The sequence below is a fragment of the Amycolatopsis sp. M39 genome (assembly GCF_001651785.1).
GTDB classification, from domain to species: domain Bacteria; phylum Actinomycetota; class Actinomycetes; order Mycobacteriales; family Pseudonocardiaceae; genus Amycolatopsis; species Amycolatopsis rubida.
In genome coordinates this window covers 84,709-137,874 of sequence record NZ_LWSF01000015.1, presented here as the reverse complement: position 1 = coordinate 137,874, position 53,166 = coordinate 84,709, and the positions used below count along the sequence as shown (strand labels likewise).

The 53,166-nt window shown below is 70.9% G+C and carries 45 protein-coding genes and 2 pseudogenes; 29 read left to right on the top strand and 18 right to left on the bottom strand.

Annotated elements, in window-relative coordinates; all coding sequences use genetic code 11:
• Positions 1-105 precede the first annotated feature (105 nt).
• The 4 genes from A4R44_RS27720 to A4R44_RS27705 all read left to right on the top strand — a co-directional run bounded on the left by A4R44_RS27720 (position 106) and on the right by A4R44_RS27705 (position 4,481).
• A complete protein-coding gene (locus A4R44_RS27720; protein WP_067586932.1) occupies positions 106-741 on the top strand; it encodes a TetR/AcrR family transcriptional regulator in 636 nt (211 codons plus the stop codon).
• A 62-nt stretch (positions 742-803) separates the two neighbouring features.
• On the top strand, positions 804-1,244 hold the full coding sequence (locus tag A4R44_RS27715; RefSeq protein WP_067586921.1) for a Fur family transcriptional regulator: 441 nt from the start codon (positions 804-806) through the stop codon (positions 1,242-1,244).
• The gene (locus tag A4R44_RS27710) at positions 1,241-2,764 is read left to right on the top strand and encodes a catalase (RefSeq protein WP_067586918.1); all 1,524 of its coding nucleotides are present in this window, start codon (positions 1,241-1,243) and stop codon (positions 2,762-2,764) included. The genes A4R44_RS27715 and A4R44_RS27710 overlap by 4 nt, the downstream gene beginning before the upstream one ends.
• A 97-nt stretch (positions 2,765-2,861) precedes the next feature.
• Positions 2,862-4,481 carry an ABC-F family ATP-binding cassette domain-containing protein gene (locus A4R44_RS27705; RefSeq protein ID WP_067586915.1) on the top strand — a complete coding sequence of 540 codons (1,620 nt, stop codon included), beginning with the start codon at positions 2,862-2,864 and terminating at the stop codon, positions 4,479-4,481.
• Here the strand turns inward: A4R44_RS27705 and A4R44_RS27700 are convergent.
• Positions 4,478-4,984 carry a putative immunity protein gene (locus A4R44_RS27700; protein ID WP_067586911.1) on the bottom strand — a complete coding sequence of 169 codons (507 nt, stop codon included), beginning with the start codon at positions 4,982-4,984 and terminating at the stop codon, positions 4,478-4,480. The two genes, A4R44_RS27705 and A4R44_RS27700, sit on opposite strands and share 4 nt — an antisense overlap.
• Positions 4,985-5,078: 94 nt before the next feature.
• Here A4R44_RS27700 and A4R44_RS27695 point away from each other — a divergent pair, with 94 nt between their 5' ends.
• Positions 5,079-5,351 carry a hypothetical protein gene (locus tag A4R44_RS27695; protein ID WP_067586908.1) on the top strand — a complete coding sequence of 91 codons (273 nt, stop codon included), beginning with the start codon at positions 5,079-5,081 and terminating at the stop codon, positions 5,349-5,351.
• A 4-nt stretch (positions 5,352-5,355) separates the two neighbouring features.
• Here A4R44_RS27695 and A4R44_RS27690 read toward each other — a convergent pair whose 3' ends face one another.
• Positions 5,356-6,408 carry a YeiH family protein gene (locus A4R44_RS27690; protein WP_095213631.1) on the bottom strand — a complete coding sequence of 351 codons (1,053 nt, stop codon included), beginning with the start codon at positions 6,406-6,408 and terminating at the stop codon, positions 5,356-5,358.
• Positions 6,409-6,505: 97 nt separating this feature from the next.
• Between A4R44_RS27690 and A4R44_RS27685 the strand changes: the two genes are divergently transcribed.
• Complete coding sequence (locus A4R44_RS27685; protein ID WP_009076626.1) at positions 6,506-7,282, top strand: GntR family transcriptional regulator; 777 nt, start codon at positions 6,506-6,508, stop codon at positions 7,280-7,282.
• A 357-nt stretch (positions 7,283-7,639) separates the two neighbouring features.
• Here the strand turns inward: A4R44_RS27685 and A4R44_RS27680 are convergent, their stop codons facing one another.
• On the bottom strand, positions 7,640-8,425 hold the full coding sequence (locus A4R44_RS27680; protein WP_067586905.1) for a thioesterase family protein: 786 nt from the start codon (positions 8,423-8,425) through the stop codon (positions 7,640-7,642).
• A 207-nt stretch (positions 8,426-8,632) separates the two neighbouring features.
• On the opposite strand from A4R44_RS27680, the gene A4R44_RS27675 reads away from it, so the two are divergent.
• The 3 genes from A4R44_RS27675 to A4R44_RS27665 are packed head-to-tail and all read left to right on the top strand — an operon-like array spanning position 8,633 to position 10,689.
• Positions 8,633-9,031, top strand: a complete 399-nt coding sequence (locus A4R44_RS27675) for a YciI family protein (protein WP_067586901.1) — start codon at positions 8,633-8,635, stop codon at positions 9,029-9,031.
• Positions 9,031-10,266 carry an RNA polymerase sigma factor gene (locus A4R44_RS27670; RefSeq protein WP_067586898.1) on the top strand — a complete coding sequence of 412 codons (1,236 nt, stop codon included), beginning with the start codon at positions 9,031-9,033 and terminating at the stop codon, positions 10,264-10,266. The genes A4R44_RS27675 and A4R44_RS27670 overlap by 1 nt, the downstream gene beginning before the upstream one ends.
• A 30-nt stretch (positions 10,267-10,296) precedes the next feature.
• Positions 10,297-10,689, top strand: a complete 393-nt coding sequence (locus A4R44_RS27665) for an Imm1 family immunity protein (RefSeq protein ID WP_067586894.1) — start codon at positions 10,297-10,299, stop codon at positions 10,687-10,689.
• A gap of 18 nt (positions 10,690-10,707) precedes the next feature.
• On the opposite strand, the gene A4R44_RS27660 is transcribed toward A4R44_RS27665, so the two are convergent.
• Positions 10,708-11,544 carry an SDR family oxidoreductase gene (locus A4R44_RS27660; protein ID WP_067586892.1) on the bottom strand — a complete coding sequence of 279 codons (837 nt, stop codon included), beginning with the start codon at positions 11,542-11,544 and terminating at the stop codon, positions 10,708-10,710.
• 174 nt (positions 11,545-11,718) lie between these two features.
• Between A4R44_RS27660 and A4R44_RS27655 the strand changes: the two genes are divergently transcribed.
• The 3 genes from A4R44_RS27655 to A4R44_RS27645 all read left to right on the top strand — a co-directional run bounded on the left by A4R44_RS27655 (position 11,719) and on the right by A4R44_RS27645 (position 16,732).
• Positions 11,719-12,930: a hypothetical protein gene (locus A4R44_RS27655; protein WP_067586890.1), complete on the top strand. Its 1,212-nt coding sequence runs from the start codon at positions 11,719-11,721 to the stop codon at positions 12,928-12,930.
• A gap of 952 nt (positions 12,931-13,882) precedes the next feature.
• Entirely contained in the window at positions 13,883-14,641 is a 759-nt protein-coding gene (locus A4R44_RS27650; protein WP_067586888.1) for a trypsin-like serine protease, read from the top strand.
• Between the two features lie 993 nt (positions 14,642-15,634).
• A complete protein-coding gene (locus A4R44_RS27645) occupies positions 15,635-16,732 on the top strand; it encodes an MFS transporter (RefSeq protein ID WP_067586883.1) in 1,098 nt (365 codons plus the stop codon).
• A 48-nt stretch (positions 16,733-16,780) separates the two neighbouring features.
• Here the strand turns inward: A4R44_RS27645 and eno are convergent, their stop codons facing one another.
• On the bottom strand, positions 16,781-18,055 hold the full coding sequence (eno, locus tag A4R44_RS27640) for a phosphopyruvate hydratase (RefSeq protein WP_067586880.1): 1,275 nt from the start codon (positions 18,053-18,055) through the stop codon (positions 16,781-16,783).
• 295 nt (positions 18,056-18,350) lie between these two features.
• Here eno and A4R44_RS27635 point away from each other — a divergent pair, with 295 nt between their 5' ends.
• Entirely contained in the window at positions 18,351-19,886 is a 1,536-nt protein-coding gene (locus A4R44_RS27635) for a metallophosphoesterase family protein (protein ID WP_067586878.1), read from the top strand.
• Between the two features lie 142 nt (positions 19,887-20,028).
• The gene (locus A4R44_RS27630) at positions 20,029-21,252 is read left to right on the top strand and encodes a cytochrome P450 (protein ID WP_198545459.1); all 1,224 of its coding nucleotides are present in this window, start codon (positions 20,029-20,031) and stop codon (positions 21,250-21,252) included.
• A 32-nt stretch (positions 21,253-21,284) separates the two neighbouring features.
• On the opposite strand, the gene A4R44_RS27625 is transcribed toward A4R44_RS27630, so the two are convergent.
• Positions 21,285-22,379 carry a CaiB/BaiF CoA-transferase family protein gene (locus tag A4R44_RS27625; protein WP_067586875.1) on the bottom strand — a complete coding sequence of 365 codons (1,095 nt, stop codon included), beginning with the start codon at positions 22,377-22,379 and terminating at the stop codon, positions 21,285-21,287.
• 211 nt (positions 22,380-22,590) lie between these two features.
• Between A4R44_RS27625 and A4R44_RS27620 the strand changes: the two genes are divergently transcribed.
• The gene (locus A4R44_RS27620; protein ID WP_067586874.1) at positions 22,591-22,860 is read left to right on the top strand and encodes an antitoxin; all 270 of its coding nucleotides are present in this window, start codon (positions 22,591-22,593) and stop codon (positions 22,858-22,860) included.
• 417 nt (positions 22,861-23,277) lie between these two features.
• On the opposite strand, the gene A4R44_RS27615 is transcribed toward A4R44_RS27620, so the two are convergent.
• Both A4R44_RS27615 and A4R44_RS27610 read right to left on the bottom strand, forming a co-directional pair.
• Positions 23,278-23,910: a class I SAM-dependent methyltransferase gene (locus tag A4R44_RS27615; RefSeq protein ID WP_067586873.1), complete on the bottom strand. Its 633-nt coding sequence runs from the start codon at positions 23,908-23,910 to the stop codon at positions 23,278-23,280.
• A gap of 59 nt (positions 23,911-23,969) precedes the next feature.
• The gene (locus A4R44_RS27610) at positions 23,970-24,854 is read right to left on the bottom strand and encodes an ornithine cyclodeaminase family protein (protein ID WP_067586864.1); all 885 of its coding nucleotides are present in this window, start codon (positions 24,852-24,854) and stop codon (positions 23,970-23,972) included.
• A gap of 93 nt (positions 24,855-24,947) precedes the next feature.
• Between A4R44_RS27610 and A4R44_RS27605 the strand changes: the two genes are divergently transcribed.
• From A4R44_RS27605 to A4R44_RS27595, 3 genes are all read left to right on the top strand, one after another.
• A complete protein-coding gene (locus tag A4R44_RS27605) occupies positions 24,948-25,586 on the top strand; it encodes a GntR family transcriptional regulator (protein WP_093576603.1) in 639 nt (212 codons plus the stop codon).
• Positions 25,583-26,806, top strand: a complete 1,224-nt coding sequence (locus A4R44_RS27600; protein WP_067586858.1) for an MFS transporter — start codon at positions 25,583-25,585, stop codon at positions 26,804-26,806. Before A4R44_RS27605 ends, A4R44_RS27600 begins: the two co-directional genes overlap by 4 nt.
• A 243-nt stretch (positions 26,807-27,049) precedes the next feature.
• A complete protein-coding gene (locus A4R44_RS27595; protein ID WP_232791803.1) occupies positions 27,050-30,430 on the top strand; it encodes a S8 family serine peptidase in 3,381 nt (1,126 codons plus the stop codon).
• A 111-nt stretch (positions 30,431-30,541) separates the two neighbouring features.
• Here A4R44_RS27595 and A4R44_RS27590 read toward each other — a convergent pair whose 3' ends face one another.
• Together A4R44_RS27590 and A4R44_RS27585 are read right to left on the bottom strand one after the other, a co-directional pair.
• Positions 30,542-31,486, bottom strand: coding sequence for a LysR substrate-binding domain-containing protein (locus tag A4R44_RS27590; RefSeq protein WP_067586855.1), 945 nt, complete (start codon positions 31,484-31,486; stop codon positions 30,542-30,544).
• Positions 31,462-32,415, bottom strand: coding sequence for a LysR family transcriptional regulator (locus tag A4R44_RS27585; protein WP_067586852.1), 954 nt, complete (start codon positions 32,413-32,415; stop codon positions 31,462-31,464). Before A4R44_RS27585 ends, A4R44_RS27590 begins: the two co-directional genes overlap by 25 nt.
• A gap of 287 nt (positions 32,416-32,702) precedes the next feature.
• Here A4R44_RS27585 and A4R44_RS27580 point away from each other — a divergent pair, with 287 nt between their 5' ends.
• The 7 genes and pseudogenes from A4R44_RS27580 (at position 32,703) to A4R44_RS27555 (ending at position 41,819) form a co-directional block, all read left to right on the top strand.
• Positions 32,703-33,386: a tRNA-dependent cyclodipeptide synthase gene (locus A4R44_RS27580; RefSeq protein ID WP_067586850.1), complete on the top strand. Its 684-nt coding sequence runs from the start codon at positions 32,703-32,705 to the stop codon at positions 33,384-33,386.
• Positions 33,383-34,516: pseudogene (locus A4R44_RS50800) on the top strand (cytosine permease); the annotation flags it as partial. The gene A4R44_RS27580 and the pseudogene A4R44_RS50800, both read left to right, overlap by 4 nt.
• Before the next feature lie 147 nt (positions 34,517-34,663).
• Positions 34,664-35,065: a rhodanese-like domain-containing protein gene (locus A4R44_RS50795; protein ID WP_232791810.1), complete on the top strand. Its 402-nt coding sequence runs from the start codon at positions 34,664-34,666 to the stop codon at positions 35,063-35,065.
• A gap of 10 nt (positions 35,066-35,075) precedes the next feature.
• Positions 35,076-35,552, top strand: a complete 477-nt coding sequence (locus tag A4R44_RS27570; RefSeq protein ID WP_093576607.1) for a co-chaperone YbbN — start codon at positions 35,076-35,078, stop codon at positions 35,550-35,552.
• 61 nt (positions 35,553-35,613) lie between these two features.
• Positions 35,614-36,791 (top strand): annotated as a pseudogene (locus A4R44_RS50790) (S8 family serine peptidase).
• Between the two features lie 393 nt (positions 36,792-37,184).
• Positions 37,185-38,345, top strand: a complete 1,161-nt coding sequence (locus A4R44_RS27560) for an MFS transporter (RefSeq protein ID WP_067586839.1) — start codon at positions 37,185-37,187, stop codon at positions 38,343-38,345.
• A gap of 174 nt (positions 38,346-38,519) precedes the next feature.
• The gene (locus tag A4R44_RS27555) at positions 38,520-41,819 is read left to right on the top strand and encodes a protease pro-enzyme activation domain-containing protein (protein ID WP_067586836.1); all 3,300 of its coding nucleotides are present in this window, start codon (positions 38,520-38,522) and stop codon (positions 41,817-41,819) included.
• A 214-nt stretch (positions 41,820-42,033) separates the two neighbouring features.
• Here A4R44_RS27555 and A4R44_RS27550 read toward each other — a convergent pair whose 3' ends face one another.
• Complete coding sequence (locus tag A4R44_RS27550; protein ID WP_067586833.1) at positions 42,034-42,951, bottom strand: transcriptional regulator; 918 nt, start codon at positions 42,949-42,951, stop codon at positions 42,034-42,036.
• A gap of 106 nt (positions 42,952-43,057) precedes the next feature.
• The gene (locus A4R44_RS27545) at positions 43,058-44,113 is read right to left on the bottom strand and encodes a TetR/AcrR family transcriptional regulator (RefSeq protein WP_067586830.1); all 1,056 of its coding nucleotides are present in this window, start codon (positions 44,111-44,113) and stop codon (positions 43,058-43,060) included.
• Positions 44,114-44,201: 88 nt separating this feature from the next.
• On the opposite strand from A4R44_RS27545, the gene A4R44_RS27540 reads away from it, so the two are divergent.
• From A4R44_RS27540 to A4R44_RS27525, 4 genes are all read left to right on the top strand, one after another.
• The gene (locus A4R44_RS27540) at positions 44,202-45,338 is read left to right on the top strand and encodes a cytochrome P450 (protein WP_093576612.1); all 1,137 of its coding nucleotides are present in this window, start codon (positions 44,202-44,204) and stop codon (positions 45,336-45,338) included.
• A gap of 88 nt (positions 45,339-45,426) precedes the next feature.
• Positions 45,427-46,020, top strand: coding sequence for an HdeD family acid-resistance protein (locus A4R44_RS27535; protein ID WP_067586827.1), 594 nt, complete (start codon positions 45,427-45,429; stop codon positions 46,018-46,020).
• 44 nt (positions 46,021-46,064) lie between these two features.
• Positions 46,065-46,619, top strand: coding sequence for a DUF6069 family protein (locus A4R44_RS27530; protein WP_067586824.1), 555 nt, complete (start codon positions 46,065-46,067; stop codon positions 46,617-46,619).
• Between the two features lie 94 nt (positions 46,620-46,713).
• Complete coding sequence (locus A4R44_RS27525; protein WP_067586821.1) at positions 46,714-47,955, top strand: pentapeptide repeat-containing protein; 1,242 nt, start codon at positions 46,714-46,716, stop codon at positions 47,953-47,955.
• Here the strand turns inward: A4R44_RS27525 and A4R44_RS27520 are convergent.
• From A4R44_RS27520 to A4R44_RS27495, 6 genes are all read right to left on the bottom strand, one after another.
• The gene (locus A4R44_RS27520) at positions 47,952-48,743 is read right to left on the bottom strand and encodes a hypothetical protein (RefSeq protein WP_093576614.1); all 792 of its coding nucleotides are present in this window, start codon (positions 48,741-48,743) and stop codon (positions 47,952-47,954) included. The genes A4R44_RS27525 and A4R44_RS27520 overlap by 4 nt on opposite strands.
• A complete protein-coding gene (locus tag A4R44_RS27515; RefSeq protein ID WP_067586818.1) occupies positions 48,740-48,919 on the bottom strand; it encodes a hypothetical protein in 180 nt (59 codons plus the stop codon). Before A4R44_RS27515 ends, A4R44_RS27520 begins: the two co-directional genes overlap by 4 nt.
• 20 nt (positions 48,920-48,939) lie before the next feature.
• Positions 48,940-50,394 carry an NADH-quinone oxidoreductase subunit C gene (locus A4R44_RS27510; protein WP_067586816.1) on the bottom strand — a complete coding sequence of 485 codons (1,455 nt, stop codon included), beginning with the start codon at positions 50,392-50,394 and terminating at the stop codon, positions 48,940-48,942.
• A complete protein-coding gene (locus A4R44_RS27505; RefSeq protein WP_067586814.1) occupies positions 50,391-51,866 on the bottom strand; it encodes a proton-conducting transporter membrane subunit in 1,476 nt (491 codons plus the stop codon). Before A4R44_RS27505 ends, A4R44_RS27510 begins: the two co-directional genes overlap by 4 nt.
• Entirely contained in the window at positions 51,866-52,504 is a 639-nt protein-coding gene (locus tag A4R44_RS27500; RefSeq protein WP_067586812.1) for a hypothetical protein, read from the bottom strand. Before A4R44_RS27500 ends, A4R44_RS27505 begins: the two co-directional genes overlap by 1 nt.
• The coding region (locus A4R44_RS27495; RefSeq protein WP_232791801.1) for a respiratory chain complex I subunit 1 family protein at positions 52,501-53,166 on the bottom strand (666 nt) is incomplete at its 5' end. The genes A4R44_RS27495 and A4R44_RS27500, both read right to left, overlap by 4 nt.

The following is a 53,166-nucleotide window of genomic DNA, read 5'->3' as shown; positions in this document are numbered from 1 at the left end:
CCGAACCGGATCAGCAGGATGTTCAGCACCGTCTCCACAGCGCACCCCTTTCTGTCACACCTGTGATACAAACCGTTTCTATCACGCCTGTGATATAAAAGTCCAGTGCCTAGAGTGGTGGACGGGGAAGAGCGGCGCGCGCACATCGCCGACGCGGTGCTGCGGCTGGCCGCGAAGGGCGGGCTGCACGCGGTCTCGCTGCGCGCGGTGGCCGCGGAATCGGGCCTGAACATCGGCTCGGTGCGGCATTACTTCGACAGCCAGCACGAGCTGATGCGGTTCGCCATGCGCACCACCATCGACCGGACGACCGCGCGGCTCGTCGAACGCCGCGAACAGACGGGTTCGCTGTCGGAACTGCCGCCGGGAGAGGTTGTCGGCCAGCTCACCGATTTCCTGTCGGAGCTGCTGCCGCTGGACGAGCGGCGACGCACGGAGGTGACCGTGCTGGTCGAATTCCTGCTGGCCGCGCGCGCCGATCCGGGCCTGGACGACCTGGCCCGGGAAGCGGTCCAGGGCACCGTGACGCTGGCCCGCCGCATCCTCGACGCCCAGGCCCGCAGCGGCCGGTTCGAGCCGAAGGACCCCGAGGTCGAAGCGCCCCGGCTGGCGGCGCTCCTCGACGGGCTCGCGTTCCGGGCCGTGCTGCAGCCGGAACTCACCTCGCCGGAGGAATGCGTCGCGGTCCTTCGCGCGCATCTCGCCGAGTTCGTCCGGCCAGCGGGTGACACTCAGGTGTGAGCGCGGCGGAGACCGGGTAACCGGCGGAACTGGAGCGGTTCCAGATCCCAGGGAGGACTCCGATGCCGGACTCGGCGGCGACGTTGCGGGCAGCCGGCCTGCGGGTCACCAAGCCGCGGCAAGCCGTGCTCGGCTGGCTCGGCGGGCATCCGCACGCGACGGTCGAGGCGATCGCGGCAGGCGTGCGCGAGAGCCTGGGCGCCGTGTCGATCCAGGCGGTCTACGACGTGCTCGCCGCGTGCGGCGACGCGGGTCTCGTCCGCCGGATCGAGCTGTCCGGGCATCCGGCGCGGTTCGAACGGCGGACCGGCGACAACCACCACCACGTGGTGTGCCGCCGCTGCGGGCGGGCCGAGGACGTCGACTGCGTCCGCGGCGAGGCCCCCTGCCTCACGCCGCACGACCGGCACGGGTACGCCGTCGACGAGGCCGAGATCGTCTTCTGGGGTCTGTGCCCCGGCTGCTCCGGCGTTTCCGACCACCACGAGGAGCTCACGAGATGACCGACGAAAAACCCCCGGCCACCACCACGGACGCCGGGATCCCGGCGGAAAGCGACGAGCATTCGCTCACCGTGGGCCCGGGCGGCCCGATCCTGCTGCAGGACCATTACCTGATCGAGCAGATGGCGCAGTTCAACCGGGAACGGGTGCCGGAGCGCCAGCCGCACGCCAAGGGCAGCGGCGCGTTCGGGCACTTCGAGGTGACGAACGACGTCAGCCGCTTCACCAAGGCCGCGGTGTTCCAGCCGGGCGCGAAAACCGAGATGGCCGCCCGGTTCTCGACGGTGGCAGGCGAACGCGGCAGCCCGGACACCTGGCGCGACCCGCGCGGGTTCGCGCTGAAGTTCTACACGTCCGAGGGGAACTACGACCTCGTCGGCAACAACACCCCCGTGTTCTTCATCAAGGACCCGCTGAAGTTCCAGCACTTCATCCGGTCGCAGAAACGCCGCGCGGACAACAACCTGCGCGACCACGACATGCAGTGGGACTTCTGGACGCTGTCCCCCGAATCGGCGCACCAGGTCACCTGGCTGATGGGCGACCGCGGGATCCCGCGCACGTGGCGGCACATGAACGGCTACAGCTCGCACACCTACCTGTGGGTCAACGCCGCGGGCGAGAAGTTCTGGGTCAAGTACCACTTCAAGACCGACCAGGGCATCGAGTTCTTCACCCAGCACGAGGCCGACCAGATGGCGTCCGCGGACACCGACTACCACACCCGCGACCTGTTCGAGGCGATCGAGCGCGGCGACTACCCGAGCTGGACCCTGCACGTCCAGGTCATGCCGTTCGACGACGCGAAGAACTACCGGTTCAACCCGTTCGACCTGACGAAGGTGTGGCCGCACGGGGACTACCCGCTGATCGAGGTCGGGAAGATGACGCTCGACCGCAACCCGACCGACCACCACACCGAGATCGAGCAGGCCGCGTTCGAACCGAACAACATCGTGCCCGGCATCGGCCCGAGCCCGGACCGGATGCTGCTGGGCAGGCTGTTCGCCTACGCCGACGCACACCGGTACCGGATCGGCGCGAACTACAAGCAGCTGCCGGTGAACGCCCCGGCCTCGCCGGTGCACAGCTACAGCAAGGACGGCGCGATGCGCTACGCCAAGGTCTCCGACCCGGTGTACGCGCCGAACTCCAAGGGCGGCCCGCGCGCGGACACCGAACGCTACGGCACGCCCGCGGGCTGGCACGCCGACGGCGAGATGGTCCGCTCGGCCTACGTCGACCACGCCGAGGACGACGACTGGGGCCAGGCGGGCACCATGGTGCGCGAGGTTCTCGACGACGCCGCGCGCGAACGGCTGGTGGACAACATCGTCGGGCACCTGCTGAACGGGGTGTCCGAACCGGTGCTGAAGCGGGCGTTCGAGTACTGGCACAACGTGGACAAGGACCTCGGCGACCGCGTCGAATCCGGCGTGCGCGCGAAGCAGGACGAGAAGGACCCGAAGGCGGGCGAGCAGGCGAACCCGGCACGGGAGAGCATGCAGCGCAAGGCCTGAGCGCTCGTGAGTGGCAATCCCGGTTCGCACCGGGATTGCCACTCACGAGTACAAAACCATGCGGCTTTTTGCCCCGCCCTCGGTAAAGTGCGCGCCCATGGGGCATGTGGAGGCCGCGCATCTGCGCTACGTACTGCCCGACGGACGTCCGCTGCTCGGCGACGTCTCGTTCCGGGTCGGCGAGGGCGCGGTCGTCGCGCTGGCCGGCCCTAACGGCGCGGGCAAGACCACGCTGCTGCGGATGCTGTCGGGAGAGCTGAAGCCGGACGAGGGCTCGGTCACGGTCTCCGGCGGGCTGGGCGTGATGGCGCAGTTCGTCGGATCGGTGCGCGACGAACGCACGGTACGCGATCTGCTGATTTCCGTTGCCCCGAAACGGGTTCGCGACGCCGCGCTGGCGGCCGACGCGGCCGAGGAGCGGCTGCTGGAGGTCGACGACGAGGCCGCGCAAATGCAGTATGCGCAGGCGCTGAGCGACTGGGCCGAAGCCCGCGGATACGAGTTCGAGACGACCTGGGACATGTGCACGACGGAGGCGCTCGGCGTGCCGTTCGACCGCGCGCGCTGGCGGCTCGTGCGCACGCTCAGCGGCGGCGAGCAGAAGCGGCTCGTGCTGGAAGCGTTGCTGCGCGGGCCGGACGAGGTGCTGCTGCTGGACGAGCCGGACAACTACCTCGACGTCCCCGGCAAACGCTGGCTCGAAGCCCGGCTGAAGGAAACCCGCAAAACGGTCCTGTTCGTGTCGCACGACCGCGAACTGCTCGCGCGAGCGGCGGACAAGATCGTGAGCGTCGAGCCGGGCGGCGACGGCGCGGACGCCTGGGTGCACGGCGGCGGGTTCAGCACGTATCACGAGGCGCGCCAGGTTCGGTTCGCCCGCTACGACGAACTGCGCCGCCGCTGGGACGAGAAGCACGCCCAGCTCAAACGGCTGGTCCGGGACATGCAGCAGTACGCGGCGCGCAGCGACGAGATGGCGTCGCGGTACAAGGCGGCGCAGACCCGGCTGCGGAAGTTCGAGGAGGCCGGTCCCCCGCCGGAACCGCCGCGGCCGCAGGACATCAGGATGCGGCTGCGCGGCGGCCGCACCGGCGTGCGCGCGGTGACCTGCGAGAACCTCGAACTCACCGGGCTGATGAAGCCGTTCTCGCTGGAGATCTTCTTCGGCGAGCGCGTCGCGGTGCTCGGTTCGAACGGCTCCGGGAAGTCGCATTTCCTGCGGCTGCTCGCGGGCGGCGACGTCGCGCACACCGGCGAATGGAAGACCGGCGCCCGCGTCGTGCCCGGCCATTTCGCGCAAACCCACGCCCGCCCGGAACTCACCGGCCGCACGCTGGTCGACGTGCTGTGGACCGGACACGCGGCCGACCGCGGGGCGGCGATGGCCGCGCTGCGCCGGTACGAACTGCACCGCCAGGGAGAGCAGGCGTTCGACCGGTTGTCCGGCGGACAGCAGGCACGGTTCCAGATCCTGTTGCTGGAACTGGCCGGAACCACCGCGCTGCTGCTGGACGAGCCGACCGACAACCTCGACCTGGAATCGGCCGAGGCGCTGCAGGACGGGCTGGAGTCCTACGAGGGCACGGTGCTCGCGGTCACGCACGACCGCTGGTTCGCGCGCTCCTTCGACCGCTACCTGGTCTTCGGCTCGGACGGCGTGGTCCGCGAAACCCCGGAACCGGTCTGGGACGAGCGGCGGGTGGAACGGGTTCGCTAGCCCTTGCGCAGCAACGCATCCAGTTCGCGCACCACCTCCCCCGCCCGGCCCCGGCCGCCCGGAGCCGCCGGATACCGCGACAGCACCTGGACCACCACCGGATCAGCCGCCGGGGCCTGAGCCTTCAGCCCGGCCAGTTCGAACGCGTACGCCGCATGCCCGGCCGGGCCGAGGATGTGCCACACCTGCGTCGCCTTCGCGAGCGGATGCAGGAACGCCGCGCCCGCAGCGGCTACAGCGGCCCGCGCCGCCTCGCTCGCTGCGGCCTGACCGGCGTCACGGGTGTCCTGATACGCCCGCTGCGCCGCCCACGCGCCGTCGCGAATCGCCTTGCCGCGCTTGGCTCCCTGAGCAAACGCCCGCGCCGCCTCGATCGCCTCGTGCGGACGGCGGTCGCCCGGACGGGCTTGTTCGAAGATCGGCAGCGCGGGCTCCGCACAAGCCACCGCGTAGGCCGTGACGGCGCGAAGCTCGGCCAGGTCCAGTTCGATCTTCTCGATCATGTGCTTGAACTGTATCGTTGAACCGCCGGTTGGCAGTTCACCGTGACTTCCAGCAGGAACCTCAAGCGAAACCCTCAACCGGGGAAGGACGACGGTGGACGAGCGGACGGAATGGTCCGAGGCCGACAAGGCGGCCTACCGCCGGTTCGTGCGCACCCACCACCCGGACGTCGGCGGCGACCCGGACGAGTTCGCCGCCGGGCTCCGCGAGTTCCGGCCCGGCCCGCACCACGAAATCGCCGAGGGGACCGAACCGGCCCCGCCCGGCGAACCCCTGGTGTTCGTGCGCCGGAGCCGAGGCGTGCCCCGGCTCCTGGCGGCTCTCTCCGAACGCAGGCGGCGGAAGCGGAATCCGCGCGTGCGCTAGCGCGTCACATCCCGCCGGTCAGGGCCTGCAGCCCGAGGCTCGACGCGGCGACCGCGACCCACAGGATGGCCCCCATCAGCAGCGGCTTGTGTCCCGCCTTCCGCAGGTCGGACGGTTTGAGCGCCAGGCCGATCCCGGCGAGCGCCATGGTGATCAGGAAGGTGCCGAGCGTCGACAGCGGCGCGTGCCACGATTCCGGGATCCAGCCCGCGCTTTCCACCGCCGCGGCGGCCAGGAAGCCGATCAGGAACGGCGGAACCAGGCGGTGCCAAGGCATGGCACGCAAGGATACCCGGCCGCCGGACTGCTTGCGCGCGACGAGCACGGCGAGGAACAGCACGATCGGGATCAGCGTGAGCGTCCGGGTGAGCTTCACGACGAGGCCGTACGAGCCGGCGTCGCCGCCATAGGCGTAGGAAGCCGCGACGACGGAAGACGTGTCGTTCACCGCGGTTCCGGCCCACAGGCCGAACGCGTGCGGCGACATCCCGAGCGCGTGCCCGAGCGGCGGGAACAGCAGGACCGCGGCGACGTTGAAGGTGAAGATCGTGCCGAGCGCGTAAGCGATATTGGCTTCCTTCGGCTTCAGCACCGCGCTGGTCGCCGCGATCGCGGACGCACCGCAGATGCCGGTGCCGACGCCGATCAGCGTCTGGGTGTCCCCCCGGACGCCGAGCAGCCTGCCGAGCACCCACGCGCCGCCGAACGCGATCGCGAGCGTGCCGAGCATCACCGGCAGCGACTGCCCGCCGACATGCACGACCTGCTGGATCGACAGCCCGGTGCCCAGCACGACGATCGACAGCTGGAGCACCGGCCGCGACGCGATCGCGTAGCCCGGGCTGAACCGCCAGCCGCGCAGCCCCGGCACGACCGCGCCGGCGACCGCGCCGAGCAGGATCGCGAGCACCGGCCCGCCGACCACCGGAACGAGCTTGCCGCCCGCCGTCGCCACCGCCGCGACCAGCAGCGCGACCGCGAGCCCCGGCACCGGGCGGGCGAGCTTGGCCCGCCACTGCACCGTCGCGCGCGTCGCTCCCAGCGCCGCGCCGGTCACCGGTTCACTCCTGTGCGCACTTCAGGCCTCCTCGATAATGTACGTACATTTAATCTAAGAGCTGTCCGTACATTTGGCAAGCGGTACTGTTCCCGGCATGGGCGAGGCAGAGCTGGTCCGCACCGGCGGACAGCCCCTGTGGCGGCAGTTGCAGCAGCGGCTGCTGGTGCGCATCCGCGCCGGGGAATTCGACAGCGCGTTCCCCGGGGAGCTCGCGCTCGCCGACGAATACAGCGTCAGCAGGCAGACCGTCCGGCAGGCGCTGCGGGAACTGCGCGCGGACGGCACGCTCATCGCCGAACGCGGACGCCAGCCCCGCGTCGCCGCGGCCGCGGAGATCCAGCAGCCGCTCGGCGCGCTCTACAGCCTCTTCGCCGCGGTCGAGGAGGCCGGGCTCGACCAGCACAGCGTCGTGCGCCGGCTCGACATCCGCGCGGACGCGGTGGTCGCCGAACGCCTGTCGCTGGAGGGCTCGACCCCCCTGCTGTACCTGGAACGCGTGCGGCTGGCCGGAAACGACCCGCTGGCCGTCGACCGGGTGTGGCTGCCCGCCGACCTGGCCCGGCCGCTGCTGGACGCGGATTTCCAGCACACCAGCCTGTACGGCGAGCTCCACCGCCGCACCGGGGTCCGGCTCGACCACGGCGAGGAGCAGATCCGCGCCGTCGTGCCGACCCGGGCCGAACGCACCCTGCTGGGCTGCGGCGAAACGGTCGGCGCGTTCTCCATCGGCCGCCTCGGCACCAGCGCGGGCAAACGGATCGAATGGCGGCACACGCTGGTGCGCGGCGACCGGTTCGCGCTGACCGCGGAGTTCTCCGGGCGCACCGGATACCGGCTGGTCACGACGGGGGCACTGGCCGGAACCCGCTGACCCGGCGGGCACCGGGCCGCCACGCTCCGCGCAGGTCGATCTTCGCGCGGATTCCGCGGGTCTTCTTCATGATCGCCGGGCCAGCATCGGCGCCGGGCTGATCACGGTGCTGATCGCCAGGCCGTATTGGACGTGCGAGGTGTCACGCAACGAACTACACGTCGTGCCGCTCGACCGGCCTAGAGTCCTTCACGAGCTACCACCTGTTCGCGGTGATCGCCGGCGCGCGCCGCAGGACCGTCGAAAACCTGCTGATGCCGATGAACTCGCCCGCGCCGGCGTTCCCGAGTTCGCTGCCGTCCGCGCCCGGTCCGTACCCCGGCTACCCGCAGCAGCAGCCGTCCCCGGGGCAGCAAGTCAGCCGATCCGGATCCCGGCCAGCTGAGTGCCTTGCGCGACCAGGGTCCCGGCGCTGTCCCACACGTGGCAGGACTCGTCGACCCGCCCGTCGCCGATGAGGTGGGCGCGGTGCAGCACACGCACCGGACCGGGAGCCGGACGCGCCCGCACGTAGGCGGTCAGTTCCAGCGTCGGCACCCAGCCCGACGGCGCGATGTCGAAGGTCGCCGGCGGCAGGGCATCGACCGCGAACAGCAGGCTGACCGGGTCGAACGGCTCGTCGCCGGGCAGCGCCAGCAGAGCGCGCAGTTCGCCGCGGCCGCTGGGCCCGTCGGCGATCGGGCGGTCGAAGCGCACGTCGATCTCGTCGCGGATCGCGATGCCGGGCGTCAGCTCGGCATCGCCCCACGGCTCGTCCGCAAAGGCGCCGAACTCCGGCCGCGGCACGCCGTCCTGCCAGAACGGTTCGGCCGCGCCGAGGACGCCCAGCGTCAGCAGAGCCTCGACCTGCGGCACGCCGTCCTTGAGCAGCCGTCCGCGCAGCTGGGTCGCGGTCCGGCCGGTGCGCAGCACCTCGACCTCGATCTCCGCCGGTCCGGGTTCGGGCGAGCGCAGGTAGTGCGCGCTGGCGGCCAGCACGTCCGGATGCCCGGAAACGACGGTCGCCGCGCGGGCGACGGCGGCCAGCAGGTATCCGCCGTTCGGGCGGCCGCCGATGGTCCACGCCGGGCTGAGGTCGACGCTGAACTCGGTGTCCGAACGCTGCTTGACCGCCGACACCGCGGCGAAGGTCGTCGTGCTCACGGGTCCCTCCAGGTGAGTTGCTTCCCGCAACCTACCTGCTAGGCCATTCGGCCGTCCCGGGCACTGAGACCCACGCCACCCGTTCCGCCCGCGCTCGGCGGATTTCCCCGGCACGATGTCCGCGACGCGTGTCGAGGACGGCGCGCGGGTTCCGTTCCCTTGGTGAGCCCGCCCGGAAGCGGCGAGCCGGACACTGGAGGAAACGCCATGCCGAAGTACATGCTGCTGCAGACCTACGCCCAGGGCGAGGACTGCGACGTGCCGTTGCCCGAGTGGGCTCCGGAGGACATTCGCGCGCACATCCAGTTCCAGCACGTGCTCAACGCCGAACTGACCGAAGCCGGGGAACTCGTCGAGGCGGAGGGGCTGGCCGGGCCGGAGGCGGCGAAGACGGTGGTCGCGGACGGCAAGGGCGGCGCGGTCGTCACCGACGGGCCGTTTCCGGAGGGCAAGGAACTGCTCGCCGGATACCGGGTGGTGGACGTCGAATCGGAGGCGCGGGCGCTGGAGATCGCGACCCGGGTCTCGGCCGCACCGGGTCCCCAGGGCGCGCCCCTGCGGGTGCCGATCGAGGTGCGCCAGGTGATGAGCGCGCCGGAGGCGTGATGGCCGAGGTCGAGGACCTGGTGCGCACGCTCGCGCCCCAGGTCCTCGCCGTCCTCGTGCGCCGGTCGGGCGATTTCGGCGCGGCCGAGGACGCGACGCAGGAAGCCCTCCTCGCCGCGGTGCAGCACTGGCCTGCCGAAGGCATCCCGGAGAATCCGCGCGGCTGGCTGTTGCAGACCGCCGGCCGCCGGATGATCGACAGCTTCCGCAGCGACCAGGCCCGGCGGCGGCGCGAGGACACCGTCGCCGCCGAGCCGCCGGGCGCCGAGGTGCCGGATCGGGACGACACGCTGACGCTGTTGTTCCTGTGCGCGCACTCGTCGCTGACGCCGGCGTCGGCGATCGCGCTGACGTTGCGAGCGGTCGGCGGCCTGACCACCGCGGAGATCGCCAGCGCGTTCCTCGTGCCGGAAACCACAATGGCGCAACGGATCAGCCGGGCGAAAGCGAAAATCACGAAGTCCGGCCTGCCGTTCCGGATGCCCGCCGCGCACGAGCGGCAGGCGCGACTGCGGTCCGTGCTGCACGTGCTGTACCTCGTGTTCAACGAGGGCTACACCAGCAGCGGCGGCCGCCGCCTGCACCGGACCGAACTGTCCGCGGAGGCGATCCGGCTGGCACGGCTGGTGCACGCCGCGCTCCCGGACGACGGCGAAGCGGCCGGATTGCTCGCGCTGATGCTGCTCACCGACGCCCGCCGTCCGGCCCGCACCGGACCGGACGGCGACCTCGTCCCGCTCGCCGATCAGGACCGGGCGCGATGGGACCGTTCGCTGATCCGGGAAGGCGTCGCGCTGATCACCGCCGCCCTGGCCCGCGAAGGCGTCGGCGAGTACCGCTTGCAGGCCGCGATCGCGGCGACGCACGACATCGCCTTGCGGGCGGAAGACACCGATTGGCCGCGCGTGCTCACGTTGTACACGCGGCTAGACGCCCTGACCGGCAACCCGGTCGTCACGCTCAACCGCGCGATCGCGACTGCGATGGTGCACGGGCCGGACGCCGGGCTGACGATGCTCGCCGGGCTCGACGACCGGCTCCCCGGCCACCACCGTCTCGCCGCCGCCCGCGCGCACCTGCTGGAGCTGGCCGGCGATCGCGCGGAAGCCATCCGCCACTACACCGCAGCCGCCGCCCGCACCGGAAACACCGCCGAGCAGCGCTATCTGACGCTGCGCGCGGCCCGGCTGCGCGCCAGCCATTCCACAAGTCGCTCGCCGATCGGCACCGAGTAACATCAGGACACTTCACGAGCGGAGCGCACCATGGCGAGCATCGAAGACGCCCGTCGCCGGACCGGGTACGACGTCACCGAGGCGACTGTCGACGACGTGCTCTCCGCCCTGCGCTCCGCCGAACCGCCCGCTCCGGGCGCCGGAGTCGTCTGGTGGCTGTACGCGGGCCGGAAGCCGCGGACACCGTACCTGGTCGCCGGTTTGCGCGGTGCGCGAGGAAGCCTGGCGTGGCACGAAAACGGCGAGATTTTCCTGCCCGCGAACGACACGGGCGACGAGACGGTCGACTACTTCAGCCTCCAGGGCGCGCACTTCCCGCAGCCCTCCGGGAGCGAGGTTTCCGCCGAGGAAGTGCTGCTCGCGGTGCGGGAACTGTGCGAAACCCAGACGCGACCCGCCTGCGTTTCCTGGCAGCCCGCGTAGCCTCTGTCCACATTGGACTTACCGGCGCGGGGCGAAGTCGTCCTTGTGCGCCCGCGCCCACTCGCGGAACGACGTCGCGCGTCCCGCGAACCGTTCCACCGTGTTGTTCACCGGCGCGAGGCGGCCCACCGCTGCCTCCTCCACGTCCATCAGGTGCTCCAGGACCGCCGCGGGCATCCACTCCGGACGCCGCGCCAGCACCTCACTCCGCGTTTCGGTGACCACTTCGATCGAGCGGCCCAATTCCCCCGCCAGGGTCTCCACTATCGCACGCTGCGTCATCGACTCCGGCCCAGTCACCGCGAGCATCCTCCCCGGATAGCTACGCTCCGTGAGCAGTTTCGCGGCCACTGCGGCCACATCCGCCTCGGCCGTCGGCGTGAACTGCGACTCCGGGGAGAGGAGCCGCACCGGTCCCCCGGCCCGGATCGCCGCACCCCAGTCGCGCCGGGTGTTGCCCATCAGCCAGCCCGGATACAGCACTGTGAACGGCAATCCGGACTCCGCCACCGCCGCCTCCGCGGGCAGATGCCCTCGCCGGATCGGGTTGTCCGCCGCCCCCTCCCAGACATCCGGTGACGACAGCAGCACAACGTAGGACACTCCGGCTTTTCGCGCCGCCGCAAGGAAATCCGCCGCACCGTTCGGCCGCGTCGGATACTGGAAGATCGCGTCCACGCCGCGCAGCGCGTCCTCGGACCCGCCCTCCGCGGTGAGATCCAACGACACCGCGTCCGGCAGATCCAGCGCGGCCGCGTCCCGCGCCGACCCGCGCACCTCGTGCCCGCCCTCGCGGAGCACCCGGACGACCTCGCTCCCGACATTCCCGCGCGCCCCCGTCACCAGGATGGTCATCCCCGCACTTCCTTTTCTTTCAAATTAACTTTGTTAGCAAAGCTATATCTGCGACTCACCGCTGTCAATCTCCCGTCTCCAGTACACGGCCGGGCGAGATCGTTGTATGGATCGTGTACGGATCCCTCCCACACTCCCGGCAGTTCGATTCGGACGAGTGAAGGGAGATCCGTCGTGGTCGGGAATGTGACGGTCCGGCGCACAGTCGCCGCACTGCTCGCCGCGGGGGCGGTCACCGCAGTCGCGACGCCCGTGAGCGCCGCCGAGACCGCGGGCGCCTGGCGAGCCGATCTGTCCTCCGTGGACAGCGACGACGTCAATGTCGCCGCGACCAGCGGCACGCTCACGCTGCGGGACGCCGCGTGGAGACCCGCCGACCGGGCCGCCGGCAGCGAGGGCTACCTGCTCTCCGCCGAACGGCGCCTGCCCGCGCCGGTGAACCGGGTAGCCGCCGAGATCTCCGCCGACGCCCCGCAAGGCACCTCGGTCGACGTCGACGTCCGCGGCCGCTCCGGCACCGGCGACTGGACCGAATGGACCCCTGCCGGCACCGCGCTCCCGCGTGCGGTGAGCGTCGTGCAGACCAGGATCACGCTGTCCAGCACCACCGCCGCCCGCCCCACCGTGCGCGACGTCGAACTGACCGGCTCGCTGTCCCCGCAGGCGAACGCCATCGCCGCGGCCACCCCGCTGACCTACACCATCTACGCCACCCGCGAAGGCCTCACCGGCCACACCACCGCGAACGGCCACGTCATCGCGAGCAACGACCACTTCGTCGCGCTGCCGTCCGGGAAAGCCCTGTCACCGAAGGGAACCGGCAACTACACCGTGCGCGTCTGCAAGACGGACAACAGCCGCTGCGAATACGCGCCGGTCTGGGACGTCGGCCCGTGGAACACCAAGGACGACTACTGGAACCCGTCCTCGGTGCGCGCGGAATACAAAGACCTGCCGCAGGGCCAGCCCGAGGCCTACGCCGCCTACCACAACGGCTACAACGGCGGCCGCGACGACCTCGGGTACAAGGTGGGCAACCCCGCGGGCATCGACCTGGCCGACGGCACCTTCAGCTCAGGCGTCGGCCTCGGCGACAACGGAAACGTGAAGGTCACCTACCTGTGGACGGGCTCCGCCGCAGCGACCGGCCTGGTGCAAACGGCAGGCGACCCGGTGAACGTCCGGTCGGGCGCGCACACGTCCTCGCCGGTGAAGGGCCTGGCGGCGAACTACGCCAAGGTGAACATCGAATGCTACGTCAACGGGGACTCGGTGACCGGGAAGTTCGGGACGAGCAAGATCTGGGACCGCATCGGATCCGGCCACTACATCTCGGACACGTACGTGAAGACCGGCTCGAACGGGCCGGTGGCACCGCTCTGCTGAGTCTTGGGGGTGCCGGTGCGGGGTCTGGGGCTGACTCCGCACCGGTGGCTCCCGTTCGTGCGTCCGTTGTGCCGAGTTGATCGCGGGTTGCCGGGACCGTGGACTGGCTCCGCACCGATGGGGCCCATTCGCGCATCCGGTGTGCCAACCTGATCGCGGGTTGCCGGGACCGTGAACTGGCTCCGCACCGATCGGGCCTATTCGCGCATCCGGTGTGCCAAGTTGCTCGCGGGTTGCCAGAACCCTGGACTGCCTCCACACCGATCGGGCCCATTCGCGCATCCGGTGTGCCGAGTTGATCGCGGTTGCCGGGACCGTGGACTGGCTCCGCACCGATCGGGCCCATTCGCGCATCCGGTGTGCCAACCTGATCGCGGGTTGCCAGAACCCTGGACTGCCTCCACACTGATCGGACCCATTCGCGCATCCGGTCCGCTGAAGCGCGTCCCTGTGCAGGTTCAGGCTGACTCCGCATCGGCGGCCTGCTGCGCCCGCCCGCTCCCGCTGAACCTGGCCGGGTCCCCGGCGCAGCGCATGCGGCCAGCTCCGCACCGGCGGCTCCGGCCAGGACTTCCCCCAGGCCGCCGTTCGAGCACTCCGCTCCTGGGCAGTTCCTCGCCGACGCCAGGTTTCACTCCGAGAATCCCTCTCCCCCTGCCTGCTTCCTCACCACTGCTTCCCGCGAGCCGCGTCTCCGAGTTCCGCTTCCTGAGCCGTTCTTCGCTCCGGCCCCGTCATTCGGCCTCCCCTTCAGCCCTTCTTCACCGCAAGCCTTCTTCCAGCACTCTGCCCGCGATCCCTTTGCCCAAAACGTGTTTCGGCAGTCGTCCCTAGGCCGCCGGGGGAGTCCGGACCCGGGCTCCCCCGGTTTCCACCCGGTTCAGCGACGGATTTCCCCTCAACCGCCGGTTAAAGTGGTCTTCGTGCGCTGCCGCAGCCGAGGGGGTCCGCCATGCCACGCCGATTCGCATTCATCGTCGCCGTCGTCCTGTCCGTCATCAGCCTGAGCACATCCGCCGCCGGGGCCGCTCCGGCCGTCATCGGCGGAGAAAAAGCTTCCCTGGCGCAACATCCGTACGCTGTGTACTTAGTGGACAGTCACGGAACCCAGTTCTGCGGCGGCGTCATCGTCAGCCGCACCGCGGTCGCGACCGCCGCGCACTGCGCCGCCACTGTCCCGATCGGCGAACTCAGCGTCGTGGCCGGACGGGAAGACAAACGCAGCCAGGACGGCGTCGTCCGCGCCGTGTCCGCCGCCTGGCAACACCCGGATTTCCGCACGCCGCAACAAGGTTCGGACGTCGCCGTCCTGACCGTTCGCGGCTCGCTCCCCTACCGTCCCGCCGGCCTGGCCCGCGATCCGAACCGCTACCCCGCCGGAACCACCGCCACCGTCCTGGGCTGGGGCCGGCTCGCCGACGGCGGCGACCGGTCGGACTACCTGCGCCAAGCCACCGTCCCGTTAGCCGACGACTCCACCTGCCACACCGCATACCCGGAGTACTCCGCGACAAGCATGCTGTGCGCCGGTTACCCGAACGGCGGTATCGACGCCTGCAAAGGAGATTCGGGAGGCCCGCTGGTAGTCGGCGACACGGTGGTCGGCATCGTCTCCTACGGCGACGGATGCGGGAAGCCCGGCAAACCCGGGATGTACACCAGGGTCACGTCCTTCGCCGACGACATCGCCGCCCACGCCGGACTCAGCTGAACCAACCGGCTCCCGCACCCCCCGGATCGGCACTCGTCATCCGCCCCGCGCCGGATCCGCCAAGACGAACTGCCACGCACCGAACGCAAGCTCCGACGATCCACGGCGGCCACATCCCCGCGACGCACGCCCTACGACCGGACCGGGTTTTCGCTCCGTACGGAAGAAACAGCAGAACACACGCGACTCCTTGAGCACGGCAAGGTAAGGTCCAGGCCATGACGTCGCCGGAGGCCAGCAGACGGTAGCCGCCCAGCCGCAAGCTGGGCGGCGGAGTGACGGGTGCCGGGTTCACCCGGGCTGGGCTGACCGGCGAAAGCTTCACCACAGACACCGTGCAGGTGAGCTGTGCCCTCAGCAGGCGCTCGTGAGTGTTGATGCCGGTTAGAACCGGCATCAACACTCACGACAGCCAGGCGCAGCCAATCGGCCCGCCGTGCGCGAGCGATCGCGTCGGCGGCAAGGCCAGCCAACCAGCGCCAAGCCTGCGCACGGTGGCCACGTCGTGGTGAAGTCTGACGCCACGGGCAAAGCTTGCCGTTCGAACGCGCTCCGGCGAAGCCTGGGCACAGCAGAGCCACCGGCAAAGCATGCTTGGTGCCGTAGCACCGCTCGCCAAGCCTGCTCAGCACCGGGGCCCTCACTGGCAAGCCCACTCAACACCGCAGCACCGCTCACGAAGCCTGCTCGGCGCTGCGGGCAAAGCCTGCTCGGCACCGCAGCCCTCACTGGCAAGCCCGCTCAACACCGCAGCACCGCTCACCAAGCCTGCTCGGCACTGCGGGCAAAGCCTGCTCAACACCGCAGTATTCGGACGAAGCCTGCTCGCAGCCGCCAGGCCGCAGCAAACCTCCGCCCAGCGCAACTGCGGCCAGGCACCCAGGCCAACCCGCGGGCTGCCGCGCCCGAGCCCGAGGCACCCCACTCCGCACGCGAACCGTCCTCAGTCCTCCGGCGTCCCCGGCGCCGACAGCTATTCGGAGTCGATTCCTCTTGCCTCCCCTCATTTTCCTCCTAGCCGGCGCAGTCTTCGCCCAAGGCACGTCCGAGTTCGTCCTCTCCGGACTCCTTCCCCAGATCGCCGCGGGCACCGGCGTCTCCCTCGGCACCGCCGGGCTGCTCACGTCGCTCTTCGCGGCCGGAATGGTCGTAGGCGCACCAGTTCTCGCGATGCTCGGCAGCAAATTGCCGCGCAAGCAGGCACTCCTCGCCTTCCTGGGCCTCTTCTCCGCAGTACACGTCATCGGTGCCCTCACCACCGATTTCCCGGTCCTGCTCGCCACCCGGGCCCTCGCGGCGTTCGCCAACGCTGGGTTTCTCGCGATAGCGCTCGCGTCGCTGCCCGCATTCGTCCCGGCGGACGCAGTCGGGCGGGCGACTTCCGTGCTGTTGTCCGGTGTCACGCTCGCGTGCGTCGTCGGCGTTCCGGCCGGGACAGTCCTCGGCCAGTACGCCGGGTGGCAGGCCGCGTTCTGGGCTATCGCGGCGATCACGTCAGCGGCCGCCGTCGCGCTGACCCCGGCAAAGTTCGACAACCCGCCAGTCACCAGCCCGGTGTATCGCGAGTGGCGGGTCCTCGCGCAGCCGCGCGTCGCGGCCACCGTGGGCAAGGGGGTTCTGGTCAACGGCGGGACGTTCGCGGCCTTCACCTACCTCGGCACGATGACCTCCCCGGCCGGATGGGTTCCGGTCGTGCTGGCGATGTTCGGAGCGGGATCGTTCGCCGGCGTCACGATCGCGGGCAAGGCAGGTCCGGGGATCCTCAAAGCGGGCACGGCAGTGCTGACCGCCGGGTGGGTGGCGGCGTATTTCGCGGCGCAGAGTCTTCCCGGGCTCATCGCAGCGGCATTGCTCACCGGGGCGATGGCGTTCGGCGCCGGGTCCGCGTTGATCGCTGCGATCGTCACCTCCGCCGGCAATGACGCACCGCGGGTGGCCGGGGCGATCGCGACTACGGCGTTCAATCTCGGCGCGGTGGTCGGGCCCGCGGTGGCGGGGGCCGTCGTCCTCGATGCGGCGCACGCGCGTGCGGCGTTCTGGGTCAGTGCGGCCTTCACCGCCGCGGCGATGTTCCCGCGGGTGAAGAAATAAAGAAAGGCGGCCCGGGCGAGAACCCGGGCCGCCGCGGAAAAGACAAGTTCAGCGCAGGGTGTCCCAGCCCGCGTAACGAGCCTCGGTGCCCAGCTCCTCCTCGATGCGGATCAGCTGGTTGTACTTCGCCGTGCGGTCCGACCGCGACAGCGAACCTGTCTTGATCTGGCCACAGCCGGTCGCCACCGCGAGGTCGGCGATGGTGGTGTCCTCGGTCTCGCCCGAACGGTGCGACATGACCGCCGAGTAGCCCGCCTTGTGCGCGGTGTCGACGGCGGACAAGGTCTCGGTCAGGGTGCCGATCTGGTTGACCTTGATGAGGATCGAGTTGGCGATGCCGCGCTTGATGCCGTCGCGCAGAATCTCGACGTTCGTGCAGAACAGGTCGTCGCCGACAAGCTGCACGCGGTCGCCGATGCCGTCGGTCAGCTGCTTCCAGCCGGCGTAGTCGTCCTGGGCCAGACCGTCCTCGATCGACACGATCGGGAAGCGCTCGGTCAGCTCGGTCAGGTACGCGACGTGCTCCTCGACGCTGCGCTTGCGGCCCTCGCCGGTATAGTCGTAGACGCCGTCGCGGTAGAACTCCGACGCCGCCGGGTCCAGCAGCAGCGCGATGTCCTTGCCCGGCTCGTACCCGGACTTCTCGATCGCGCGGACCACGAATTCGAGTGCCTCGTCGGCCGACCCCAGCTGCGGCGCGAACCCGCCTTCGTCGCCGACATTCGTGTTGTGTCCCGCTTCGTGCAGCGATTTCCGCAGCGTGTGGAACACCTCCGAGCCCATCCGCACGGCCTCGGCGAACGTCTCCGCGCCGACCGGGCCGATCATGAACTCCTGGAAGTCGATCGGGTTGTCCGCGTGCGCGCCGCCGTTGACGATGTTCATCATCGGCATCGGCAGCAGATGCGCGTACACTCCGCCGACGTAGCGGTACAGCGGCAGCGTGTTCGCCGCGGCGGCCGCCTTCGCCACCGCCAGCGAGACCCCGAGCGTCGCGTTCGCGCCCAGGCGGGCCTTGTTCCCGGTGCCGTCGAGGGCGATCAGCGCGCGGTCGACGTCGGCCTGCGCCTCCGCCTCCATGCCGACCACGGCGTCGGCGATCTCGCCGTTCACCGCGTCGATCGCCTTGCGCACGCCCTTGCCGTGGAACCGCTTCGCGTCGCCGTCCCGCAGCTCCACGGCCTCGCGCGTGCCGGTGGAGGCCCCGGACGGCACCGCCGCGCGGCCCGCCGACCCGTCCGCCAGCACCACGTCGACCTCGACCGTCGGGTTGCCCCGGCTGTCGAGCACCTCACGGCCCCGGACCCGGACGATGCCTGTCATAACGCTCCTCGGAGGTTCGAGCCGAAGCACTCAGCGCACGCTCCGTGAAGCGCCCCGGCAGCAACGCGGCACCACGGCGAGCCGCACGTCACCCCGGAGGCTAGCAGAACTGTTCTGAATCGATCCGGGAAAGCCTCGAAAATCCACTGTGGACAGTCCGGGAACCTTTTCCCGGCAAAGGGAACGAACCGGAACTCCACGCGGGGACACTTCACGTCCCGGACAGCCAGCGTTCATCGACGAGCCCCGCGGCCAGCATAACTTCGGTTCCGCCTGGGAGCCGGAGGAGGCCGTCATGTCCAACACCGTCAGCCGTCGAGGAGCATTAGGCCTCATGGGCGCGAGCGCTGCCGTACCACTGCTGGGCACTGGTACGGCGAGTGCCGCGCCCCTTGCGACGACCGCGGGCGGCGGCGCGACACCAGTGCAGGGTTTGCACCTCACGTTCGGCCGAGATCCCGCGCGGCAGATGGTGGTTTCGTGGCTCACCGACGGCCCGGTCCGCCGTCCCCGCGTCCTCTACGGCACGCTCAACGACGGCTTCGGTTCGTACGCGCCCGCGGTCACCCACACCTACCTCGACGGCGCTTCCAACCGCACAGTCTGGGTGCACCACGCCGAGATCAACCGCCTCTGCCCGAACACCGAGTACCTCTACATCGCCCAGCACGAAGGTGCGACGCCCGACGCGGGCACGTTCCGCACCGCGCCCAGCGGGCGGTCCGCGTTCACCTTCACCAGCTTCGGCGACCAGTCCGCGCCGCAGGTCACCTGGGACCTCAAGGGCGCGCCCGCGCTCGACTTCTTCTCCACGCCGGCCGCGAAGGACATCGTCACCGGCATCGAGACCGTCGCGCCGCTGTTCCACCTGCTCAACGGCGACCTCTGCTACGCCAACCTCGACGTCGACCGCGTGCGCACCTGGAACAACTTCTTCGCCAACAACGCCCGCTCGGCGCGGTACCGGCCGTGGATGCCCGCCGCGGGCAACCACGAGATCGAGAAGAGCAACGGCGCACTCGGCATGGACGCCTACCAGGCGTATTTCCAGCTGCCGTCCACCGAAACCGATCCCGAACTGGCCGGGCTCTGGTACGGCTTCACCGTCGGCTCGGTCCGGGTGGTCGTGCTGCAGAACGACGACAACTGCCTGCAAGACGGCGGCGACGTCTACGTCAACGGCTATTCCGGCGGGCGGCAGCTCGCCTGGCTGGAGAAGGAACTCGCCGCGGCACGGGCGTCGCGCGACGTGGACTGGATCGTCGTCGCGATGCACCAGGTCATGATCAGCACGTCCGACGCGAACGGCGCCGACCTCGGCCTGCGCGAGAAGTACGGTCCGCTGTTCGACCGCTACGGCGTCGACCTGGTGCTTTGCGGGCACGAGCACGACTACGAACGCTCCCTCGCCGTGCACGGCGTCGTCGCGGAAAGCGAAACGCTCACGCCGAACCCGGTCTCCGACGCGACCGACGACATCGACACGACGCACGGCACCGTGCACATGGTTCTCGGCGGAGGCGGCGTCTCCGGCACCACCAACGGCAGCTTCTTCGCCGACGGCACCGGAAAGGTGCTGACCGCCGTCGCGGACAAGCGGGATCCGGCCACGGGCAAGCGGAAACCGACCTACGTGCGCGAAAAGGCGGTGTGGAGCGCGGTGCGCGACCTCGACCACCCCTACGGTTTCGCCGCGTTCACAGTGGATCCCGGTCGCCGTCCGGGCGGCACGACGACCATGCACGTGACCTACTACAACGTCGCCAAGCCGACCGGCGAGCTGTCGGTGTTCGAACGGTTCTCGCTGCACCGCAAGCGCGCCGACGGCTGAGGTCAACCCCTTCTCCGGACCACCCCTCAAGCCGGACGGGACGATCCTTAGCCGCGCTACGCTTCCCGCGGACCCGGCGGCCGCAACGGACACCTCCCCCATCGTCCGTCCATTGTGGACTATCGGGCCGCGAGGAGCGCCCATGGACCACGCCGTCACCCCCTTCGTGCTGGACCCGGCGGCGCCGGACGTGCACGGCGAGGGCGCCCGGCTTCGCGCCCGCGGACCGCTGACCGTGGTCGAACTGCCGGGCGGAGTGCTCGCCTGGTCGGTCACCAGCCTGCCGCTGCTGCGCGCCCTGCTCGCCGACCCGCGGGTGTCGAAGGACGCCCGGCGGCACTGGCCCGCCTACCGGGACGGCGAGATCTCCTCCGACTGGCCGCTGCACATCTGGGTTTCGGTGCAGAACATGTTCACCGCCTACGGCGACGAGCACCGGCGGCTGCGGTCGCTGGTGTCCAAGGCTTTCTCGCCCGGCCGGATCGCCGCGCTGCGCCCGGTGGTCGCCGAGATCGTCGACGGCCTGCTCGCCGGCCTCGACGCCGGACCGCCGGAAACCGACCTGCGCGAGCAGTACTGCTACCGGCTGCCGATCGAGGTGATCTGCCGGCTGGTCGGCGTCCCCGAACAAGCGCGGCCGGGCCTGCGCACCGCGGTGGCCGGGATCTTCGCGACGTCGGCGACCGCGGAAGAAGCGACCGCGAACGTCGAGCTGCTGTACGGAATCCTCGCCGACCTCGTCTCGCGGCGGCGCGCCGAGCCCGGCGACGATCTCGCTACCGCACTGATCACCGCGCGTGACTCCGACGGCTCCCGGCTGAGCGAAGCGGAACTGGCGGACACGCTGATCCTGGTGATCACCGCGGGTCACGAGACGACGGTCAACCTGCTCGACCAGGCCGTGACCGCGCTGCTGACTCATCCCGGGCAGCTGCGGCAGGTCCTCGGCGGAAAACGCACCTGGTCGGACGTCGTGGACGAGACTTTGCGCTGGCAGGCCCCGCTTTCGCACCTGCCGCTGCGGTTCGCGCGAGAGGACATCGAGATCGGGGGCACGGTCATCCGCGCGGGCGACCCGATTCTTCCGTCCTTCGGCCCCGCCGGACGCGACGAGGACCACCACGGTCCGGACGCGCACGAGTTCGACCTGGCCCGCGAGGACAAATCAGCGCTCGCGTTCGGCCACGGCGTGCACTATTGCCTCGGTGCGCAGCTCGCCCGGACGGAGGCGGAGCTGGGCCTGCCGGCGTTGTTCGAGAGGTTCCCGGACTTGGCGCTGGCGGTGACCGAGGAGAAGCTGGAGCCGGTGCCGTCGTTCATCACCAACGGGCATGTGACGCTGCCGGTGCGGCTTAAGTCCTCGTGAGTGTTCGTCCCGGTTCTCACCGGGACGAACACTCACGACTCCCAGTCGGCGAGGACGGCCTCGGTGTCCGCGCCCGGCATCGGCGGCGGCGACGGCAAATCCGTTGTGCTGCGCGAAAATCGCGGTGCCGGAGCGGGCTGGACGATGCCGTCGAGCGTGACCAGGCCGGACCGCGCGGCGATGTGCGGGTGCCGGGGAGCCTCGTCGGGGGCGAGGACCGGCGTGACGCACGCGTCGGTGCCGTCGAAGGCCTCGGCCCATTCGTCGCGCGTGCGGCTGAGGAAGGCCCGGGTGAAGGCGGCGCGGAGGGTGGGCCAGCCGTCGCGGTCCAGTTGCGGCGGGAGGTCTTCCGCGGCGAGGCCGAGACCGTTCAGGAGAGCCGCGTAGAACTGCGGTTCCAGGGAACCGACGGCGACGTACCGGCCGTCCGCGCAGACGTACGTGTCGTAGAACGGCGCGCCGCCGTCGAGGAGATTCGTGCCGCGTTCGTCGGACCAGGAACCCAGGCCGCGCAACGCCCACATCATCTGGGCCAGCACGTTCGCTCCGTCGACCATCGCCGCGTCCACGACCTGGCCGCGCCCGGTCCGGCCGCACTCCCACACCGCCGCGAGCACGCCCGCGATCAGGAACATCGACCCGCCGCCGAAGTCGCCGACCAGGTTGAGCGGCGGCACCGGACGTTCGCCCGCGCGGCCGATCGCGTGCAGCACGCCGGTGAGGCCGAGGTAGTTGATGTCGTGCCCGGCGCGCTGGGCGAGCGGGCCGTCCTGGCCCCAGCCGGTCATCCGGCCGTACACCAGGCGGGGATTGCCCGCGAAGCAGTCGTCCGGGCCGACGCCGAGCCGTTCGGCGACGCCCGGGCGCAGGCCTTCGACCAGCACGTCCGCCTTCGCCGCGAGTCGCAGGACGAGTTCGCGGCCCTCGGGGGTCTTGAGGTCCGCGGCGACCGAACGGCGCCCGCGCAGCAGCGGGTCCGGCTTGCCGCCGCTGAGGTCGAGCGATCCGGAAGGCCGTTCCACCCGGACGACGTCCGCGCCCAGGTCGGCGAGCACCATGCACGCGTGCGGCCCCGGCCCGATCCCGGCCAGCTCGACGACCTTCAGCCCGCTCAACGGTCCCGCCACATGTCCTCCTCGGCTCTGGCGCCCCTTGCGGCGGCGACCCTACCGGCCTGCCGGACGCAGGCCCGGGCGTGTGGGGTAACCCACCCGTGGCCCGACCCGGGCAGAACCGGCGCCGAGCCTCACCCGAACCGGGGACTGGCGTCTCACGGCCGCGCCCTTCGGGTACCCGGCTGGTATCCATGGGTCACGAACAGATCAAGGAGGGTTTTCGATGAGCTTTTTCGACCAGGCCAAGGACAAGATTCAGGAATTCGCGGGCAACAACCAGGACAAGGTCGGCGACGGCATCGACAAGGCCGCCGAATTCGCCGACGACAAAACGGGCGGCAAGCACGGCGACCAGATCCGCCAGGGCGCGGACAAGCTGAAGGAGAACTTCGGCGGCGGCCAGCAGGGCGGCCAGGAACAGGGCGGACAGCCGCAGGGCGGCGGCGAGCAGGGCGGCCAGCCGGGCGAGCAGCAGTGGGGAAACCAGCAGTAGCGAGGGCCGCGTCGGCCTGAGTTCCCGCGTTGCGCGGGAAGGCCGCGCGATTCGCCTTCCTGAGGAGACCTTGCGAACCGCGCGGCCCCGGGAAAAGCCTCGCGAACCGCGCAACTGCGGGAAGCCCGCGCGAATCGCCTTCCCAGGAGACCTCGTGAACCGCACGACCCGGGAAAAGCCTCGCGAACCGCGCGGCCGCGGGAAGCCCGTGCGGATCGACGGCGGCGGCCGGTACGATCCGGCCGCCGCCATCATTTGCGCGACAACCGCGCCGGGCGAGGCGGGGTGGCATTTTCCGCACAGTTTCCGGCGTAGTCATCCGGACAGCGCGAAAATGCCGCTCCGTTTCCGGCGACACGGCGCAACACCGAAATTATTTCACGATTCGCTGGCCAGGGCGCGGTTTCCCCGGCTCGCTCAGCCGGGTTTGCGGGCCGAGATCAGGACGTGTTCCTCCGGTTCCGCACCCGGTTTGCCCGGTGCGAACGCTTCCGCCCGGGTTCCGGTCACCTCCAGTCCGGCCGCGCGCACCCGGTCGGCCAGCGCGTCCGCCGGGAAGCTGGTCACCCGGATCGAGTGGCCCAGGAAGTCGACCGGCACATCCTCGACGTCGGCGGGCACGGTGACCAGGGCGAACCTTCCGCCCGGCGCCAGCCAGTCCGCGATCCGGCCGAGCGCGCGCTCCGTTTCGAGCCGGGTCAGCTGCAGGAACGCGAAGAAAGCGCACACGGCGGCCCACGTTCCCGGTTCCGACTCCCATTCCCGCAGGTCAGCTTGCACGAACTCGGCTTCGGGCACCTGTTCGCGGGCGATCCGCACCATCTCCGCGGACACGTCGATCCCCGTCACCCGATGTCCGGCGGCGGCAAGATCCGCCGCGGCGGGGCGGCCGGTTCCGCTGCCGATGTCGAGGACCCGCGCGGCCGGCGGCAGCACCGCGAGGAGCTCCCGCACGGCAGCGTCGACCACCGGCCGACGGCCGAACGCTTCCTCGTACCCGGCGCCGATCGCGTCGAACAGTTCCGCCGCGGTGGTCAGCTCCTCGGACATCCCGGTCTCCCCTCGCCGTCGAAGGGCCCCAGGCTATCCGCACCTGCCGACAATTTCGGTCACTCGGCAGCTTCGTAGGCGGTCGCGGCGACCACCAGGTCCTCCCAGGCCATCCCGACGCTCTTGAACAGCCGAGGTCCCGGCGACACCGCGAAGCCCCGAGCCAGTGCCGCGAGCGAGACAAGATCATCCGCCGCGAGCACCCCGGATTTTATTGCCAGCACGACATCTCCAGCCTCGCGAGTAGCCGCGCCGATCCCTTCGACGACCACTGTGGACCGTCCGATAAGGACATCGTCGACTTCCCGTGCCTCCGGTTCGTGCGAGCCGACGGCGACCACGGTGGCGTGCTCGGGGACTTTCGCGCCGTCGAACACGGGGACGCGCGACGAAGTGCAGCAGGCGACCAGATCAGCTGCGGAAACGTCGTCCGGAGTGCCGGCCCGGGCGAAGGGGTACTGCGCGGCGAGAGCTTGCGTACGCTCCGGGTTGCGGCCGACGACCACCACGTCCCGCACCGGCCGCACGGCACAGAGGGCTTCGATGTGGCTCTGCGCCTGCGGACCCGTCCCGAACACCACCAGCCGTTCCGCATCCGGCACGGCGAGCAGGTCCGCTGCCACCGCGGAGACGGCCGCCGTGCGCACCGAGGTGAGCGCGACGCCGTCCAGGAGCGCCATGGGCGTGAGCGTCGGGCCGTCCATCAGCAGGTAGTGGCCTTGGATCCGCGGCAGGCCCCGGGCCGGGTTGCCCGGCGCGACGGACGCGACCTTGACCCCGGCGTAACGGTCCCAGAACGCGGGCATGAGCAGGAACTGCCCGGTGGGCACGGGCACGACGGACCGGGGCGGGTCCTGGTCAGGGTCGAGGCCGCCGGCCAGCGCGGCGCGGACGGCATCGACGGCTTGCTGGACAGTCGGGCGGGCATCAAGGAGCAATCGCACTTCCGCAGCATGGCACAGCGCACCGACAGACCTGCTGAGCCGCAGGTCACAACGGCTTAGATACAAGATGGGATGCATGCTAGCGTCTCAGTCGTGAAAGCGTTGAAACCCGCCGCCGACCGCGCGTACGAGCTCACCAAGGAACTCGTGCTCACCGGCGAACTGCCCGGCGGGCACCTGTTCAGCGAGGGCGAGATCGCCGAGCGGCTCGGAGTGAGCCGGACGCCGGTGCGCGAGGCGTTCCTGCGGCTGCAGGTCGAGGGGCTGCTCAACCTGATCCCGAAGCGCGGCGCGATCGTCGTGCCGATCACCCCGGGCGAGGCCGAGGACGTGCTCGAAGCCCGCGAGGCCGTCGAAAGCGCGGCGGTACAACGGCTCGGCCGTCGCCCGGAATTGATCCCGGCGGCGCTCGATCGGCTGCGTGCGGTGCTGGCCGCCCAACGGCAGCACGCGGAGGCGGGCGACGTGCCTGCGTTCGCGGAAGCCGACGCGCTGTTTCACCGCATGATCGTCGAGGCGGGCGGCAATACGCTGCTGCTCGGCTTTTACACGACGCTCGCCGACCGGCAGCGCCGGATGAACGTCCACGCGCTCGCGCCGATCCCGGCCCGCCTGCCGCAGGTCGTCGACGAGCACGAAGAGCTCCTGAACATCATCGCGGAGGCCGAGACGAAGGCCGCTGCCTTCGCCCCGGCCCTGCGAGCACACCTGGATTCGGTGCACCGTCGATGACCACTGCAGCTGACCGCGCCCACCTGCCTGAAACACCCGGAACGACCGCCCGCCCGGCCTGGTTCCCGGCCGCCGCCGCGGTGTTCGCGGCCGGATGGGGCGGCAACCAGTTCACCCCGCTGCTCGTGATGTACCACGCCGCGGGCTACTCCGCGTTCACCGTCGACGCCCTGCTCGGCGCCTACGTCGTCGGCCTCGTGCCGGGGCTGCTGCTGTCCGGCGGACTGTCCAATCGGTACGGTCGCCGTCCGGTGATGTTCGCCGGCGCCGTGTTGTCGTTGCTGGCGAGCGTGCTGCTGGCGCTCGGTCCGGCCGGTGCCGGGTGGATCGCCGCAGGCCGGTTCCTCTCCGGGATCGCGGTCGCGGTCGCGATGGCCGTGGGCTCCACCTGGATCAAGGAACTCGCCGACGCCGACCCGCACAGTGCGGCCGACACCGGGACCCGCCGCGCGGCACTGTGCCTGACCCTCGGGCTCGGCATCGGCCCGGGCGTCGCCGGAGTGCTCGCGCAGTGGGGGCCGTGGCCGATGGTCCTCCCCTACCTGGTCCACATCGGACTCGCGCTGGTCTCGCTCGCCGCGGTCACGCGCAGTCCGGAAACGCTCGCTGCCCGGACCGATTCGGTCCGCGCCGCGGTGCCCGCCACCACGCGGCATCCGCGGTTCCGCCGGGTGATCCTGCCTGCCGCGCCGTGGATCTTCGGTTCGTGCGGCGTGGCGTACGCGATCCTGCCGCAGCTCGTCGAGCACCGGACCGGGTCGTGGGCGCTGGCCTACTCCACCTTGCTCACTGTCTGCGCGATCGGCGCGGGCGTGGGGATTCAGCCGATCGCCAAGCGGGTCGACCGCGCCACCAGCGCCCGGGCCGTGCTCACCGGGATGGCGGTGCTCTGCGCCGGGCTCGTCTTGAGCGTCTTCGCCGCGGCGCGGGAATCGCCCTGGATCGCCCTCGGCGCGGCGATTGTGCTGGGCGCCGCTTACGGCATCGTCGTGGTGTCCGGGCTGCTGGAATTGCAACGCCTCGCCCGGCCGGACGAAATCGCGGAACTCACCGGCGTGTACTACGCGCTGGCGTACATCGGATTCCTCCTGCCGTCAATTTTAGCCGCCCTGAACGGAGTAGCGGGCTACCCGGTGCTGCTCGGCTGCGTCGCCGTGGTCGCGATCGCGGGAACCCTTGTGGTGACCCGGCACTCGCGCCGGCACCTGCCTCAGGACTGACCCCGATTCCGGCAAACGGGACCGAATGCGCGACCGCGCGGAAATTCGGTCCCGTTTGCCGGATTTGTTTCCCACTATTGTCGCTTGTGGATCGTGCGGGAGTCGGAAAGAGTTCTGCTGCCGGGAAATCGAGCGCGGCACGAGTGCGCCCGATTTCGTCGGGGCCGGTAACTCACGAACCCTTCTAGCAGGAAGTGGGAACCGCACATGGGGCGTTCCTCGCGATCCGTTCGCGCCCTGGTCATGGCTGCGACCGGCAGTCTGGTGCTGGCCGGGGCCACCCAGCCGGCGCAGGCTGCCGCGCCGGCCGCCGCGGCGGACACCGCGCCGCAATCGGTGATCGTCGTCCTCGCGGACCAATTGCCCAGCGCGCCGCCCACCAAGGCGGCCTCGGACACTCGCCGCGCCAAAGCCACCCAAGAACAGGACTCGGTGCTCGCCAAGCTCTCCGGCGCGGCACCGGCCAAGGTCAAGCACTTCGCACTGGGCAACGCGTTTTCCGCCACCGTCACGCTCGCGCAGGCCGCACAGCTCGCGCACGACCCGGCGGTCGCGCAGGTGCTGCCGGACAGCAAGGTGACGCTGCCGGACGCCAAACCGGGCGCACCGGCCGCCGCGCCGAAGGCAGGCGGACCGGCCGCGCAGGCCACGCCGAACGCGACCTGCCCGGCCGACCCGGCGAAACCGTTGCTGGAGCCCGAAGCGCTGACGTCGATCCGCGCGTACAGCACCAGCGGCGGCAAGAGCGCGTCCGATCTGGCCAACGGATCCGGCGTGAAGGTCGCCTTCCTCGCCGACAACATGGACCCGAACTACGCGGACTTCATCCGTCCCGACGGCAGCCACGTGTTCTCGGACTACCAGGACTTCTCCGGCGACGGTCCGAACACGACCGACGCCGGGGCCGAGGCCTTCGGCGACGCTTCGTCGATCGCCGCGCAGGGCGTCGTGGTGCACGACCTGTCGAAGTTCGTCAACGAGAAGCACCCGCTCCCCGCAGGCTGCACCATCGTCGTCAAGGGCGTCGCGCCGGGCGCGAGCCTGGTCGGGCTGAACGTCTTCGGCAAGACCGCCACGAACTCCGCGGTGCTGCAGGCGATCGACTACGCGGTGACCGTCGACCACGTCGACGTGATCAACGAGTCGCTCGGCCTCAACCAGTACCCGGATTCCAGCTCCCGCAACCTGTTCCAGGTCTTCAACGACCAGGCCGTGGCCGCGGGCGTCACGGTGACCGCCTCCAGCGGCGACGCGGGCACCACGTCCACGATCGGCAGCCCGGCCACCGACCCGCTGGTGATCTCCGCCGGCGCGACGACCGACAACCGGCTGTACGCGCAGACCGGCTACGCGGCTTTCCCGTTCTCCAACGGGAAATGGGTGAGCGACAACATCTCCGCGCTGTCCTCGTCCGGCATCACGCAGAACGGCCGCACGATCGACCTCGTCGCACCCGGCGAGGGCAACTGGGCCGACTGCGCTCCGGCGTACGCGGAATGCCGCGACTTCAAGACCGTGCCGCAGGGAACGGACCTGGAATCCTTCGGCGGGACCAGTGAGGCCGCCCCGCTGACCGCGGGTGTCGCCGCGCTGGTGATCCAGAGTTACCGCAATTCGCACCACGGCACCTCTCCGTCCCCCGCACAGGTGAAGCAGATCATCACCAGCACCACGCGCGACCTCAACCTCCCGGCCGACGAGCAGGGCGCAGGCCTTCTCGACGCCCGCGCGGCGGTCGAAGCGGCGCTCACCGCTCCGGGCTCGACCGGGGCGCCGGCGGGCGTCTCGTCGAACATCACGCTGTCGGCCGACCAGCTGACGCTGGAAGGCGCGCCGGGCAGCACGCAGCACGCGTCGGTGAACGTCACCAACTCGGGCGCCAAGCCGCTGACAGTCAGCACCGGCACGCGGACGTTCGCCCCGATGGGCACGCAGACGCAGACCACCTCGTTCGACTCGGCGAAGCTGCCGACGTTCCCGTACTTCAACGGCACGGACTGGGCCTACCAGAAGGTCACGTTCTCCGTGCCGAACGGCGCGCAGCGGCTGCTGGCGCGGATGGCGTGGCAGGGCAGCCCGAAGACGGTCAACGGCCAGTCCGTCACCCCGGTGGTGCGGCTGACGCTGCTCGCGCCGGACGGCACTTTCGTCGCCAACAGCCGTCCGCAGGGCGGGGCCGCGACGGCGAACTACGCCAACGTGGACGTCACGCGCCCTGCCGCGGGCACGTGGACAGCGGTGCTCTACTCGGCGGCAGGCAAGACTGGTTACACCGGGGACATCCAGCTGGCGACCACCGCGCAGCGGGCCGTCCCCTACGGCCAGGTGTCGCCGCAGATCCTGCAGCTCAACCCCGGTCAGACGAAGCCGGTGCACGTCGCGCTGCAGACCCCGGCCAGCGGCGGCGACGCGGACTACTCGATCACCTTCGGCAGCTCCGACGGACACCAGAGCACAGTGTCGGCCGTGCTGCGCGCGCTGATCCCGACGAAGAACGGCCCTGGCACGTTCAGCGGCACGATCACCGGCGGCAACGCCCGCGCGGTGTCGCCCGCGCAGACCTTCTCCTACGAATTCGACGTGCCGCGCGGCAAGCGGGACCTCGACGTCGCGGTGAAGCTGCAGGATCCGGGCACGCTGCTCGACGGCGTCCTGGTCGACCCGAACGGCGAGCTCGCCGACGTGAACAGCAACGCCTTCCTCGCCTCGGCCACGACACTGGGCCAGGGCACCGGGTTGCAGCTCGTCGACGCGAACCCGCTGCCGGGCCGCTGGCACCTGGTGCTCGTCGTGCAGAACCCGGTGACGGGCAAGCAGATCGACCAGCCGTTCACCGGAACCGTCGGCTTCGACCAGGTCTCGGCAGGCGCACCCGCGCTGCCGCAGTCCGCGTCGCTCGCGGCGGGCAAGGCGGTGACCGTGCCGGTGACGGTGCGCAACACCGGCATCGAGCCGATCGCGATCGGCATNGCCGGTGACGGTGCGCAACCCCGGCATCGAGCCGATCGCGATCGGCATCGACGCGCGCACGAACGCCCGGCAAACGCTGCAGCCGCAGCCGATCCAGGGTTCGACCGAGGTCGACCTGCCGGAGCTGAACGCGAACGCGCCGGTGTACTCGATTCCGCCGGAGACGAGCAAGTTCACCGTCGCGACATCCTCGACCGTGCCCGCGCAGGCGGAAATCCAGGGCTCGGCGGCGGGCATCGACGTGCTCGGCGACCTGAAGTCCGCGCAGAACGGCAGCACGGTGTCGGTGGCGACGATCGGCGAGAAGACCGGGTACGTCACCAAGGGCGTCTGGTTCGCCGACGTGCAGGAGATCGGCCCGTTCGGTCCGGACGGCGCGCCTGCCGGGCATTCCAGCTACACGGCGTCGATCCAGACGGCGGGCTTCGACGGTTCGGTGACGTCGTCGACCGGCGACCCCTACGGCCAGTCGGTGGACCCGAACGGCACCGGCGGCACGCCGAAGCTGGTGAAGCCGGGCGAGACCGCGACGATCCTGGTGACGATCACGCCGTCGGGCAACCGCGGGCAGAAGGTGGCCGGGCACTTGAACATCGTGACCGTGCCGTCGCTGCCGACCGGCGTGACCGGCCTGCCGCAGGCCGGAACCGGTGAGGTGCTGGCGACTCTGCCCTACAGCTACCGCATCGGCTGACGAGCAGGCACCCGTACCCGTGAGGTCGGTGAAGGACTCCTTGAGGGAATCTGATTCCCTCAAGGAGTCCTTCACCGACGGTACTGGACCAGCGCGCGAAGGTGTTCGGCATGCGCGCGCGTCATCGCCGCACGGACGCGGGGGACGCAGCCGGCGAGCGGCCCGTCGTCCGCCCAGGCGAGCACGAGAGTCGAATTCGTGGCCGCGCAATGCAGCGGCCGGTACGCGGTGTCCGGCATCGGTCTGGTCGGCGGGGCCGTCACGGTCAGGATTCCGGCCCCGTGACCGAGGCACAGCACCGCCCATTCGCTGTCGGCGTAGCAAAGCCGCGGATCAGCACCAGCGTCGGCGAAGGCCGCGAGCAATGCACGCGTCCGGGGCTGCACGGTCTGGTCGAGCAGAACGCAGCGCCGGCCGGACAGCGCGGCCGGGGTGAGCGAGTCCGGAACGCCGAGCGGATGCCCGGGCGGAATGCCGACCACCAGCGGTTCCGTGGCTACCGAGACCCATTCGAGAGGGCGTTCCCGCACGGCGTCCTGACGCAGCAGGCCGAGATCCAGCTCCTCGCGAAGCAGCGCTTCGGCCAGCTCCGCGGCCGATTCGCCGGTCCGGATCGCCAGCCCGGCGTCCGGATTGCGCAGCCCCACCTCGCGAATCAGCCGCGGCAGCAGGGGCGTCGGCACCGAGCCGATCCGGATCTGCGCGGCGGGGCGCTCCAGTCCGGCGCGCGCGGCGGTCAGCATCCGGTCGAACTGCGGCACCACCGCCGAGGCGTGTTCGAGCAGGAGTTCGCCGGTTTCGGTGAACAGCTTCCCGGCCGGTTCCGCCGCCAGCAGCGCGGCGCCGACCATCCGTTCCAGCCGTCGGATCCGCAGCGCGAGCTTGGCCGGAGTCGTTCCCAGCGCGGCCGCGGCGGCGGCGACGCCGCCCGCCTCGGCGACCGCGACCAGCAGCTTCAGCTGCCGCAGTTCGAGGTCGGCCCCGGTGTGGATCAGCTGGTCCGGGCGGTCAGCCACGGCAGTTCCCCCGGAATCGCGCGCGGGCCGTCGAAACCGCCCTTTTCGTCGTGATAGGCGTCGAGGATCAACCCGGCCAGCAGACCGGCCCGCGCGGCGACCGGACTGTCCTCCCGGTACAGCAGGAAATGGCTGGTCCGCTCCCGCAGACCGGGGACCGGCCGGTGCACCACCCCCGGGGCGAGCGGGCGGGAGGCCTGCACGAGCGTCACGTCGCCCTGGTAACGGACGATCTCGTCGCGCGGGCCGGAGACCGGCACGTAGTGGGCGATCACCGGGGCGAAGCCGTACGGGCCGCACACCCGGGCGAGGAACTCGCGGCAGCGGTCCGGCCCGGTCGAGGAGATCCACCGCTCGTGTTCCAGCTCGGCCAGGTCCACCTCGTGCCGGGCGGCGAGCGGATGCCAGTCCGGCAGCATCATCAGCAGCGGGTCCTCGGCGAGGTCGATCCGGCCGGTGTTCGCCGGGAGCGGCACCTCGCACTGTTCGGACAGGACGGCGAGGTCGAGTTCGCCGCGGCCGAACCACCCGAGCATCTCCGCGGTCGACTCGGCGGTCCGGATCTCCGCCCGGTCGCCGAGCCCGGTCGTCTCCAGCGCGCGGAGCAACGGACCGGACAGGACGGTTTCCGACCAGCCGACCCGCAGCGCGCTGTCGCGCTGGGCGCGGTGCTGTGCGAGGGCCGGTCCGATCCGGGCGGTGCGCGCGAGGATCCCGTCCGCGTAGTCGAGGATCAGCTGCCCGAACGGCGTGGGCCGCACCCCGGCGCGGGCGCGTTCGAACAGCGCCCGGCCGAGCAGTTCCTCGATCCTGCGCAGTTCGCGGCTGAGGGCGGGCTGCGGCAGCACCAGTTCGGTGGCCGCGCGGTTGAGGCTGCCCGCATTGGCGATCGCTCGGAGGTGGCGCAAATGCTTGAGTTCCAACTCCACGAAAGTTCACGATATGAGGCCCGCCGGGGCGAGTGCACCGGCGAAAGTGTGGCAATCGCCCGACCAAAGTAGGAAATCCTCTTTCCGAACGGGGACATGGCTTCACTCCCGCGGAAGTCCGTGAGGGGAACCGCACGGACCTCCGCATCGCACGGCGCGGCGCGGTCCGCGACGGCATAACCGGCAGGCATTACCCGCGCCGCCCGGATCCCGGCACAGTGAGCCGCACCAGTCCCGCCCCGCCGGGAGAAACGCGGAATCGAGACGAGAAAAGGTGGAGGATTTCCATGTTCGACGCGACTCCGCTGTCTTCCGGCTGCGCCCGCCTGTATCCGGACGTCCGGCACGCCTGTGTCGGAGTGAGCCCGTTCAACGGCTATTTCACCGCGGAACGGCTGATCCGGCTCGCCGCGTGGACCGCGGAGCACTTCGCCGAGTTCTGCTTCTTCGTCCCGGACGAGGTCACCGCCTACACGCTCGAAGCGCTCGGATACCCGCCGGCCAGGGCGAAACAGAAGGCGCACCGGCAGTCCTGCCACGTGCACAACAAGATCGCCGCCGCGCTGCGCGCGCTGGACGTGCCCGACCCGGAGAGCCGGATCCTCGGCATGGCCCGGCTGCGCGAGCTGCCGTCCTACCGGCGATTGCTGGCCGAAGCGGAAAACCGCTTCGAAACCGACAGCGCATTCCGCTCCGCCTGCTACGGCGCTTCCACCTGGGTGCTGCAGGGCCGGACCGGAAACGTGCCGGACGAGCGGGCGCTGCGGCTCGCCGTGCGCTACTTCCTCGCCGAACTCCCGTTGTTCGCCGGTTCCGGGCTGATCACCGGAAATCCGCGGTCGATGTTCGTCTACCACCAGCGGGTGCCGTTTCTCGAGAAGTTCTTCGACCGGGAATTCGCGTTCCGGCCCGAGCCGGGCCAGGGTTTCCTGGTCGTCGCCGAAGCCGCGCTGGAAGCGACCGGGCGATGAGCGAGCGCCACGACGACTATTCGCTGACCCGCGTCCCGGACGCCGCCCGCCGGTCCTGGCCCTCGGTCGCGGTGCAGCGGTTCGGGCAGGTGTCCTCGTTCCAGCAGTTCATCGTCGGCGCGCTGCTGGGCTACGGCATGACGTTCTGGAACGCGGTGCTGGCCATCACGATCGGCTCGGTGCTGCTGGAGGTCATCACCGTGCTGCTCGGCATCGCCGGGGTGCGCGAAGGACTGTCCACCTCGGTGCTGGCCCGCTGGGCCGGATTCGGCCGGAAGGGTTCGGCGCTGGTCGGCCTGCTGGTGGCGATCAGCCTCGCGGGCTGGTTCGGCGTGCAGAACGGGGTGTTCGCGCACGGGATGCACGCCCTCGGCGGCGCGGTGCCGGAATGGGGCTGGGCGCTGGTCGGCGGGCTGGCGATCACCGTGATCACCGTCTACGGCTTCCGCCTGATGGCCTGGACCGCGTACCTGACGGTGCCCGCTTTCCTGGTGCTGGCCGGGTATTCGGTGCTCGACGCGCTGCACACGCACTCGCTGGCGGCATTGATTTCCGCTCCCCCGCCGGGACCGCCGCTGTCGCTCGGCGCGGCGACCACGCTGGTGTCCGGGGCCTTCATCCTCGGCGCGCTGATGACCCCGGACATGACACGGTTCAACCGCACCCGCGGCGACGTCGTCAAGCAGACCGTGCTCAGCGTGACGCTCGGCGAGTACCTGATCGGGCTGATCGGCGTGCTGCTCGCGCACGCCGCCGCGACCTCGGACGTCGTCGGAATCGTCACCTCCTCCTCGGGGCTGCTCGGCACCCTGGTGCTGGCCACCGCGATCCTCAAGATCAACGACTGGAACCTGTACTCCTCCTCGCTCGGCCTGGTCAACGTCGTGGACGTGCTGTTCGACCGGAAGGTCAGCCGGGTGCGCGTGGTACTGGTGCTCGGGGTGATCGGCACGGCGGCCTCCGCGCTCGGGATCGCCGACGACTTCGCCGGATTCCTGACCGCGGTCGGCGTGCTCGCCCCGCCGGTCGCCGGGGTGCTCATCGCGGAGTACTTCGTGCTCCGCCGGTGCCGTCCCGTTCTCGACGCCGTGCGCCGCGGGCAGGCGGTCGCCGGCCGCGACTGGGAGCAGGCCGCGCTGGTCAGCTGGGCGCTCGGGACGGCTTTCGCGGTCGTCTTCGACTTCGGGATTCCCACGATCAACTCGGTGGTCGTGGCGTTCGTCAGTCACCTCGCGGCGGGCCTGCTGGCCCGCCGCCGGAACCCGGGAGGAACCGGCATGCTGCCGCTGATCGGCCGCGAAGAGCTGAAAACCGCGATGGACGAGGGCACGGTGATCGTCGTCGACACCATGCCGGTCGACTACTACGCCCGCGAACACCTTCCCGGCGCCCGCAACATCCCGGGCTTCCCCTACGAGCAGGCCGCGCGGTTCACCGACGAGCACGCCCCTCGGGTGGTCCCGGACAAAACCGCGGCGATCGTCGTCTACTGCGCCAACACCCCTTGCCGCAACAGCGAATTCGTCGGCGCCCGGCTGCTCGAACTCGGCTACGCCGACGTCCGCAAGTACCGCGAAGGAATCGAAGACTGGGTCGAGGCAGGCCATCCCACCGAAACCGGCCCCGCCCCCGAAGCCCCGGCGCGTCCGGCGCCGGTGCCGGTCAACCACCCCGAATAGAGGAGAGAACATGGGAACGAGAATCCGGATGTTCGCGGCCGTCGCGGCGATGACCGCGGGCGTGCTCGGCGGAGCGGCGGCCACGCCGGCGATCGCCGCGCAGGCCCCCGCCCCGGCGGCCTCCGCCTCGGTGGCCCCGCAGGACGAGACCGTCATCGACGTGACCTCGGCCAACTACGACCAGGTGATGGAGATGTCCAAGACCAAGCCGGTCGTGCTGGACTTCTACGCCAGCTGGTGCGGCCCCTGTCAGAAGATGGCCCCCTACCTGGAGAAGTACCACGCCGCCGACAACGGCAAGTGGATCTGGGCGAAGGTGGACCTGAGCGAGCAGGGCCAGAACAAGGAGATCGCCGACAAGTACGGCATCGAGTACATCCCGACGCTGATCGACGTCTCCAGCGGCCAGGAGAAGGGCAGCCGGGTGGTCGGGTTCGACGAGGGCAGCGGCCCGAACGACCTACGCACCTGGCTGAACAACCTCTGACCGCTCCCGCCTCCGCCGGGATTCCCCGGGATCCCGGCGGAGGCTCCCCGAAGGGACCACCATGAAACGCACCCCGAAAGCCGTCGTGCTGGCGGCGCTGCTCACCGCCGCCGCCAGCGTGCTGCCGGTGGCGGCCTCCGCTTCGCCGGCCGACACCGCGGTGTACATCGTGCGGCTCAAGCCGATGGACCAGGACAAGGACAAGGTCACCGCCGCCGCGAACGCGCTGATCGCCAAGTACGGCGGCACGCTGCGCCGGGTCTACTACTCGGTCTCGCAGGCGTTTTCCCTTTCGCTGACCCGGGAACAACACGACAAGTACCTGACCGACCCCTCGGTCACCACGATCGGGGACAACCAGGTCTACACCGCGGCCGGAACCCAGGAGAACCCGCCTTCGTGGGGACAGGACCGGATCGACCAGGCGGACCTCCCGCTCGACGGCAGCTACACCTACCCCAACACCGCGGCCAATGTGCACGTGTACGTGCTCGACACCGGGGTGCGCACCAGCCACCACGACTTCGGCGGACGCGCACACGCCGCGTACGACGCGGTCGATCCCGGCCAGGACCAGAGCGGAACGGACTGCAACGGCCACGGCACCCAGGTCGCGGCCGCCATCGCGGGCCGCCACTACGGCGTCGCGAAAGAGGCTTCGGTCGAGTCCGTGCGCACCCTCGGCTGCGACGGCAAGGGCACGTCCGAGGAGATTCTGTCCGCTTTGGACTGGGTGAACCTCAACGCGCAGCGCCCCGCCCTGCTGAACCTCAGCTTCGCCGGTCCCAGCGGCACGGTCCTCGACATCCAGCTCTACAAGATGACCCAGAACGGTCTCTCCTACACCACAGCCGCGGGCAACGGCTCCGGCGGCGCCGGTGTGAACGCCTGCGACATCACGCCCGCCCGGCAGACCACCGGGATCACCGTGGGCGCCACCGNGCCACCGACCAGGCCGACCACCGGGTGCCGTCGTCGAACTTCGGCAGCTGCGTGGACCTTTACGCGCCAGGCAAGGACATTCCGACGGCGGGCAACACCGGCGACTGCGCGTCCAGCGTGGTGTCCGGGACGTCGATCGCTTCCGCGGAAGCGGCCGGGGTGGCCGCGATGTTCCTGTCCGCGCATCCGGACGCCACGCCGGACCAGGTGCTCAAGGGCATGACCGACGCGGCCACGAAGGACAAGGTCGTCGATCCTGGCGAGGGATCGCACAACCTGCTGCTGCACACGACGTAACCGCGCGCGGCCGGGTGCCACTGCCCCAGCACCCGGCCGCACCCCCGCCCACAGCGCACAGCCGGCGCGGCCGGGCACCACCGCCCCAGCACCCGACTGCGCCCCACAACACCGCGCTCACGGCCCACAGCCCGCACGGCCGCCAAAACCCCGGCCCCAACTCCCCCGCACCCCACAACCCACGCGGCCGACCGCCACCGCCCAGCACCCGACCGCACCCCCGAACACCGCGCCCACAGCGAACAGCCCGCACAGCCGCCAAAACCCCGGCCCCAACTCCCCCGCACCCCACAACCCACGCGGNACAGCGAACAGCCCGCACAGCCGCCAAAACCCCGGCCCCAACTCCCCACAAGCCACGCGGCCGACCGCCACGCCCCCAAGGACCCCGCCATGGACGTCACCGCGCCGCCCGGCCGCACTGCTCTCCCCCTGCCCGCCCTGCTGGCTCTGGCCGCCTCGGTGTTCCTCGGCTGCCTGACCGAGATCGTCCCGGCCGGGATCCTGCTCCCGGCCGCGGCCGACCTCGGGGTGTCCCCGGCCGCCGCGGGGCAGCTGGTGACGGTGTACGCGATCACCACCGCCCTCACCGCGCTTCCGCTGACCGCGGCGTCGGCCCGGATGCCCCGCCGGAAACTCCTGCTCCTGCTGGTCGCCGGGTTCGTGGCGACCAACCTGGCGATCGCGCTGTCGCCATGGTTCGCGCTGGTGCTCGCGGCGCGAGTGGCTTCGGGAGCGCTCACCGGGATTCTGTGGTCCCTCGTGGCGAACTACGCCATGCGGCTCGTGCCCGCGGAACGGTCCGGCCGCGCGCTCGCCGTCGCGATGGCGGGCACCCCGATCGGGTTCGCGCTCGGCGTTCCGGCCGGCGCCGCCCTCGGCGAGCTCGTCGGCTGGCGCTGGGTGTTCGCCGGGATGGCCCTCGTCGCGGTGCCGCTGCTGTGGTGGATCGTGGCGGTGGTTCCGCCGCTGCCCGGCGAGGAACCGGGCACCCGGTCGAGTCTCCGCGCCGTGGTGCGCACGCCAGGGATCCGCCCGTTGTTCCTGCTGGTGATCGCGTTTTCCTTGGCGCACAACATGTTCTACACCTATCTCGGGCCGTTCTACGCTGGTCGCGGGCATCTCGCGCTGTTGAGCGCCGGGCTGTTGCTCTTCGGCACCGCGACGGTGGCCGGGTTGTGGCTGGTCGGGCTCGCCCTCGACCGGCATCCCCGCGTCGTGCTCACGTGCTGCGCCGCGGTCACCGCCGCCTGTTTCGGGATACTGGTCTTCGGCGGCCGCGAACCGGTGCTGCTGCTCGCCGCGTGTGCGTTGTGGGGCTTGGCTTTCGGCGGCGCGCCGACGTCGTTCCAAGCAGTCACCGCGGTCCTGGCCGGACGCCGTGCCGACATCGCGCAGTCGCTGACCATTGCCAGCTGGAACGGCGCCGTGGCCGGGGGCGCGCTGATCGGCGGCGTCCTGCTCGGCACGGCGCCCGGCGCACTGCCCTGGACAGCCATCGCGCTGATGGTCGTGCCGGTTCTCCTTTCCCGCTTCGTTTTCCCGGCGCGGTGAACAGCCCGCCATTCTGTGGAAAACTGTTTCAAGCCACCACCGCTGAACAGCGAAAACGTCCTCGTTCAGAATTACGGTCGAACGTCGTCGAACGTTCAGCGAGCACGATTCGGAGACCGCCGCCGCGGCTAGCCTTGGCCGGCTGTTTCTTCTCCGCTTCGCTTTGGAGGAATCGTGCTCCCTCGTTCCCTGTGGGCGAGACCGGCTGCCGCGGCAGCCGGTCTCGTCCTGACCGCCGCCCTGGCGATACCGGGCTCGGCTGCCGCCCAAGAGCCGCGGACGCCGCTGGCGCCCACCGGCTCCGCCCCGGCCGGCGCGCAGCGGCTCGGCGCCACCGACCCCGGCCGGGAGATCCCGATCGCGCTGTCGCTGCGGCCGCACGACGAAACCGGGCTCGCCCAGTTCGTCGCCTCGGTCAGCGATCCGCGTTCGCCGGACTACCGGCATTTCCTGTCCAGCGCGGACTACGCGGCCCGCTACGCGCCGCGAGAGTCAGATGTGGACGCTGCGAAGGCATACCTGGAGAAGCAGGGCCTGCGGGTCGCCGACGTCTCGGCCAACCGCCAGGTGGTCGACGCGGTCGGCACCGTCGGGCAGGTCGAGGCGGCGTTCGGCACCCGGCTCGGCGACTACGCAGACTCGGCCGGAACGCATTTCTACGCCAGGGAATCCGCGCCGAGCGTGCCGTCCTCGGTCGCGAAGATCGTGCGCACGGTGACCGGACTGACGAACCGGCCGATCGCGCACCGCGCCTCCTCCCCGGCGGGCCCCGGCGGCCCGGGCGGCGGCTACACCCCCGCCCAGTTCCGCACCGCCTACAGCATGAAGCAGCTTTCCGGTTCCTACGACGGATCCGGGCAGACGGTCGGGCTGATCGAGTTCGACTCGTTCAAGCAGTCCGACATCGACGCCTGGACGAACTACTTCAAACAGCCCTCGGTCAAGCCCCGGGTGGTGCCGGTGGACGGCGGGGTTTCCCAGCCGGGCAGCGGGCAGCTCGAAGTGACGCTGGACATCCAGGCGGTCGCGGCCACCGCGCCCGGTGCGAGCCAGATCGTCTACGAAGCGCCCAACAGCGACAAAGCCTGGGTCGACGAGATGGCGAAAATCGCGAGCGACAACGCGATCACGATCCTGTCGGGCTCGTGGCTGCTCGGCGAGAAGTGCGAATCCGACCCGATCGCCGCGTCGCACGACTCCTACTCCCAGATGGTCGCCCAGGGCGTCACGCTGCTGTCGGCCTCCGGAGACTGGGGAGCCACCGGCTGCGGGTACAACGGCGACAACTCCACCGTGCAGGCGGACTACCCGGCCAGCGACCCGCTGTTCACCGGCGTCGGCGGCACGCAGTTGCGGACGAGCGACAGCGCGGGCACTTACCAGTCGGAGTCGTGCTGGAACCAGGGCGGCACCGGCAACACCCGCTCCGGCGGCGGATACTCGGCGGTCTACGGCAAGCCGGATTGGCAGCCGGGCACCAGCAAGTACCGTTCGGTGCCCGACGTCGCGCTCGACGCCGACTACGGGGCCGGCGCGCTTTCGGTGTACATGAACGGCGGCTGGCAGGACGTCGGCGGGACGAGCCTGTCCTCCCCGCTGTGGGCCGGCTATCTCGCGATGGTCAACCAGAAGGCGAAGGGCGCGGGCAAGAGCAACCTCGGCGCGATCAACCCGACGGTGTACTCGATCGCCCAGTCCTCGCAGTACTCCTCGGCTTTCCACGACGTCGTCTCCGGCAACAACGGCACCTACGACGCGGGCACCGGCTACGACCTGTGCACCGGCTGGGGTTCCATGCAGGGCGACAACCTGGCGGACCCGCTGATCAACGGCGCGACACCGCCCGCGGCCAACGACTTCTCCCTCGCCGCGGACCCGGCCTCGCTCAGCGTGGACCCGGGCAAGTCGGCGACCGCGAAGATCACCACCAAGGTCGTCAAGGGCAGCGCGCAGAGCGTCGCGTTGTCGGCGAGCGGGCTCCCGGCCGGTGTCACGGCGACCTTCGACCCGTCCTCGGTCACTGCGGGCGGCACGTCCACCCTCACGCTCGCGGCGTCGTCCTCGGCCTCGCCGGGGCAAAGCACCGTGACAGTGACCGGAAAGGCCGCTGACGCCACGCACACGACCCCAGTCACTTTGACGGTCAACGGTTCCGGCCAAGGCGACTTCTCCCTCAGCGTCAACCCGGCTTCGGCGTCGGTCAACGCCGGGCAATCCGCCACCGCCACCGTCTCGGCGACCGCGGTGAACGGTGCCGCGCCGTCGGCGAACCCGAGCGTGATCAACGGGCAGACGACCACCGTCGCCAAGTACCCGTTCATCATTTCCGAGCACCGCACCGGCGGGGTGCGCCCGCAGGAGCAGTCCTGCACCGGCACCGTGGTCGCCAAACGGGCGGTGCTGATCGCGGCGCACTGCAAGTTCGCCGACGGCGATCCGAAGTACCTGATCTACGGGCGGGACAACCTGAACGACACGAGCAAGGGCGCCCGGATCGAGATCGCGGAGTTCCGGATCCACCCGGACTACAGCCCGCAGAGCGACCAGGGCTGGCGCAACGGCAACGACGTCGCGATCATCTTCACCAAGACCGACATCCCCGTTCCGGCGGGCATGACCTACCCGAAGATCGCCTCCTCGGCCGACGACCTGCCGCTGGGCACCCAGGGCACGGCCATCGGCTACGGCAAGACCGACGCCAACGACGCCAGCAAGAACACCTTGCTGCGCGAGGTCGTACTGCCCACAGTGGACGGTTCGAACTGCGCTACGATCGACTCGTCGGTGTTCAAACCGCAGTACATGTTCTGCGACGGCTACGGCGACGGCAGCAAGGGCCTGTGCCAAGGCGACTCCGGCGGCCCGTACTACTACAACGGCAAGGTCTACGGCGTCTTCTCCTGGCTGCGCACCGACTGCGCGTCCTACAACGCGCACGGCAAGCTGTGGGGTTCGATGGGCGACTGGGCCAACCAGCAGATCGGCACCACGCCTCCGTCCGGCGGCGACATCGCGTTGTCAGCCGGCGGATTGCCTTCCGGGGCGAGCGCGACGTTCGATCCGGCGTCGGTCGACGCGGGCGGTTCGGCGAAGCTGACGATCGCCACCAGCGCCTCGACCCCGCAGGGGACCTACCAGGTGACGATCACCGGCAAGAACGCCACGGCGAGCCACGACACCACGTTCACGCTCACCGTGCAGGGCGGCTCGTCCGGTCCGGTCACCGTGGCCGACCCGGGCTTCCAGGCGGTGCCGCACGGTTCGCCGGTGCACCTGGCGATGCGCGCCTCCGGCGGCACCGGCAGCTACTCCTGGAGCGCCGCCGGCCTGCCTTCGGGGCTGTCCATCGACCGCGCCACCGGCGTGGTCTCCGGAAACCCGCAGACCACCTCGGGCCTGCTGAATTCGACGATCACCGCCACCGACACCGGGGGCACGACAGGGAAGGCGCAGGTCTCCTGGTTCGTCTACTGACCCGATGCCAGGACCTCAGGGTCGGCTCTTCCGGCGCGGTCGAGCCGACCCGAAGGACCTGACGGGAACGGGGTTCGCGACCCGTGCAGCCGTCGAGCGGACCTTTCGGCGACGCTCAAGTCCTTTCGGACGCGGCCACGCGGCTTGAAATTCCCGGCATTGGCCCGCTGACCGGGTGCGGAGGGGCTGGCCGGCGGTTCCCGGGGACCGCCGGTCAAGCCCATTCCCAGGCCAGGCCCGCGATGCCCGGCCGGACGTCGGTCAGCACCAGATGCGCGGTCCGGGAGGCCCCGATCCACAGCGGAGGACCGGGGCGCCGCGGCGCCAGCACGCTGTTCTGGCGGAACGGCACGCAGGTGGCGGGCGGGGCCCCGGCGAACTCCGCCTGCAGCAGGTATTGCCGCACCGGGCGGGTGAACCGGTGGTGGTAGAAGGTCAGCTCCGGGCCGGGCGGGTAGAGCGCGGTGTACTCGATCACGCTGCGCTCGCCCGTCGCGAGCCGCTGGTCGAGCAGCAGTTCGCAGACCGTCGCCCCGGCTTCCGGGTCGACCCGGACCCGGCCGGGACGGCAGTACCGGACCTCCGCGGGCAGTGCCGGGGCGGACCGTTCGGCCCACAGGAACACCACGCACCGGTCGACCCGGTCGGCGGTGGCCTCCACGACCAGCCGGGTGTGCACCCGGGTCAGCCGCCGGTGCTCGTCCACCCGCAGGTGCTCGTGCACGTCGAGGCGGCGCACCAGGTTGTCCGGCGGCAGGTCCAGCTCCGCCAGCAACGGCCGGTGGCCCGGCCACAGCCGGTTGCGGTCGATGGCCTCCGGTTCCGCCGCCGCTCCCCTTCCCCGCGGCCGGGGCGGGCCGAGCAGCGCGACCAGCGATTCCGGCGGCAGGCCGAGCACCGCCTCCAGGGCCCGCACCGCGCGCAGCGATTCGGCCCGTTCCGGACGGCTGCGCCCGTGCCGCCAATAGCTCAGCGCCGCCCGGCTGACCCGCACACCGCGCCCGGCGAGCCGCTGCCGGACCTGTTCGAGACTCAGCCCCCGGATGTTCAGTGCGTGGTCGAGGACCTGCGCGAACGTGCCGTGCCGCAGCAGGCCGCGCAAGTGCCGGTCCATCGGAGCGATCTCGGCCATCGCCGCTCCCTTCGGCCGATCTTCGCTCCACTATCTGCCGCGGCGCCAGCCCTGTCCACCGACGTCGGAAGGGTTTGAGCGACCCGGCGGCGGATTCCGCGGGGCCTTATCCCGCGCGCACGGCGCTCGTCGCGGCCGCCTGGCAGGCGCCGAAGCCTTCGGCTCGCAGCAGGATGTGTCCATTGTGGACCCGGATCGCGGTCTCGGTCGCGTCGCTGACCGCCGAAACCCCGGCCGCGGCGGCCACCGCGCCGGTCTCGTCCACGATCACGCGCACGTCCGGCCACGCCGATCCCGGACAGGACCGCTTCAGCAAGCCGCGCAGATCCGCCAGCACCAGATTGGTCAACGGCACCAGTTCCCCCGGCTGGCCCGTCACCACGACGAGCGTGACGTCCTTGGCCGCGCGCAAGGCTTCTTCCACTGCGGACAGCCGGTGCAGCCCGATCACCGCGACCACTCCGTCGCCGTCGATCCGGACCGGGCGCTCTCGCAGGGCGTCGAAAACCTCCGGCGGAGACCAGGTTTCCCCGGCTGCTTGCGCTTGCGGCACGATCGGCGGCTCCGGCCAGGTGTCGGCGAGTTCCAGCGCAGGCAACGCTTCGCACGCGCGCACGACGTTGAACGGCTCCCCGAACCCGGGTGCCGCGGCGGCGAGCTGACTCGCCCCGTGCAGCATCGTCAGCGCCGCTTCCGCCACCCGCACCAACCGTCCGGACGACGGCGACAGCCGCTCCAGCACCAGGCCGAGCACGATCGCGTCGAACCGCAGCAACTGCGCGTACGGGCGATGGGTGAGTTCGTCGGCGAGGATTTCCGGCAGCAGGTCGACGCCGAGGCGCGCGTCCGGATCGGTGGCCAGCGGCAGCCGCGCGACCCACGCGCGGGCGAACGCACCGAGCGCCTCGGCGGGTGTCAGGCCGGGATCCGGCTCAGGCGGCTGGGCGGCGAACCGTTCCGCCTCGGCGGCGAGCACGGCGAAGTAGAGCGCGCGTTTGCCGGGGAAGTTGGAGTAGACCGCGCCGCGGGTCAGCTCGGCGCGCTCGGCGATCACGTCGATCTTGGCGTCGCGGAACCCGCGCTCGGTGAACTCCTCGCGAGCGGCGGCCAGCACTTTCGCCCGGTTGCGCTCCTGCGTCTGCGCCCTGGTCAGCCGCGCCATCGTGAGTCCTCCCGGTCCGCTTGCTTGCCAAGATACCGCCACCATTCATATGATGAGATCATCTGAACTGAACATCTGGAGGTCCCCCGTGTCCCCCGTTCCCGAACTCGACCTGACCGATCCGGCCGTCACGAGCGACCCGTTCACCGCCTACGGAGCCGCGCGGGAGCAGGGCCCGCTGGCGAAGCTGACCGGTCCCGGCTTCCCGCCGATGTGGGTCCTGACCCGGCACGCCGAGGCCCGCGCGATGCTCACTGACCAGCGATTCGCCTTGAGCGAGGCCAGTTATCAGCGTCCGGACGTGCCCGAGCACTGCCGTCCTTACCTGCGGACCATGCAGGAAATGGAAGGGGCCGGACACACCCGGCTGCGCCGCCTCGCCACGCCCGCGTTCGCCGCCCGTCGAGCGCTGGATTTCCGCCCCGAGATCGAGAAGATCGTCGCCCGCTACCTGGCCGCGCTGCCCGCGGAAGGCCCGGTCGACCTGCTGGCCGAGTTCGCCCGGCCGCTGCCGATGGAGGTCATCTGCGCCCTGGTCGGCGTCCCGGAAGCCGAACGGCCGCGCTGGCACGAATACGGCGCCGCGGTCGTGCAGGTGTCCGGCGACGAGTTCGCCGCCGCCGTGCCCGGGATCGTCGACAGTTCGCGGACGCTGGTCGCGCATCCGGACAGCGCGATGCTGGCGCATCTCACGAGTGCGGGGCTGACCGAAACGGAAGCCGTCGCGCTGGTCTGGCAGCTCGTGCTGGCCGGGCAGACCCCGGCGAACTTCATCGCCAATTCGGTGGAAACCCTGCTGTCGCACCCGGATCAGCTCGCACTGCTGCGCAGGGAACCGGAACTGTGGCCGGGCGCGGTCGAGGAATTGCTGCGCTGGTGCGGCTCGCAGCTGCTGACGATTCCCCGGCGGGCGACCGAAGACCTGGAATCGCACGGCGTGCGGATCCGCCGGGGCGAGCCGGTCACCGCGTCGATCGCCGCGGCGAACCGGGACCCGCGCGTCTTCGCCGATCCGGACCGCTTCGACGTCCGCCGCTCGGCGGGCGCACACCTCGGTTTCGCGCACGGGCCGCATTTCTGCCTCGGCGCGTCGTTCGCGAGGGTGCAGGCGGAGGTGGCGCTGACCGCGGTGCTGGACCGGTTCCCCGGATTGCGTGTCCTCGAGGCGAAGCGGGTACCCGACCCCGGGACGTGGCGGCTCGCCGGATTGACCGTCGCTTGGTAGCGCCCTCGATCGGGTGAGGTCCCGGCGCCGCCGTCCGGGTCCGGCTACCGTTTCGCCAGGTCAGCACGACACCTCCGGGAGGCACTCGATGTCCACGCCCATTCCGCCCGTCCTCGGCTTCGCGGTGCTCGACCCGCGGCGCGCGTGGCCGCTCGTGCTCACGCGCGGGATCCTGGGCGTCCTGTTCGGCGTGCTCGCGCTGGTGTGGCCGGGGATCACCGTGCTGGCGCTGGCTTTCCTGTTCGGGATCTACGTGCTGATCGACGCGGTCGGCGCGATCATGCAGGCGTTCCGCCCGGGCGACGGCGCGCACCGGATCGCCTACGCGCTGCTCGGCGTGCTGGGCCTGGTCGCCGGGATCATGACGCTCGTCTGGCCCGGGGTGACCGTGCTGGTGCTGGCGACGCTCGTCGGGGCGTGGGCGGTGGTCACCGGGATCATGGAGATCGTCGCCGCGGTCCGGCTGCGCAAGCAGATCACCGGCGAGGCGTTTCTGATCGTGGCGGGCGCGCTTTCGGTGATCGCCGGGGTGCTCGTGCTGTTCCACCCGATCGCGGGCGCGTTCGGCGTCGCGCTGCTGATCGGGATTTACGCGGTGATTTACGGGGTAACCCTGGTGGTCCTGTCGTTCCGGCTGCGCTCGCTGGCGAAGTCCGCCGACCCGGCGGAGCGGCCGAACTAGCGGGACAATCGGCAGCGACCGGTTTTGCGACGGAGGGACCACCGATGGCGCAGCACTACCCCGGCGACTACGGGGAGAACCCCCGGCCCGGCATCGACGCGGCAAGATTGTGGGCAGGCGGCGTGGCCACGGCGGTGGTCGCGGCCCTCGTGGCGGTAGTGGGCCTGCTGATCGCGCGAGGCATCTTCGACGTGCCCGTCCTGGCCCCGAAGGGCGACGGCCTGTGGGGCAAGGCGAGCACGCCGACGTACGCCGTCTCCGCCGCGGCCGTCGCGCTGCTGGCGACCGGCCTGATGCACCTGCTGAGCGTGGCGACCCCGGCGCCGGGGCAGTTCTTCGGCTGGATCATGGTCCTGGTGACGGCCATCGCGGTGGTCCTGCCGCTCACCCTGACGGTGGGGATGGAAGCGAAGATCGCCACGGCGGCGATCAATCTGGTGATCGGGCTGGTGATCGCCTCGCTGGTGAGCAGCATGGCGGCCAGCGCCCGGACGTTGCATCGGCGGAAGCGCAGCAGCCGGGCGGAGCAGCAGCCGCCTCCCCCGCCTCCGCCTACGCGGCAGTGGCCGGAGGGTCCGACTACGTATTACGACCGCTGAGTCGTCCCGGGGTCTCGCGAACCATCCGTACGGCGGATCGGGTTCCACCCCGATTGCCGCTTTCCTCCGCCGGCCGAGGGCTGATCATGGAGCAATGACCGGCTCCGCCCCGAACGAACGGGACGATTCCCGCACCGACGGCGTCCTTTCCAGCCGGACCATCCTGCTCTGCGCGGTCGCGGTCGCGGTGATCGCGACGGGCGCGTGCTGGATTCTCTTCGCTCGGTACGGGCACGGCACCGAAGCGGACCGCGTCCGGCTGGACGGCATCCGGACCGTGGGCACGATCGTGGTCGGCACCGGCGGTGCGCTGGCCCTCCTGCTCGCCGCCCGCCGTCAGCAGACCGCCGAACGCGACCTCGCGACCAAACGCGCCGAATTGCGCTTGCGCGAACAGGCGAACGACGACATCCGCCGCGACGCGGCCGAGCGGCGGACCAACGAGCTTTACCTCAAGGCTGTCGAGCAGCTCGGAGCCGAGCAGGCACCGGTACGACTGGTCGGCCTCTACGCGCTTGACAGCCTCGCCCAGGAGAACCCCCGGTTGCGCCCGACCCTCGCCAACGTGCTGAGCGCCTATCTGCGCATGCCCTACGACCTGCCCTCCGACAGCGCCGACCTGGAACCGCGACGGGAACGCGAGGTCCGGCTCACCGCCCAGCGCCTGCTGGTCCAGCACCTCGTTCCCGGTGCTCCGCGGGAACTGTTCTGGAACGACGTGGAGCTCGACCTCTCCGGTGCGGTGCTGTTCGATTTCACGCTGAACGGGGCTGCCCTCCACAACGCCTGTTTCACCGATGCCCAGTTCGTCGGCGACGCCTGGTTTCACGAGGCCACCTTCACTGGTACGACCAGCTTCGACCACGCTGTCTTCGAGCAGGACGCCTGGTTCCTCGGGGCCACCTTCACCGGCAATACCCGCTTCGACCACGCCGTCTTTCGCCAAGACGCCCATTTCGAGGACACCGAATTCGCAGGAACCACGCTCTGCCGGTTCGCCCGGTTTGAGCGGGACGCATCGTTCGACCGCGCGCTCCTCCGGGGCGTTGTCTACTTCAGCCGAACGAAATTCGACCGGAACACGAGGTTCAGCAGCGCCGACTTCGTGGCCGCCCCGGTCTTCGAACACGAGGCCACGACGCAGGGCGCTCACTTCGACAGTGTTCGCTTCGGAGAAGAAGCCTGGTTCGACCGAGTGAGCTTCGCGAACTACACCACCTTCGACAACGCCGCCTTCGACGGTCACATCGGCTTCGACGGCACCACGCTCAACGGCGACCCCTACCGGCCCCCGCAGCTGCAATCCGACCGGCTCAGCCTCGACGACGCCGTCTAACGTTTCCGCGGCGGCCGCAACGCCTCCGCGATCGCGTTCAGCACCCGGACCGCCAGGTCCGGGTCGGACAGTTCCGGCAGCAGCCGGTCCACCGGAGCGAGCGTGGTCAACGCGTGCGCGCACGCCCGGTGCACGTCCAGCTGGTACAGCGGATCGCTCACCGGCCGCGCGACCAGGCCGCGCCGCAGCGCCGCGAACAGTCCGGGCAGCGGCAGCAGGCAGGCGCTCCGATCCGGTCTCGCCAGCGCCGGCCCGCCGAGTTCCCCCGCCGCGTCGACCACCACGGTCGCGTTCCGCGTTACCTCGGCCAGCGGGTACCCGGCCGCGTCGGCGCGCCGCCAGGCCACGACCTCCCCCACCCCGGACGCGACCAGCAGCGGCACCAGCAACGGCATCGTGTCCGAGCCCGCCACCACGATTTTCGCGGCGAACGGCGCCACCTGCAGCCGGTGCGACCGGATCAGCACCGCGGCCGCCAGTGCGATGCCCGCGGTCTCCTCCTCGGTGATCACCGGGATCCCGCCGCTCGCGGCGAGGTCCCGTTGCGCCGCACGGGCTTTCGCCGGTTCCGTCCCGGTCAAGTACACCGCTTCGACCTCGCCGGGCAACGACCGCAGCGCGACCGAGAGCTCGCCCGCGTTCCGCGACCGCACCGCGAACGCCGACGCGGGCACCCCGGTGTGCTCCCGGATCGCCTGCGCGTCGGCGCGCAGCAGCGGCAGCGAGGGTTCCCGCTCGTCCGGAGCGCTGTCCCCCACCACTGCCAGCCCGGCCCGCACGCCGTTCACCGGCCGGTCTCGCCCGCGTCCGGGCCGTCGAGGTCGATTCCGTTGTCCCGCGCGATGTCCCGCAGTTCGGCCAGCCGGGCGCGGTGGGTGTCCGCCTCGTCCTCGCCCGCGGTTTCCAGCGCCTGGCGCGCCGCCGCGATGCCCCGTTTCAATTCCCGTACGAATTCACTCGGCATACTGCCTCCGGTCGAGGGGTTCACAGGTCGTTGCCCGCGTAGGAGAGGTTGAAACTCTTGTTGACGAGCGGGAAATCCGGCACGATCGTGTCGACGAGCGCCACCGGAAGCGCGGGCCAGTTGAAGAAGCTCGGGTCGACGGCCTTGACCCGAGTCAGCACCCCGCCGGACAGTTCGACGCGGTGCACGATCGTGCCGCGCCAGCCCTCGGCCACCCCGACCCCGGATCCCGCACCGGCCGGCTCCCTGATCTCCGACCGGCTGCCCAGCGACCCGGTGAGCCGTTCCACGAGCATCGCCGAATGGCCGATTTCCTCGGCCCGCACCAGGAAGCGGGCCAGGACGTCGCCGTCGGTCCGCGTATGCCGCACCGGTTCGCCCAGGTCCAGGAACGGATGCTCGTAGCGCGCGTCGCGGCGGAGTCCGCTGGCCCGCGCGACGTACCCCAGCGTCCCGAGGTCGGCCGCCTGCCGCGGCGAAAGCACCGCGGTGCCCGCGAACCGGTCGCGGACCACGGAATGCTCCGTCGCCAGCGCGGCGATCTCCCCGGCTTCGGCGGCCAGTGCCCGCACCCTCGCCGGGTCCGGCAACCGGGCCAGCCGGGCCCCGCCGAGCCGCACGCCGCCGCGCAGCAGCCGGTGCCCGGTGACTTCCTCGTTGTGCCGCAACAGCTTCTCCCGCACCGTCTGCGCGTGCGAGTTCAGCACCGAGTGCCCGACGTCGTTGCACAGCGCGCCGAGATCGGCCACATGGTTGTGGATCCGTTCCAGCTCCAGCAGGACTGCCCTGACCCGCGCGGCGTCCGCGGGCACCGCCAGCCCCAGCGCGTCCTCGACGGCGAGGCAATAGGCCAGCGCGTGCCCGACCGCGGTGTCGCCGCTGATCCGTTCGGCCAGCTCGATCCCGGCTTCCGGTTCCCGGCCGGGGAACAGCGCTTCCAGTCCTTTGTGGACGAACCAGAGCCGGGCCTTGAGGTTCAGGATCGTCTCGCCCGACACGGAAAACCGGAAGTGCCCCGGCTCGATCATCCCGGCGTGCACCGGGCCGACCGGGATCTCCGAGACGCCCGCCCCCTCCACCGAGCGGAACGGATACGGCCCGGCGACCTCGCCGAACGCGGGCGGCGCACCGGCCCCGGCCCGCATCGGATACCAGCCGCGCGGCCAGTGGAAATGCCGGACCAGCCGACGCGGCAACGGGTGGTTCTCCGCCGTGATCCCGAACAGGTCGTGCATCTCGCGCTCGAACCGGCCGGCCGGGAACGACAACCGGGCCAGGCTCGGCAGCCGGGGATCGGATGCCGGGAGCCGCACGCGCACTTCGGCCCGGCGGTCGCCCCCGGCCAGGAACACATAGACCGCGCGCAACCGGTCGCCGTCGTCGTGCCCGGACACGAGCGCGACGCGGAACCCCTCCGCCAGCAACGATTCCGCCGCGGCGGGCAGCTCTTCCGGAGTCGCTTCCCGAACGTTCACCAGCCGCCTCCCCCGGCCGAAGCCGCCGCCGCGTGCAGCAACGACTCCAGCGGACCAGTCCACAACCCGAGCACCGCCGCTGCCACGAGCGGAACCGCCAGCGCGACCCGCGTCGCCCGCGGCACCGTCACCGGAGCGCGCGCCGCGCCGGGACCGCCGGGCGGTTCGCCCAGCAGCATCCGCGTCGTGTGCCCGGCCAGCGCGGCCGCGACCACCAGCACCAGGACCAGGACGAGCGCGGTCGCCCAGCCGAGGCCTCCGGCGAAACCGGCGCGGGCGAGCCCCAGTTCGCTCGCGAACAGGCTGAACGGCGGCATCCCCGCCAGCGCCAGCACTCCGGCGCCGAGACAGCCGGCGAGCACCGGGCCGCGTGCGGCCAGCCCGCGCACCCGGTCGATCCGGCTCGTGCCGGTCCCCTGCGCGACCCGGCCCGCGCCCAGGAACAGCACCGCCTTGACCAGGCCGTGGCCGAGCACGTGCACCAGCACCGCCGCTGTCGCCACCGGGCCGCCGACCGCCGCACCGAACGACACCAGCCCGAGGTGCTCGATGCTGGAATAGGCCAGCATCCGCTTGTAATCCCGTTGCGCGAGCAGCAAAGTCGCCGCCACGAAGAGCGAGGCGAGCGCCATCACGACCAGCAGCCCGCGAGCGAACCCGGTGCCGAGCGCGGCGTCGGAAACCACCTTCACCCGCAGCACCGCGTAGAACGCGACGGCGAGCAGCACCCCGGACATCAACGCCGACACCGGCGCGGGCGCTTGGGAGTGCGCGTCCGGCAACCAGGCGTGCAGCGGAGCCAGCCCCGCCTTCGCGCCGAAGCCGAGCACCAGCAGGGTGACCGCGATCCGGGTGACGCCGCTGTCGAGACCGTCCGCCCCCGCGGCCAGGCCGGCCAGGTCGAGGCTGCCCCCGGCGTGCCCGGCCGCGTACCCGAGCAACAGCGTGCCCAGCAGCGCCAGCGCGAGCCCGGCCGAGCAGATCACCACGTACTTCCACGCCGCCTCGACCGCGGTCCTGGTCCGGCTCTGCCCGACGAGGAACGCGGTCACGACCGTGGTCGCTTCGACCGACACCCACAGCAGGCCGAGGTTGGCGGCGAGAACCGCGAGCGTCATCGCGGCGAGGAACAGGTGGACCAGCAGGCCGTGCCTCGCCGCCGTGCGCGCGGTCGCGCGGCCCGCGGCGCGTTCCGCCGCGAAATGCCCCGGTGTCGCCAGTGTCGCCGGAACCGCGACCGCGCTGATCACCACCAGCAGGAACGCTGACAACGCGTCGGCCCGCACCAGCCCGCCCAGCGCGGTGACCGGTCCGCCTCGCACCACCGCGACGGCCAGCGCGATCGCCACGGCGAGACTCGCGGCGGCGCTCGCCGCTCCCGCCCACACCATGCCGCGCCGCCACGCGGGCGCCAGGAACCCCAGTGCCGTCACCGCGGGCACCGCGAGCACCACTACGACCAGGATCGCCATCAGTCGCGCAACTCCCGCAGCTCGCCGAGGTCCGTGCCGCCGAACAGCTGCCGCATCCGCCCGGAGAGGATCTGCAGCACGAGGACCGCCAGCAGCACGTCCAGCGACACCCCGATCTCCACGAGCAGCCCCGGATCCGCGCCGAGCAGCAGGCCGGTCGCGGTGATCCCGTTGTCCAGCACCAGGAACCCGACGAGCTGGGACACCGCCCGCCGCCGGGTCACCAGCACGAAGAACCCGATCAGGACCACGGTCAGGCCCACCGGCGCGGCCGCCGACGCCGGGGAAGGATCGAGTTCGACCAGCGGCCGCGACACGGCGTACGCGACGAGCGCCAGCAAGGCGGCGGACAGCAAGGAAGCCGTCACGTTCACGACCGGACGCGTCTCTCGCCGGTCCAAGCCCTGCCGCGCGGTCATCCGCCGCACCAGCCACGGCAGCACACCGGCCCGCAGGACCAGCAGTCCCGCCGCGGTCAGCCCCGCCTGCACCGAGCCGGCGAGCACCGCCGCCATCCCGGCCAGCGCGCAGCCCTGTGCCGCGAGCACCCGCACGAGAACCGGAAGCTCCCGCCGCCACAACACCAGCACCGCGGTCAGCAGAAACAGTCCGCACACCAGGTAAAGCAGCTCAGTCACGACGCCCCTCCCGGCAGGCCGAAAGACGCCGCCACCGCCAGCAGCGCGAGCAGGAACGAGCCCGCCAGCAGCTCCGGAACCCGGAACAGCCGCAGCTTCGCGAAGAACACCTCGGCCGCCGCGAGCACCGCGCCCAGCAGGCCGACCTTCACCGCGAACGCCGCGGCCCCGGCGAGCAGCGCGGGCAGCGACGGCCCGGTCGCGATCCCCCACGGCAGGAACAGGGTGGCCAGGAGGCCGAGGAACACCGCCAGCCGCATCGAGGACGCCAGTTCGACCAGCGCGAGGTCCGGTCCGGCGTACTCCAGCACCATCGCCTCGTGCACCATGGTCAGCTCAAGGTGCGTGGCCGGGTTGTCCACCGGCAGCCGCCCGGTCTCCGCGACCGTCGCGATCGCCAGCGCGACCGCGGCCAGCAGGCTGACCGGCGACCCGGCCCGCGCCGGGTCCTCCGCTGTGGACGAAACGATCGCGGCGAGGTCAGTGCTGCCCGCCCGCGCGGACAGCGCCAGGATCGCGACCAGCAGCGTCGGCTCGACCAGCGCGATGACGGTGATCTCCCGGCTCGCGCCCATCCCGCCGAACGCGGTGCCGGTGTCGAGCCCGGCGAGCACGAGCGCGACCGTGCCGAGCGCCAGCAGCGCGACCACCGCGAAGAGGTC

What these genes read in the sequence shown, in the direction of transcription:
- A4R44_RS27715 (WP_067586921.1), top strand. Translation starts at nt 804, where the DNA reads ATGCCGGACTCGGCGGCGACGTTGCGGGCAGCCGGCCTGCGGGTCACC.
- A4R44_RS27710 (WP_067586918.1), top strand. Translation starts at nt 1,241, where the DNA reads ATGACCGACGAAAAACCCCCGGCCACCACCACGGACGCCGGGATCCCG.
- A4R44_RS27705 (WP_067586915.1), top strand. Translation starts at nt 2,862, where the DNA reads ATGGGGCATGTGGAGGCCGCGCATCTGCGCTACGTACTGCCCGACGGA.
- A4R44_RS27700 (WP_067586911.1), bottom strand. Translation starts at nt 4,984, where the DNA reads ATGATCGAGAAGATCGAACTGGACCTGGCCGAGCTTCGCGCCGTCACG.
- A4R44_RS27685 (WP_009076626.1), top strand. Translation starts at nt 6,506, where the DNA reads ATGGGCGAGGCAGAGCTGGTCCGCACCGGCGGACAGCCCCTGTGGCGG.
- A4R44_RS27675 (WP_067586901.1), top strand. Translation starts at nt 8,633, where the DNA reads ATGCCGAAGTACATGCTGCTGCAGACCTACGCCCAGGGCGAGGACTGC.
- A4R44_RS27670 (WP_067586898.1), top strand. Translation starts at nt 9,031, where the DNA reads ATGGCCGAGGTCGAGGACCTGGTGCGCACGCTCGCGCCCCAGGTCCTC.
- A4R44_RS27665 (WP_067586894.1), top strand. Translation starts at nt 10,297, where the DNA reads ATGGCGAGCATCGAAGACGCCCGTCGCCGGACCGGGTACGACGTCACC.
- A4R44_RS27660 (WP_067586892.1), bottom strand. Translation starts at nt 11,544, where the DNA reads ATGACCATCCTGGTGACGGGGGCGCGCGGGAATGTCGGGAGCGAGGTC.
- A4R44_RS27650 (WP_067586888.1), top strand. Translation starts at nt 13,883, where the DNA reads ATGCCACGCCGATTCGCATTCATCGTCGCCGTCGTCCTGTCCGTCATC.
- eno (WP_067586880.1), bottom strand. Translation starts at nt 18,055, where the DNA reads ATGACAGGCATCGTCCGGGTCCGGGGCCGTGAGGTGCTCGACAGCCGG.
- A4R44_RS27635 (WP_067586878.1), top strand. Translation starts at nt 18,351, where the DNA reads ATGTCCAACACCGTCAGCCGTCGAGGAGCATTAGGCCTCATGGGCGCG.
- A4R44_RS27630 (WP_198545459.1), top strand. Translation starts at nt 20,029, where the DNA reads ATGGACCACGCCGTCACCCCCTTCGTGCTGGACCCGGCGGCGCCGGAC.
- A4R44_RS27620 (WP_067586874.1), top strand. Translation starts at nt 22,591, where the DNA reads ATGAGCTTTTTCGACCAGGCCAAGGACAAGATTCAGGAATTCGCGGGC.
- A4R44_RS27615 (WP_067586873.1), bottom strand. Translation starts at nt 23,910, where the DNA reads ATGTCCGAGGAGCTGACCACCGCGGCGGAACTGTTCGACGCGATCGGC.
- A4R44_RS27600 (WP_067586858.1), top strand. Translation starts at nt 25,583, where the DNA reads ATGACCACTGCAGCTGACCGCGCCCACCTGCCTGAAACACCCGGAACG.
- A4R44_RS27580 (WP_067586850.1), top strand. Translation starts at nt 32,703, where the DNA reads ATGTTCGACGCGACTCCGCTGTCTTCCGGCTGCGCCCGCCTGTATCCG.
- A4R44_RS50795 (WP_232791810.1), top strand. Translation starts at nt 34,664, where the DNA reads ATGCTGCCGCTGATCGGCCGCGAAGAGCTGAAAACCGCGATGGACGAG.
- A4R44_RS27570 (WP_093576607.1), top strand. Translation starts at nt 35,076, where the DNA reads ATGGGAACGAGAATCCGGATGTTCGCGGCCGTCGCGGCGATGACCGCG.
- A4R44_RS27560 (WP_067586839.1), top strand. Translation starts at nt 37,185, where the DNA reads ATGGACGTCACCGCGCCGCCCGGCCGCACTGCTCTCCCCCTGCCCGCC.
- A4R44_RS27550 (WP_067586833.1), bottom strand. Translation starts at nt 42,951, where the DNA reads ATGGCCGAGATCGCTCCGATGGACCGGCACTTGCGCGGCCTGCTGCGG.
- A4R44_RS27545 (WP_067586830.1), bottom strand. Translation starts at nt 44,113, where the DNA reads ATGGCGCGGCTGACCAGGGCGCAGACGCAGGAGCGCAACCGGGCGAAA.
- A4R44_RS27535 (WP_067586827.1), top strand. Translation starts at nt 45,427, where the DNA reads ATGTCCACGCCCATTCCGCCCGTCCTCGGCTTCGCGGTGCTCGACCCG.
- A4R44_RS27530 (WP_067586824.1), top strand. Translation starts at nt 46,065, where the DNA reads ATGGCGCAGCACTACCCCGGCGACTACGGGGAGAACCCCCGGCCCGGC.
- A4R44_RS27525 (WP_067586821.1), top strand. Translation starts at nt 46,714, where the DNA reads ATGACCGGCTCCGCCCCGAACGAACGGGACGATTCCCGCACCGACGGC.
- A4R44_RS27515 (WP_067586818.1), bottom strand. Translation starts at nt 48,919, where the DNA reads ATGCCGAGTGAATTCGTACGGGAATTGAAACGGGGCATCGCGGCGGCG.
- A4R44_RS27505 (WP_067586814.1), bottom strand. Translation starts at nt 51,866, where the DNA reads ATGGCGATCCTGGTCGTAGTGGTGCTCGCGGTGCCCGCGGTGACGGCA.